Genomic DNA, 57,671 nt, shown 5'->3' on the forward strand with positions numbered 1-57,671 from the left:
ATATTATTGTACAACGAGGCACTAATCATGCCTGGAGCAATCGATCAGGAAAAGTTTGTCGCGTAGTCTTCATTTTGATTGACGGACAATTTGAAGAAAATCTTCGCTAAATCTAATAACTACTATCATGCGAGTAAATCCTATAATTCCAGAAACAATGAATACCGAAGTGCGTTATGTGCACGACGAAGTGGTAAAACTTATCACGACAAGCCAGAGTCCGGTTTCGATGCTGAATAACGAAGGCGCTTTAACGGGCCCATTTCCTCCCATGCTTGGCTTTCCGCAATTTGGAGTTCCTGCTTTAAGCTTTGTCCGTTCATTAGACAATCATGCAACACTTTCTAAAAAAGTGCGAGAAGTGGCTATTCTAACTGTTGGTGCTGCGTTTGGCGCTCGTTTTGAACTCTATGCTCACGAAATCATGGCCAGACATTTTGGCTTTTCTGCCGAAGCTGTTTCTTCACTAGCATCAGGAATTCGTCCAAACGAATTAAATCAGGAAGAAGCTATAGCATATGAAATTGCTACTGTTTTAGCCAAAGGCAGAATTGTTCCCGACTCTTCTTATAATCTAGCCAAAGAAATTTTAGGGCAAGATGGAGTTGCCGAACTTATCTTTTTGGTTGGCGCTTACACTTTGCTTGCAACCGTTTTAAATGGTTTTGATGTACTTCCATAATGAATAAAAGACATCCAAATTTTAATAAAAACAACAATAAATATAAAACAATGAAAAAATTGAAAATGAATTCTCAAACTCCCTTAAAATCAATATCAAAACTTTTCTTGCTATTGTTTACTTCCATAGCAAGTGCTTCATGTTCAAACGATGATAATGTTGCCAAAAAATCTCCCGTTGTATTAGTGCATGGCGCATGGCAGGCATCATACGTATGGGATCAAACCGAAAAAGACTTAAAAACTGCCGGTTATCCTGTTACGGTTGTAAAATTACCAGGACACGGAGACGATACTACTCCTGCCTATCAGGTTTCTTTTCAGGCCTATGTTGATGAAGTAAAAAAAGCGGTCAATTCATACAACGAACCTGTAATTTTAATTGGTCATAGTTTGGGAGGAGCTGTAATTACTCAGACTGCTGCAGAAGTTCCTCAAAAAATCAAAAAACTGGTTTATGTCGCAGGTTTTATTCCGCAAAACGGAAAAAGTGTTTTAGATTATTCACAAATGGATACTGCCTCACTTTTGCCAGCGTCATTACAATTATCCGAAGATCAAACTTTAGCCGGAATTGTAAATCCAGAAGTGAATCTTCCAAAAATATTTGCTCAGGATGCAACTGATGTTCAAAAACAGTTTCTTGTAGCTCGTTATAAAGCAGAGCCAACAATTCCGCTTGGAACACCATTAAATTATAAAACAGAAAATTATAATGCTGGCGGGAAAAAGTATTACATCTTTACAACTGGAGATAATACTATTACTTATAGTTTTCAGCAGAAAATGGCACAAGAAGCAGGAATTACAAATACTTATACGGTAAATTCTGGGCATAGTCCGTTCATATCAAAATCTGATGAACTTATTAAACTCATAAAAAGCATTTTATCAAAATAATCGTCTTACAAAGTTAACTTGAAAGTGAGGTTGTTTTTTTAAATCATTCATAAAATGATTTGTAATTTGTTCCATAGACACTTGGAGGCAGCTATATAATAGTTGTCTCTTTTTTACACTTATAAAATCTATTTATCAGATTTTTACAATCTAATATTTATGGTTCGTTTTTTATAGAAAGAATCCTTAGTCTGTTTGAAATAGGTAGTCTAAAAGCAGTTTTAAAAGAATGAAGATGTAAAGTTTCATCAGTAATTTTCGTAATTTGACATAAAGCTTAAATTAAACAATAATTTTATAACTCCTGCATAGCTAATTGTAACAATCTGAAACAACTTTGAAACGAATCCTTTTACTAAATCTAAAGCAAAGATTTTATGCATTGTTCATCAAGCATTTTTTAGCCTCTAAATTTTTATCAATTCTGAACTGCTTTATTGAAGACCGAAGACGTCCATATTTTTTCTATAAAACTATTCTTCAATAAATCTATACTCTTATGTATTCAAATACAAGAACCTTTATAAACAAAACAAGTCTGTACCCAATAAGGCACAGACTTGTTCTTACTATATTCAAAAATTATTAAATTACCTTGGGCCGGTGCTCCCTCCTATTTTTGTCACCATCGATGTCAATGTAAAACTTGACGATACTGTAGGATTACTAAATGTTCCTCCCAGATACAATCCGTTAAAATCTGAAGCGCTGGTCACCGTAGAAACCGTAACCAATTTATAGGTTTTACCAGAGCTGAATTTACTGCCGGATAATAGTAATGTTGTAAAACTCACAGGAGATTTAAACGTCATCACCTCTGCATTGTCACTATCTAATACACTAAATATGGTTCCTGCATTTCCGCTCCCCAAAATAGCAGAAGCCTGGGTAGATACGCTGGCAGTTGGCGAGCTGGTTGCTCCTCCGGCGCCAATCAGCAGTCCGCCTGTAATTTTGAATGTATTATTATCACAGTCAAAACCTTCTTCCGGGCTTTTAGCTCCAATAGCAAATACTTTTCCTCCGGTTACAGTCAGTGTTCCATTCGAATCGATACCATCATTTGTCGTACTGTACGCCACGATAGTTCCACCGTTGATATAAATCGCATCTCCGGCATTGATGGCGTCATCTATAGCCTTGACATAAATAGTACCGTCATTGATGGTCAGGGTACTTTTACTCTCTATTCCTTCGCCGCCTTCACCTGTTGTAGTAATTGTAATAGTACCTCCATTGATAACCACATAAGGATCGATTGTATCATCTGTATCGTATGAAGCAACTATTCCGTCATCAGCCACAGTTGCAGTTATTGTTCCGCCATTGATAATAATATGCCCCTCTTCAGCTTCGATTCCGTCACTGGACGCAATAATATTCAGGTTACCACCATCGATATAAACCGCATCGTTTGTATGGATTCCATCAGAAGCAGCTTTGGTAATGTTAATCGTACCGCTTTGTACACGCACATAGTCATCAGCTGCAATACCATGTTTGTTGTTACCAACAATAGTAATGGTTCCACTGCCTGAAAAAATAAGCTGTCCCTCACTAAAAAAAGTTCCTTTTTGGTCTTCTGTTGAAGCAGCATAAGTTGCTCCATCTTCTAATGTGTTTGTCCCGCTCAGTACAATAAAAGCCCTCTTGCCTGACTGAATATTGACCGCCGGTCCATCATTGTTTTTGATAGAAACGCCATTCAGTGTGAGCTTATATTTTTTATCACTGTAAATTTTAAGCATTCCGTCTGTTGTGGTGCCGGTTACTTCATAAGCTACTCCCGCAACAGTAGAGGTCACTATAACATCTGCACCGGAAGTGGTAACTGTTACACCCGTTACCGCATTTTCTATCGTTGCACTTGTACCGCTAAATGTTATTTTTACCGTAGAAGCAAACGTTGAATTGGCCAGTATATCCTCCTCGTTTGCTCCGGTCTCCGAAGATCCTTCTGCTGTTCCCTTTGCAACAGTTGCACTAATTGTAACAGGGTTATTTGTCGTAACGCTGGTTTCGTCATCATTACTATCGTTGTCTTTTGAACAGGATAGAGCTAAAATGCCTAAACAGAGATAGAAATATCTATTTGTCTTCATAATATTGGGTATTAATAAATTAGTAATTGCAAAAAATGCGTCTAAAAAAAATCAAAATGTGAATAAAATAGGAATAGCGGTTTTTAGCATGATAAACTGCTGTCCCTATAATATTCTTTTAAAGTCATAATTGCAATACTATGTATATTCAGGAACTCCGACAATAAATTGAGGTAAACGTGCATTTTTTTGTGGTAAAAGAAATCATTAGCTTAAATTAGCTTCCTCTGGTGTTCATATCTGAGGAGGAACTATATTTTTTTTCAATGCAGTTGTTTAACGAAAAAGCCTTAGTTTAGTCCCCACACTCAGTGTAGTAACCACACTTTAGAAACAAATATTTAAACAATGACAGAACTTATTCAATTTATAAATCGTTTTCAGCAATTAGATGATGCAACGATAAATGCTATAAAGAATAGCTTCGAAGAGCATTTATTCAAAAAGAATGAATATTTACTTAAGGAAGGAGAATTCTGCTCTAAAATCTTTTTCATAAAAACAGGATTAATCAGAAGGTTTTATATAATTGATGGCGAAGAAACAACTAAGTGGATTTATCATGATAACCATTGGGTAACATCATTGGCAAGTTATTTTAGCCAAAAACCATCATTTGAGTATTTACAGGCAGATCAGGATACAGTCGTTTATTATTTAACCAGAGAGAAAGAGCAGGAATTACTAAAACATCCATTATTTATCCAATTTCATCTCAATTTTTTAAGATGCTCTTTGGCTGCATTCGATGAATTTCATTTTGTTTTAGATGCTATGCCGCCCAAAAAAAATATAAGTACATACTTGAAAATTTTCCTTTAATAATTCAAAGATCTAAGCAAAAAAACATCGCCTCGCTCTTACATGTAAGTCAGGAAACATTGAGCAGAATCAGGGCTGAAATTTATTGACTTTATATCAATAAATATATTTTTGGGTTGACTGAAATTTGCATAATTAAAACTGTAGTATGATTTCAGAAAACGCAAAAATTAGCACCAAATCCCAAATAGGGGAAAACGTATCAATTGGAAATTATTCCACAATTGAAGATGATGTCATAATCGGAGACAATACAATTATAGCAAATAATGTTTCGTTGTTAAACGGTACCCGAATAGGAAAAAATTGTTTTATTCATTCCGGAGCAATTTTATCTGGAATTCCTCAGGATTTAAAATACAAAGGAGAATACACAACATTGGAAATTGGCAATTATAATATTATCCGGGAATATGTAACAATTAATAAGGGAACCAATTCAAAGAAAGTTACAAAAATCGGAAATCAAAATTTGATTATGGCCAATACACATATTGGACATGATTGCTCAATAGGTAATAACTGCATAATTGGTTTTAATGTAGGAATTGCCGGAGAAGTCATCATAGAAGATTTTGTCAATATCAGCGGACTGACCGGCATACATCAGTTTACAAGAATTGGAGAACATTCTATGGTAACCGGACTAAGCAGAATAATTAAAGACATTCCTCCATATATAATGGCTGCGAAAGAACCTCTGAGTTATTCCGGAATAAATGCTGTTGGATTAAAACGGAAAGGCTTCGAACAATCTAAACTTAACGAGATTAAGGAAATTTATAAAATAATCTTCCAGCAAAAGCGAAATACCTCTCTGGCTTTAGACTTTATAGAAAACAATTTTAAGGAAACAATTGAGAGGGATAAAATTATTAATTTTATCAGAAATTCAGAAAGAGGAATTATCAAAGGAAATTAGTGATAGCTTCTCTAAGAGCTAATGGAGGTATTTTAAAAACCATTTAATAGAAGTTAAAAAGCCAGAAATTACTTTCCGGCTTTTTAGAATTTCTGAAATGAATCGAAAGTTATTCTTTTTCAACGAAAACATACAATTTCTGAACCTTACCATTTTCAATTACAAACAAATCCATTCCGCTTACAACAGCCGGTTTTGCTTTTGAACCAAACTGCCAGTACAATCGAACGATATTATGATTGGTTTCTACTGATTTGGAAGTAAATCTAAAATCAGGTTTTTTAGTCTGAAGCTCCACAATAAACTTGCTGATATCTTCAATTCCTTCAGCAATAAAATGACGGTCTACCATTTCTACATCAGTAGCATAAACTTGATTTAATAAAGCTTTACGTTTTACCTCATCTTTTTCATTCCAGATTTTAAGATGCTTTTCAACTATTTCCGTATTCTTTTTAGAATCGAAATCATCGGCAGATACTTTTTCCACTGCTGCATTTTTTGGTGACCATAATACAGTTTTGGGATGGTTGTTTTCATATCCTTTTCCGTTTGGGTAAGAAACCAATTCCATTTTAGAACCCCATGGTGTTTCAAAATAAACCCAGGTTTCTCCAGCCGTATCTCCCGATGGCATTGTAAAAGGTTCTCCCAGTATTTTTACACTTTTACTTTTTAAATACTGCACAGATGCATTAATATCGTTTACATAAAAAGCAATATGAGATGCTCCAATATCATCCGTATTCGGATGCGTTTTGTTCCCTTTATTATCTGCATATTCAAACACTTCAATACTGGCACCGTTACCTGCATTAATCATTTTGATCGTAACGGCTCCAGTATTAGGATTAATATGATTTAATTTTTTCCAGTCAGCGTCAAGCGGAATTGGTCCTAATTGTGTAACAGGTGTAAAACCAAGTACATCGCTAAAAAATATAACCGCTTCATTGAGATTTGGAACATTAATGCCGACATGATCGATTCCAACTATCCCAACATTATTTTGCGCAACTGTTTTTTCTGAAGCCGAAAAGAGTATTAATAAATTAAACATTGCTGCTGCTGAAGCCTTTACTTTTTTATTTGATTTTTTATAAGTTGTTTTCATGATTGTATATATTGATATTTGATATTGTTATTGTTATTGTTATTTAATTCGTATAAGCTGCTACCCATTTTGCTTTAATAGTAGCACGCGCTTCTATAAATTCTTTGTCAGTTCCCTGAGCAATAGCATCAAGTGGAAAACGAAGCGGTCTCTCCCCTTTTTTCATGCTTACTAATTCTAAAATACCATCAGCAATAGTCTGTGGGTTCATATCAAACTGTGCCATTTTACCGAATAATGCTGTTCCTAAAGCGTTAAATTTTGCTGTTGCTGCTTCTCCGTATTCTTCTATAATTGCTGTTTTATCAGCATGAATACCGGCTTTCGATCCGTTATTCATTTCTGTTGGGTAAACTCCCGGCTGAATACTTACGTTTTCAATTCCGTAATCCGCCAATTCATCCTGTAGTCCTTCTGTAAAACTTTCAACTACAAGTTTTGAGGCGATATACGGAACCATAAAAGGAAGAGTGTGTCCGCTTGCTCCGGTTGTAATGTTAATCACAAGTCCGTTTCTTTCTTTTCTCATAGAAGGAAGCACCGCCTGATACATACGGAGCACGCTGTAAACATTTACATCAAACATTTTACGAACCTGGTCAATTGAATAACCTTCAAGCAGACCAAAACCACTTACCGCTGCATTATTGATTAGAACATCAATTTTTCCGTATTTAATTAATACTTTTTCAATTGCCTGACTAACTGATACATCATCTGTAATATCGATATCTACTACTTCAATGTTTTCTATTGCTCCCAGTTCTTTAGCTGCAGCGGCATTTTTATCATTTGTGTTGCGCATTCCTGCAATTACTGAATGGCCCGCATTAGCTAATGTTACAGCTGTTAATTTTCCAAAGCCTGTACTTGTTCCTGTAATGAAAATTGTTTTTGACATGATTTCTAATTTTTAAATGTTTATAATGTTTATTTCTTTTGAACATTACAAAGTTGCGTCGAATGCAAAACCTGTACATTGATTAGAAATAAGTAAAAACTTGATCTAGATCAAGAGTTTGAAGAAGGCATAAAAAAAGGAGCTTTTAAAGCTCCTGATATATTTATTTTTTTGCCGTTTGTTTACGAATACGGCTTAGTGTTTCTGGCGTCATGCCCAGATATGAGGCAATCATAGTTTGAGGAATCCTTGAAGCAAAGCCAGGATATTTATTTACAAAGTTCAAATACTTTTCTTCTGCTGTTAAAGTTAATGAGGCTTGAATTCGATTTTGAGCGGCTATAAAACTTCTTTGTAGAATGTTATTTACCATATTATTGAAAGCTGGAATTTCTCTACACAACAATTCAAAATTTTCATGGGTAAAAAGTACAAGCTCGGTATCTTCAATAGCATCGATATTAAAACGCGACGGCTGCTGCATCATTAAACTCTCGCGGTCACCTGTCCACCAATTTTCGATACTGAAGCTGTTTACATGTTCCCCTCCTTTTTCATCAACCGTATAAGTTCTAACACAACCTTGAGTTATAAAAGCATCGTACTTCCAGACATCTCCTTCCTGAAGCAGATATTGTCTTTTACGAAGTTTTTTAATAATAGCAAATGATTGAATACGCTCTGATTCTGCTTGCGTCAGTTCAGTTTTTTCTTCGAGATACTTTTGGAATAAGCTTGTAAAATTATGCAAAAGGCATCTGATGAACAAATTTTTCAGAGCATGCCAGTCAATTAAAATTATATCAAAGAATAGGGTCCTGCCCCCAGAAATAGACGCATAAAAAAAAAGAGGCTGCCACCTCTTTTTTCTATTCAAAAGTATATTTTACCTGTAATTTTGAAAAAGAAAATCATTTTTCTTAATTACAAAATTCTAATTATTAACGTTTTGACTTCAAACTAATTTTACCTGTCTCAAGTCCTTTCCCCGTTACTTCCAACTGGATTGCACCCGGAGTTTCAATTGCTTTTACCAAAACCACCAGTTTACCGCTGAAAAGCTTCATATGATCCTGATGGAATATTTCTAACGATGTAGCATCGCCATTACATGCAGCTCTGTAAGTTCCGGCACCGGTTACTTTAAACTGCAGTTCATTATCGGCTACAGGACATGGAATTCCGTTTTTATCTACAACCGAAACCGTTACAAAAGAGATATCCTCGCCATCTGCTTTGATTGTTTTACGATCTGCATTGAGTACAATTTTATACGGGTCTCCGGCCGTTTTAACCTCACTTTTGGCAGCTATTTTTCCATTAGAATCAAAGGCTACTACTTTTACTGTTCCCGGCTCATACTTCACATCATTCCACATTAAACGATAACGGTTTTGCGGAGTTGAATTGTTTTTCTTCTGCACGCCCATACTTTTTCCGTTTACAAAAAGCTCTGCACTGTCGTAATTGGTGTAAACGAAAACCGGAGTGATCTCTCCTTCTCTTCCTTTCCAGTTCCAGTGTGGCAGAATATGAAGTGTTTTATCCTCCTTATTCCATCTGCTTCTGTAAAGATAAAAACGGTCTTTAGGAAGTCCCGCCAAATCTGAAATTCCAAAATAAGAACTTCTTGAAGGCCATTTTTCATCATAAGGTGTAGGCTCTCCTAAATAATCAAAACCGGTCCAGACAAATTCACCAATAACCCACGGTTTATCATCCTGCAATACAAAATCTTCATCAGGGACATTAGACCAGCTGCAGGCTTCAAGATCATAAGAAGAACTTTGAAAATCATCATATGTTTTGTTTTTTCCCTGAACAACCGGAAATTTATAAATTCCTCTTGAACTTACTGTCGACGCCGTTTCTGAGCCTAATATAAATCCTTGTGGAAATGTTTTATATGCTTCTTCATAAAGATGAACTCTGTAATTTAATCCGGGAATATCCAGCAAAGCTCCGAAACCAGATTCCATAGTTGCTTTTACCTGATCCATACCAACAGTCACAGGTCTTGTAGGATCTTCACGATGAAAAATGTCCTGCAGCCATCTGGCACGTTTTACTCCTTCAGCTCCCCATTGATCCGGAACTTCATTTCCGGAACTCCACATTACAATACACGGATGATTTCGTGTAGCTCTTACCAAATTTACAATATCTTTTTCCGCATATTCATTAAAAAAACGATGGTAACCATTTTCAACTTTTGGCTTTGCCCATTCATCAAAACTTTCTGCCAGGAACATAAATCCCATTTCGTCAGCCAGTTCAAGCTGTTCAAAAGAAGGCATATTGTGAGAACTTCTGATTGCGTTACATCCTAAATCTTTTAGAATCGTAAGTTGTCTTCGAAGTGCCGCTTTATTTATAGCTGCACCAAGAGGGCCTAAATCATGATGAAGACAAACTCCTTTAAATTTTGTCACTTTACCATTAAGGCTAAATCCTGTCTTAGGTTCGTATTTTATAAATCGTATCCCAAACTTTATGTTTTGTTCGTCTTTTAACGTTCCGTTGGCTGCATATAATTTGGTCACCGCTGTATACAAATAAGGAGTTTCGGGACTCCATAAATGAGGTTGGGAAACTTCCATTGTCTGATGGAATTTCCCATCCTTAGTTACTATGCTTTTTTGTGTTGCTATTACCTTATTAGCAGCATCTTTTATTTGAGTTACCATTGAAACATTACTGCCATGAAACTCCGCTTTGATATCAACAACGGCGTTATTCCCTTTCATGTCAGGAGTGGTAATAAATGTACCCCATTGTGCAAAACGTTCCTCCTCATTCACTACAATGCTCACTTTTCTGTAAAGACCTGCTCCGGGATACCATCTTGAAGAAAATGGTTCATTGGTTAATTTGACTGCCAGTACATTTTCTGCACCAACAAGAAGATCATTAGTTATATCAATATAAAAATAGCTGTATCCATACCCCCATTGCCCCACTTTTTTTCCATTTAAATAAACCTGAGGTTCGCTCATGGCGCCTTCAAAAACAAGAATTGCTTTCTTTCCTTTTTTAAACTCCGGAATAGAAAATGTATTACGATACCATCCCGTTCCAATGTGCGGAAGTGCCCCGGTACGACCTGTTTTTTCAGTCGCTTCTTTTTCACCGTTTTGTTCAATGATACCGGTCTGAAGATCCCATTTTTTATCAAAAGGTCCATAAATAGCCCAATCGTGGGGTACACTGACTTTCTCCCACTTCGAGACATCAAAATTTACGGCAGAAGCATCTTCTTTTACCTCTTTAGAAAAACTCCAGTTGTCTTTTAAAACAACAGTAGTGGACTGTGACATCATTTTTCCGTACGAAAAAAGCAGAAATAAGAATAATGTTGATTTAAAGAATAGTTTCATTCTGTTTTAATTTTTTTCACCATTAAGGTATTAAGTTAATTAAGACTTGGATTTCTTTTGTCATTAAAAATCAGGTTAACTAAGCTAAGCTTAATTAACTTGACAAAGCTTGACTTAATTAACTTAATACCTTAATGGTAAAATTTAGTATTTAATTATTTGAAAGCATCCAGTGCAGGTGACGGTTTTCCGTTATCCAGCCAGGCATTTAGCTGATACTGACTCCAGCTTTTCGCGCCCTGAGGCTCCCAGTAAATAACACCTAACCCTTTATTATCAGGAACGCTTTTTACAGCTTTTATAGTAGCCTCAAGCATTTCTTTTGTGTTTTGTTCCAATGTATAATCACCGCCTACTTCGACTACCATCACTTCTTTATTATAACGGGAAGCCATGTCTTTTAGATTGTTTTCTAAATCGGCAATGTTTTCTTTATAATCTGTTTTTAACCAAAACGGGTAATATGAAAGACCAATTACATCGTATTTTACATTCAGTTCCGTTGCTTTATCAAAAAACCATCTGAATTTTTCGTTTTTGTTTCCTTCGTCCAAATGTACAATAACTTTGATTTTTGAATCGATAGCTTTTGTAGCCTCATATCCTTTATTCAGCAATTGTGCCAGTTGAGCAAAGTTGTCTGTATGACCTTCCGGCCAAAGCATTCCACCCGGAATTTCATTTCCAACCTGAACCCATTCCGGTGTAACTCCTGCTTTTTTTAACAATTTCAGCACATCATACGTATGCGCATAAACATCATTCAGCAATTCAGGAAAAGAATGTTTTGCCCAGGCTGCCGGTTTATTTTGTTTGCCGGGATCTGCCCATGAATCACTGTAATGAAAATCGATCATGATACGCATTCCCATATTTTGAGCGCGAACTGCCATGACAACCGTTTCCTCCGGACTGCAGTGCCCGCTCGCTTTATCATCATTTGGATTTACCCAGACACGCAAACGGATGGTATTGATTCCTCTGTCTTTTAATAATTGCAGACAGTCTTTTTCAGAACCGTCTGCATCATAAAACTTATAACCGGTAGCTTCCATCTGTGGCAGCCATCCCACATCGGCTCCTTTTGAGAAAGAGCCTGTTTCACTTATCATTTTTGATTTGCAAGAAGTAAAGACAACAGCAATGACAAGCAAAAAAGGGATAATTTTAAAATGTTTTTTCATGTTTTATTCTTTTGCAAAAGCCTGCATTACAGACAAAGCATTATTATCGAAACTATACAAAGCCTGGTTTTCAAAAGTAGAACCGCTTTTTGACTGCGTTCCTTTAAAAGCAACCCATTCTCCGCCCCAATAAGCAAAACCTTGTCCGTATTCTGATGCTTTTACCTGAGCCCGAACTGCCATTACAAAAGCTTTTTGTCCCGCAGGAGTTGCAGGATAGTCTGAAATTAACTGAGAAGCTTCACCTACTATATTATTGGTAAAGTCATTATAAGAAAGTGTAAACGGGTAAGCAGTTTCGGCAATCAGGACTCTTTTACTGTATTTTTTTCCTAAGGCATCAATAGTCGTTTTTATCTGATTAACATCTTTTCCGTGCCATACAGGATAGTATGATAATCCGATATAATCGTAATCAATAGTTTTCATTTTGTTGAAGAACCAGTCGGTTCCCCCAGCGTTTACACCTGCATAATGAATCATGATTTTGGTATCAGGTGCTTTAGCGCGAACAGTTGCACTTGCAGCACTTAAGATAGCGATACACTGCTGCTCATTGTCGATTAGATTTCCCTGAGGCCAAAGTAATCCGCTGTTGATTTCGTTTCCAATCTGAATAATATCAGGATTTATTTCTTCTATAATGTCCTCTGTATAATCAGTTACAGCTTTTTTTAATTCTTCAAAAGATAAGTCTTTCCATTCTTCAGGAGTAGTCTGAACTCCCGGATCTGCCCAGTGATCAGAATAATGAACGGTTAACCAAACTCTAAGACCGGATCGTTTTATTCTTTTAGCGAAATTTTTCACTTCTTCAAAACCGGAATATCCGAATGCCGGGTTTTTCCATAAACGCACCCTAACCGTATTACAACCTGCATTTCTAAGGGTTGTAAGCATGTCTTCTACTTTGCCGTTGTTGTAAAATTTAGTTCCGACAGCTTCCATTTCTGGAAGGTACGAAACATCCGAAGCCCTGATGAAAGTGTCATCTGCAGCAGGCGGATCTACAGCCGGAGTATCTGAACTGTCGTTATTTGAACATGAAAACTGAATTACTGCCAGAACAAGTAATCCAATTGATTTTATATATTTTGTCATAATCAACATTATAATGATTAAAATGTATACGTTGTTTTGAATTTATTTCTCTTCTTTTTTCAAAAAATAAAGTTGAATAATAAGCCTCAAAATCTCAGTTTGAGGCTTATTATAAATTCTGTAATTACTGAACTTTGATGAACATATATCTTCCATCTAAATCGTTCAGCCAAATATCGTATTTACCTGCTTCAACGATGATATCTCCCCCGTTATCTCCCCATTCTTTAGCCCATCCACTAGTGTGAAACTTCATTTTTCCTGCGTTTAGGGTTTGAGCAGAAACTTTCCAGATATGAGGATCAAATGTTGATTGTGTCAAAGCAATATTCTTTGACCAGCCATCACCGCCAGGTATTACGTCTCCGGAATAACTAATCTCGCTATTGGTAGCTGTAGATCCTGTGTAAGGGGCAATAGTATAGGTCAGACTTTCAAGGTTTATTTCAAAAGAATAATAACCCGCAGCTGTTGTAGGAAAAACAGCCGGATCAGCATCACCTTCAGTCGCTCTGTACTGCACTTTATCTCCATTAGTACCATACATTGGTGCCCAGAAGCCAATTTGTTCGATTAATTTGAAACCATCTTTGTTTAAATAACCTGTATAATAATGTTTTGCATTCTCTCTTGGATCTCTAAAAATTGGCATAAGGTTGTCTGTAACGCTCCATCCTGCTGCTGTTCCAGGGCCAATTAGGTATAAATCTACCGCAGGCGTAACACCTTCGTAAGGAGTGACTACAATTGTAATGACATCTGAGAACTTTGGCTCTGAACCCGTTGTTCCTACTGTTGATTTAATTCTCATTTCAATAGTTCCTTCAACACCGGCTTCCAATCCAAGTTCTAATGCTTTTGCATTTAATTCTGCAACACTTACCGTTGCGTGTGTAGAAGTTGAAGAAGAAATATCTACCGGTACAGCAAATTCAGTATCGGCTTTAGCAAATTGTAAAGCATAAGTGATAATTGTTGGCGCTCCGTAACTTACCTTTTCCCATGTTACTGTCAGTGCAGTATTGTTTGGGGTTTCTTTATTAAGGATTGTAGAAGAACCGGCCTCCGGGGTAATGATGGCAAAAGCAGCCTCCTGAGGTTCTAAAATCATTAAATTCTCTTCGTTTTCACAAGACCATAAGCCTGTAAGCATTACAATTGCGATGAATATTTTATATATATTTTTCATTTTATTATCGTTTAGATTGTTCAAAAGATATTTTTAGTAACCTGTATTTTGAGTTAAGTTTTTGTTAGCTCCCAATGATCCTTCCGGGATAGGGAAAACACTTCTGTAAGCCGGAATCGAAATTCCTTTTGCCGCATTTCCTTTCCATGCCCAGTTGTACGTTCCGCCGGTATATTTTCCAAAACGAATCAAATCCTGTCTTCTGTGCGCTTCCCAGTGCAGTTCACGTGCTCTTTCATCAATTAAAAAGTCAAGAGTCAGATCGATTGAAGTGATATTTCCAACAGTAGAACCGCTATTGGCTCTTTCTCTTAAATCATTTACATATTCAAGTGCCTGAGCTGGTGTACCATTTCCGCCTCTTAAAGTCGCTTCTGCATACATCAGATAAACATCGGCTAATCTGAATAATGGAAAATCAGTATCTGCATAAGTTGAACTGGATCCGTTTACTCCTGCTGAAGTTTTATTCGAGAATTTAGATAAAATGTATCCCTGAGTTTTTACACCAATATCAGCAATATCAATTGTTCTTTGTTTTGTCGGATCTCCGGCAACACCTGTTCCAATAGTATTTCTGTCATCCTGAACAAATTTGGCACCATCAAATTTTTGTGCAAATTCTTTTCTGATACGAAGTGCTCCGGTCCATCCGCCCACTCCAAAATCGGCAGCATTGTTTTCCCATGCTCCAATCTGGCCATTGGTTAAAACCGTTGTAGCACCCCAGTTTTGAGATACTTCACCATCAGACTGAATTCCGAAAATAAGTTCCTCAGAGGTATTATTATCTGCCATAAAGTTTTCCAGATATTTAGGTTTCAGAGTATAACCGCTGGCAATAATTTCGTTACACATTGTAATACAGTCATTAAAACGGTTTGCCTGAATGTATACCTGAGCGTTCAGATATATTTTTGCCAGAATCATACGTGCCATAGACTGGTCTAATCTTCCGTAAACATTGGTTCTTGCCGGTTTTAAATTTGGTAAAACAGCTTTTAATTCGCTCTCAATAAAATCAAACAATTGCTTTCTGTCATATTGAGGTCCTCTAAAATTGACAGGATCGTTTTCAGTATACATTGGTGCTTTTCCAAACAAATCCATCATATTATAGTAGGCATAAGCTCTTAAAACACGTACTTCATTTCTGTAAAGTTCAATTTCAGCCAATGTTGCAGCATCTGTAATTTTTCTGGAACTTAATTTTTCCGGAGTACTCTGACGTAAAAATTCATTAGCATAGGATACAGATACCATGGTACGGCTAAACATTCCTAAAATTACAGGGTTGGCAGCTGTCCAGATATTTCGTTGTAACTCTGCAGTTCCCCCGTCATTCTCATAACTCCATACCAATTCGTCTGTTGTTAATTCCTGCATATAGAGCAAACATCTTGTAAACTGGCTTGTTCCTGCATCGACACCTTCTAATGAAGAATCATTAGGCCCTATAACTCCTGTCAGGGTAAGATTTCCATAAACTCCTGCAGCGGCTTGTCTGTATCCCTCCGGAGTAGAGAACAATACATCAGATGAAAGTACATCATCATCTTCTGAGACTACGTTTAAATCATCCACACAAGAATGAAAAACAGTAGCCAGCATTATAACTGTTAGTAAAATATATTTTTTCATGGTTTATTTTTTAAAATTTCAGATTAAGACCAAATAAGAAAGATCGCTGTCTTGGATAAATAGTTTTATCTACACCATTATTTGTAATTTCCGGGTCTAAACCACTATATTTTGTAAGAACAAAAACGTTCTGAACTCCTGTTGATACTCTTAAAGTCGCTTTGTCATTTAACCAGTTTTTAACTGTATATCCTAAAGTAATGTTGTCCATTTTTAAGAAAGAAGCATTTTCAATATAGATATCCGACATAGACACATTTGAAGCTGTCTGGAAATTTGTACCCAAAACAGAAGACGGAATATTGCTTAAAACACCACCATTTTCCATAGAATCATATTGTGCACGCGATGCATCAACGGCATTAAAAATTCGGTTACCAACACTTGCTCTTAAATTGAAAGAGAAATCGAAATCTTTGTAATTCATATTCGATGCAAAACCTAACGTAAAGTCTGGATCCGGATTATGATAGATATATTTGTCAGCATCATTTTTAATGTTATCCCCGTTCAGATCAGCAAAAGCACCATCGATAGGTTTTCCGTCTGTATCATACAATTGCTTGTACACATAGAAAGCATAAGGCGTATATCCTTCTCTGAAAATTTGTCCCGGAGTACCTGTTCCGGCAATGTTGTCTCCCAAAAAGATATCTGAACCAATTGCTAATTCTTTGATTCTTCTTTCAAATTTGGCACCATTAAAATTCATATTCCAGTTGAAATCCTTTGTTTTAATAGCATTGGCATTAATGGTAAATTCGATACCTTTTGTGGTAAAGCTGCCTATGTTTTGGTATACCCTGTTAGAATAATTACTTCCGTCGGCAGTTGCAACGTTCGCTAATAAATCTTTAGAATCTTTATAGTATACATCTACACTTGCAGTAAGACGATTGTCTATAAATCCGAAATCAATACCTGTGTTATACGTTGTCGTTTCTTCCCATTTTAAATTATTGGTTAATTTTGAAGGAAGTGCTATAGGTGTTGGAGTCGTTCCAAAATAATATTGAGAGTTTCCGCCGCCCAATTGGTATTTCTGAAGGTAACCGTTTGGTTCAGGAATATCCTGCTGCCCTGTGATACCATAACTCAATCTTAATTTTAAGTCAGATATCGTATTATTGTCTTTCAGGAAATCTTCTTTGATTTTCCATGCAAAAGCTGCTGCAGGGAAATTACCCCAACGATTATCTTCTTCAAATCTTGAAGAACCGTCTCTTCTGTAAGATAAAGTAAGTAAATATTTATCTCTGAAATTTAAGTTCGTTCTGGCAAAAAAACCAATTAAGAACGTATCTGTATCGGTTGTTGGCTCAGGAAATGTTGATGGCAGATCCGGATTTAAAATGTTACCTGTTTCAAATTTTGAACTTTCAAATTTCTGATAAGAATATCCGGTTGTGAATTCAAAATTCAATGAATTAAATGTTTTATTGTACACCAAATAAGTGTCTAACAATTTATTTTGTCTTCTTGCTCTGGTGTATTCATCTGTTCCATACGGAATGTTATTGTTATTTGGAGCTGAACCTGCATCTGCACTAACATCTCTGTTTCTTTCTCCTTTTGATTCGTCAAAACCAACATTAACTACCGCTCTTAATTCAGGAAAAAAGTGAAATTTATAATCTACTTCAAAGTTTCCAAAGAACCTGTCACTTGTTCCAATGTCGTGTGTATTCACCAATTGTGAAACCGGATTTTTGGCAGCGGTAGAAACTAATGGATAATTCCCATCGGCATCCATTCCTGTAGTATATTCAAAATAACCGTCATATGGTGCGCCCTCAACTTTTATAGGCTGTGTCGGGTCAAAACCAATAGCAGATCCTTCAACACCGTCTGTAAATCTGTTTTTTTCGTAAGCATAATTGGCTGCTAATTTTACTTTTAAATGATTATCAAAAAATGAAGGGTTCATTACCAAACCAACTGTATTTCTTTCAAATTCATTCGTTAATCTCAAACCTTGCTGATTGGTATTTCCTAAAGTTAAACTTGTTGGAACAACACCAAACAGACTTCCTCTGATGGCTAAACTCTGGTCAAGTGAACCTGTATCTCTGTAAATCGCTTTTTGCCAGTCTGTATTTGCAGTTCCTAATTTGTCTAAATCATCCGATCTTCTGTCTGCAATAACTTTTCTGAATTCATCAGCACTAAAAACATCAACTGTTTTAGTCAGTTTTCCGATAGCATATTGCACATTGTAGTCAACAGAAAATGTTTTGCTTCCTTTTTTAGTAGTAATGATAATCACCCCGTTTGAAGCTCGTGAACCATAAATAGCAGTAGCCGAAGCATCTTTTAAAACGGTCATCGATTCAACAGTAGCAGGGTTTAAAGAGGCTAAAAATGAAGCTGAACCTGTGTTTGTTGTATTGTCAAGCGGTAATCCGTCAATAACAATCAATGGATTGTTGCTGGCAAAAAGAGAGCTTCCTCCCCTGATTCTTATTTCTGATAAAGAACCAGGAGCTCCCGAAGAGTTAATTGTTAAACCTGCCACTCGTCCGTTAAGCAGATTTTCGGTTGTAATGTTGTTTCCTTTATTGAAATCCTTTGTGGTAAGTGCTGTAACCGAACCGGTAGCATCTTTCTTTTTAACAGATCCATAACCTACCTGAACGACAACTTCTTTAAGCAAATTGTTGTCTTCTGCCAGATAAATCGTGATGTTTTTTTGCGTTCCAATAGTTACAGTTTGTGTAGTGTAACCTGTGTAAGAGAAAGTAATCTGATTTTCCGGTTTTACACCTGAAAACTGAAACTTCCCGTCAAAATCGGTAGAGGCATTTAAGTTTCCTCCTGATACTTTTATGTTTACTCCCGGTATCGGCTGTCCTGTCGTTTTTTCCAGAACAACTCCTTTAATTATGTTCTGAGCAAAAACACAAAAAGGAAGTAAGAATACTAAAAGTAAAAATTTGTTTTTAATTCTGTTCATACTTTTTAATGAGTTTCGTTTAAGTTAGTTTTTTTCATTCTAGCGGTTACAAAATAATAGCAGGGATTATTAAAAAGAGTTCTCCCTGTAAATTTCAATACTGTTCATGTTTAAATTGTTTTTGGTTAGATAATTTGGTTTGTGTTTTTTATTGACCCTTAACAAAAAGTAAAGTATGTTACTTAAATGTTAAATTCATCAACTCCTGCAAATTAAGCGCAGAACAGGATATTAAGACAGGGAAAAATTCATTTATAAAAGGGGACAATTTCGTAAAAGCAGGTCCACAACGCTCAATAAAAACATATTCTTTATTTTTTAACCGTAAAATAAATGATAATACCAATTATTAACCATTAAAATAATCGATTTAACAATTACCTCTACTCACTGTTTTTAGTCAGAAAATAACTTAAAAAATCTCCAGAGGCTCATTCTTTAGCCTGAGCAATCCAAAAAACAAATGTCATTTTTTTAAAACATTATATAATTGTGCTATTTTCGCAAGGCATACAGCTATCAAATGATTCAATCTGATTTATAACCATATCTCTTTAATTTCCGTATATCAAAGAACAGCACTCTTTTTAAAAATTTTCTATGAATAAGTTAAAGTTCTTTCTTGTCATTAGTCTTCTCTGCCTGCATGCATCGGGACAAAATTACCCAATAAGGCATCTTGATATTGCATCGGGACTTTCTAACAATTCTGTGGCAACTATATATCAGGATCAAAATGGCTATATGTGGTTTGGAACTTTTGACGGACTTAACCGATATGACGGAAATGATTTTAAGATTTATCGCCATGTTCATACGGATCCAAATTCAATTCAGGGAAATGCCATTAGCTGCATAGAAGGTGATTTTGAAAATAATTTGTGGGTAGGAACAACAGCAGGACCAGTGATTTTTAATGCGGAGCGATCTTCTTTTAGTCCGTTACAATATTATGATGCGAACAAAAAAATCAAACCTTTAAACGTTACCGCTTACGAAATAATTGCTGTACATCCTCTTCATATTATTCTCGTTGCTACAAAAGGCGCCATAGTACTTTTTAAGGAAGGTGAAAAAATTGGAACAGCAATACCTTTCAACGGAAAATTAAATTATATCGCAAGATCCATATCGTATAATGCGAAAAAACAAATCTTCTATGTTTTTATAACCGGAACCGGTCTTTGCCAGTACGATATTAAATCAAAAAAACTAACGCTTCTCAATAATTCAATTACAGGTGCAAATTGCATTAAACTGACCCATGAAGGGCTCTGGATTGGATCAGACGAAGGGGCTTACTTATATAATGACAGGCTGAACAGCTATTCTAAAAATTACTTTCCGGAAAAAACTGTCGTACGTGATTTTTTCCAACAGGAAAACCGACTCTGGATCGCCACTGACGGAGCTGGTCTTTATACTATTACAAAAAATCAGACTGCTCCTGTTTTATATCGCGCCGGCGGTCCTGTTTCATTGCTTAAAAGTAAATCCCTGTATGATATATTTCAAAGCAAAAACGGAGAAATGTGGTTCGGAACCCTGCGCGGAGGTGTAAGTATGATGGGGAAAAAACCGCTTGATTTTAATCATTTTAAAAGTAAAGATCCACTGACCAATAAAGAAGACGAAGATCCGGCTGCAAACTTCATGCAGTCTTTCTGCGAAGATGAAAAGAAAAATATCTGGATTGGTACTGATGGTGCAGGAATGCGATATTGGAACAGGAAACAAAACACTTACGACGTTTACTCGACAACCTCATCTCCAGGCAGAAAAATTCAGAGCGATTTTGTGACCAGCATCGTCAGGGATTCTGATAATGCCATCTGGGTTGCGATGTGGAAAGGCGGAGTCTGCCGTATTGATCCACAATCAAAAGCAATTCAGAATTTTTCGATTTACAATCAATTCACTAAAAAAGCAGAACAGGAATCCTGGCTATTGTTTTTAGATTCGAAAAAGACATTGTGGCTTGCTGTTACTAACAACGGGGCATTGTATCAATTGGACAGAAAACAAAACAAATTTGTCTGCTACAGCAACACTTTGCGCGATGTTACCTGTCTCTACGAAACCACAGACGGAAAAATCTGGGGCGGAACTTTTAATTCTTTTTTTGAAATAGAACCCATCACAAAAAAAGTAAAAACCTATCATTCAGATTACACTATCAGATGCATCACTGAAGATCAAAACAAAAATCTTTGGATTGGTACTGTTGAAGGTGGTTTACTTTTGTACAACAGAAAAAATGGCACTTTCAAAAAATATACGACACAAAATGGTCTTTCCAGCAATACCATACTTCGACTTTTAGAAGATCAAAAGGGAAATTTATGGATGAGTACCTATCACGGAATTTCAAGATTAAATCCTAAAAACAATACTTTCAGGAATTTTGGAGTCTCTGACGGACTTCAGGGTACTCAGTTTAGCTGGAATTCAGGTACCAGACTCTCAACAGGGGAATTTATTTTTGGCGGTATAAACGGATTCAATGTTTTTGATCCTGACAATATCAAAGACAAAAAAAATACGGGCAAATTTTTATTAAATGATTTGCTGGTAAACAATCAGCCTTTAAAACTCGATAGCCCTTATATCACAGAAAAGAAACTCAATATGATAAGCGAAGCCGAACTTCCTTATGATAAGTCCGCATTGAGTTTTGATTTTGTTTATCTGGATTATGTCAATTCAGAAAAAATCAATACCGCTTATTTTCTCGAAGGCTGGGACAAAGACTGGAACTATACTTCAAAAAATAACAGGGCAAATTATTCCAGACTAACCGAAGGAACCTATGCTTTTAAAGTAAAAACAACCGATGTTTTTGGAAACTGGACTAATGAGGTAACGCTCGCAACGGTAAAAATCCTTCCGCCCTGGTATAGAACATGGTGGGCTTATACTTTTTATCTAATGGCTATTGCCGGAGCAATTTATGCCTACGTAGATTATCATAAAAACAAGGAAAGGCTTCGCTACGAAATCAAACTTACACGTATGGAGCATACAAAAGACAAGGAACACGCCGAAAAACAGTTTTCTATGTTTACGTATATGGCGCATGAATTGCGTACTCCCCTGTCTTTAATTATCAATCCGCTAAAAAGTACCATCGACAGAAAAAATGCTCCTGAAGATGATCTTGACCTGAATCTCGCTTATAAAAATGCTAAAAGGTTATTGAGCCTTACCGATCAGTTACTGTTGTTCAGAAAAGCAGAAACAGATCTTGATGAACTCAAAATTTCTAAGATTAATTTAAATAGTCTTTGTCGTGAAATCTATGACAGCTTTACGCAGATGGCAGCGGTTAAAAATTTAAATTATCAGTTTATTGAAGAAAAAACACCTGCTGAAATATATGGTGATTATGAAAAAATAGAAATTACGCTTTTTAACTTAATCTCAAATGCTTTCAAATTCACACCCAATAAAGGAACTATCAGTATTCAGATAATCGAAAAAACCGATGATGTTTCTATCATTATATCGGATACCGGCAGCGGAATTCATGAAAATGATATTGACACGATTTTTGAAAAATTCAAACAGATTCAGTCCAAAAGCAGCAATGGTTTTGGAATAGGTCTTTATGTTGCTAAATATTTTGTGAACAAACATCATGGCGAAATATCGTGTACAAGTAAAGTCGGAAAAGGGACTTCGTTTACTATTGTACTTCCAAAAGGAAAAAGCCATTTTGCAGCAATGAGTATCAATGAAAATCATCCGCAAATGTCTCCTCTTGTAGGGGAACTTTTGGAAGGAATGCCTGCAGATAATCAAAATACACTCAAAAATCAGCCCTCAAATCCTGAAAACATACAGGAGGAGCTAATCAGTACAAAAAAAGTATTACTGATTGTAGAGGACAATCCCGAAATGAATCATTATCTGGTACAGCTTTTCTCCAAAAACTATATTGTGTATTCGGCAGCAAACGGACTCGAAGGGCTGAAACTGGTTCAAAAACACATGCCTGATATTGTATTGAGCGATATTGCTATGGAAGGCATGAACGGTTTGGATTTATGTAAAGAAATCAAACAAAATGATGATTCAGGCCATATTCCGGTGATACTTCTTACGGCTACCACCAGCAATGACATTCATTTACAAAGTATTACCGAAGGCGCAGACGACTATGTTACCAAACCTTTTGACAGTAATATACTTTTGGCACGTGTAGATGCTGTTCTTCGAAACAGAGGACAATTACGCAAGTATTTCCTGGACAGCATAACACTTCGTGAAAACGTAAATAAAGTTCCTCTCGAATACAAAGAGTTTCTGGATAAATGTATCGAAATTGTCGAAGCCAATCTCGAAAACAGCGAGTTTAACCTAAAGAGTTTCTCTGCAGCAATGGGTATGAGCCATTCAAGCCTTTACAAAAAGATCAAAGCAATTTCGGGACAAACTGTAACTGGTTTTATCCGGTCTATCAGAATCCGCAGAGCCGCAGTAATTATGCTGACCGAAAACATCAATATTGCTCAGGTTGGCCCTCAGGTAGGTATAGAAGACCAGCGCTATTTCCGCCAGCAGTTCGTAAAATTGTTTGGCATGAAACCTTCTGAATACATCAAAAAATACAGAAATTCTTTTAATAAGGAACTGAATATTATTCAGAAGGGAGAGGATATTGCGTAATTAAATAGTAAGAAATTTTTTATTTTTTTTTAAAATTGTAGGCTCCTGAGGTTCACCCTGCATTCCGGTCTCTCCATTTTTAAACTCAAGTTTTCCAAATTTATAACTCAGAGAAATTCCAAAAGACTGAACCGGTACTTGTTTGTTATTTATCTGATAAAAACTTTCTCCGTAACTGGTCGATCTTTGATTCAAATATTTGTTGAACAGATTTGCCATTGTAATTCCCAGACTTGCTGCTTTGTGCAGAAACTGTTTTCTTAGTGCTATATTATAAAAAAATGAAGCTGGACGAATTCCCTGAATATTTTTTTGTGACGAACGATAATTTCCATAAAAATGCCCCCAAATAGTGTCTAACTTTTTGGGGGCAGTCTAAAATTCTTCTTTGTCCCTTTTTTATTAAGCTATGTAATCAGGAATACTTCAAAAAACAATAGATTATAAAACTACCTGTCAGGAATATTTATTTCACACTTACCAGCATTGGATTTTTCAGCTCCTGCGAAAAATGATTCAGGTAATCAAGCCATTGAACTGAATTTGTGATTTTACCTGCTTTATCCCATGAAGCTCCTGTATAATAAACGATTGGTTCATTATTTTTTACTTCTGTAACTGCTAATATCTGCTCGTTATTTACGAACATATTTTTTACAGGAGTAGTCAGAATTGAGCCAACACCAGTTGTACCGTCTTCTTTAACTGTTGGTTCCCAATACCCCAGGATTCCTCTTTTCTCATCTAATGAAATCACACCTTGCTCTGGTCTTTTAATAATTCCGACCACAACCGGCATAAGTTTATTGTCTTCAAAAGTATATACGTTTTCTACACGACTAAGTTGTGATCCTGCATCCAGAGAAATTGTTTTTACAACTTTTACTTTTATACCTCCCGCATTCCATGCATCGTAAATGAGCTGAAAAGTGGAGCGTAAAGGTCCGTTGTCTAACACTTTCCATTGGTGGTAATTGGCTGAATAACGAATGGTATCTTTAATATAAGGAGCCATATTTCCTGCACCTAATGTGTGTCCCACATGGTAATAATCCATTCCGTTACCATTGTCTTTGTGATAATTTCCTATTTTATAACGTTCGTTAATCACCATTTTATCGGTTCTTTTCACCCAAACGTCAAAACCGTATGCATCTTCGTTCGTATTCTCTATAGCTTTTCCATAGGTACGAAAAGCAATTTTATCATTTTCCCAGGCAAAATCGTCTTTACGCTCCGGTACAAAACGTGCATAGGTTTTTACTTCAACGTCATTAGGTTTCCCTTTTTGTACAAAAACACGAAGCGTTGTTTTTGCCTTTACACTTACTTGTACCAGCAAATTCTGAATTCCCGGAAGCCCTTTATGCTCTAACTGATAAGGAATCTGTTTTTTAGTCGCAGCATTGATCACTACAAAATTTAACGTGTCTATTTGAGGAAAATGAGACAAGACTGTTTCCCATTTAACAGCCACTATGGCTTCACTTCTTTCTAAATCTGAATCATTTTGGATTTCTATCGTTGCTTTGTTTTGGGACAAAAGTATTAATGGCAACAAAAGGAAAAATAAAGAAATGCGTTTAGTGTTTTTCATAATTGTAAAGATATAATTCTGATATAAAATTTCTGCTCATATTTTTTAACGCAATAAATATAAGCAGAAAATTAAAGTATTGTTATTCATTAGACGGTTTCCCGATTGTGGCAAGAATTCCTCCATCAACATAAATAACCTGACCGTTCACAAAGTTACTCGCATCTGAAGCTAAAAACACAGCTGTTCCGGCAAGATCTTCAGGATCTCCCCAGCGTCCTGCAGGTGTTCTCCCAATAATAAATTCATTGAACGGATGACCGTCTACACGGATTGGTTCTGTCTGAGAAGTTGCAAAATAACCCGGACCAATACCATTTACCTGAACATTGTGTCTTGCCCATTCTGTAGCCAGACTTCTGGTAAGCATTTTCAAACCTCCTTTTGCAGAAGCATATGCGCTCACGTTATCACGTCCCAGTTCACTCATCATGGAACAGATGTTAATGATTTTTCCTGATTTTCTTGCAATCATTCCTTTGGCAACCAGTCTTGACATGATGAATACTCCCACCAAATCAACATCAATTACTTTTCGGAAATCCTCAACTTTCATATCGATTGCCATTACACGCATGATAATTCCGGCATTGTTAACCAAAATATCTATTTTTCCGTGTGCAGCTTCCATCGCTTCTACCTGTTTTTCAGCTTCGACTTCATCGGTTACATCAAAAACATAACCTGTCGCTTTATATCCTTTACTTTTATAATATTCAATGGCAGTTTCTAAAGGCTCCAAAGTATTATTGGTAATGATTAATTCGGCTCCTGCTTGTGCCAATCCTTCAGCCATAGCCATTCCTAAACCATGAATTCCTCCTGTAATTACAGCTGTTTTTCCTTTTAAATCAAATAAGTTCATTCTGTTTTTATTATTGTTTATGTTATTTATCTATTACAAAACCGTCTTTTGTTTTTTCAAGCCATTGTACCAAAACAGGCTGTAATTTCTTTACAATTGGTAAATCCGATTTGTAAATATTATTTAATTCAAAAGGATCTGCTTTTAAATCGTATAATACATATTCGCCCTTCCCTTTTTTCTTCACAAAAGCCAGTTTGTAATCGTTTGTACGAATACCTCTAAAGCCGGTATTTATATTGACATTGTTACTGACAATTGCCCCTAAAATATATTGTTCCTTTGGTTTCTCACCTTTTCCGTTGAGATAGTATTTTGCGTAGCTTTTTCCGTCTAAGTCTTTAGGAGTTTTATCTTTCAGTCCCATTAATTCCAAAAGAGTAGGATAAATGTCCGGAAGGCTTCCTAAGAATACATTGTCTTTTCTTGGCTGGATATGTCCTTTCCAGTTGACAATAAACGGTATCCTTAGCGACTCTTCAAAAATGTTGTTTTTAGATATTTCTGAATGTTTTCCGAGACAATTTCCATGGTCAGCCATAATCACAACAATAGTATTTTCATCCAGTTTTTGGTCTTTTAAACCTTGCAGAATTCGGCCTATCTGTTCATCAACTCCTGTTATATTCGCATAATAATAACGAACATCTTTCCGGTATTGATCTCCTAATTCTGTTCCTGCTGCCGGAATATTAGGATCTTTTACCAAATCTTCCAAAGGAACATCCTTGTATAAATCATAATAGTTTTTGGGAACGGTCTGATATTCCGAATGTGGCGGATTCATTGAAACTACCAGTGAAAAAGGAGCATCAGTTTTACGAATGCTTCCATTTTCATTTTTGAAAAAAGCCAGTGCTTTATCCGCTTCATGAATGGGTCCCCATTGATTCACATATTTAAAATCGTCTCTTTTATCATTGGTATCCCAATACATTGGCTTGTCATGCTCATCGTAAGTTCCGTAGGCATACCAATAATCAAAACCATGTCTTTTGTCCGGCGAGGTCCATTCGTTCCAGGCTACCGCACCCACATTATTGGATGTAGGGATATAAGGTTTGTAAGGAGAATCGAGATGCCATTTTCCGATATAGCCATTAGAATAGCCATTCGATTTTAAAACATCAGACCAGCAGACAGCGTCTTTTTCCAGTTCGATTCCAAAAGGAGCAGATGATGAATTTACATTACTGTACACATGATTTTTTATCGGATACTGACCTGTCATCAGCATGGCTCTTGCCGGGGAACAAACAGGATAGTTGCTTACCATTTGCCCCAGCACCAAACTTTCTTTGGCATAATTATCCAGAAAAGGAGTCATAACCGGCTCTTTACCTTCAAATCCTAATGCCTGACCTCTCCATTGATCGGCTAAAATAATCAGCAGATTGGGAGCTTTTTTAGACTTAGATTTATTTTGTGCAAAAGCCGTAAGTCCAAATATAATTGCAACTAAAAGAAAAAACTTAGAATATTTTATCTGTTTCATAATTATCTTTTTTATTGAATTTCCTTAATCCATTTTGGCAGTTTTTTGAATCTTAATTTCAGTTGAGCCAAATACAAAGAAGCGGGTTCAACAGCCTGATCAAGTGATTCCGACTGACCTAACTGTCCTGTCTTAAAAGTAGTTCCACCGCTTGTAAAACCAGCCACTATCGGATTAGGAATTCTCCACCATTCAAATACGTCCGGAGAAGGCCAAAACTCAAAATCTTTTACAGCTTCATTCGTTTGTTTGTAATTCCACAATACCAGACCCTGCATATGATTGGGCATATTTTCTTTTGCACCGCCTGCCCGGCCATTCATCAAACCGCCTTCGACATTATCCAGCAATGTATTTCTGGGCTGGCTCGAATGTGATTCAAAACAAGTAGTCGAAGGATATTTACATTTCCAAATTACCGTATTCATAGCTCCATGTGAAGAACCGAAAGAGTGCCATTGCGATGCCTCGTCAATACATCCTGCGATTAACACATTCGTAGAACCATTCGAGTTTATCGCCTGATGCCCGGCATTTCCGTCTATTTTACAATTCAAGACAGAAATATTGGCACTTTGGGCAATTGTTACTGCAACGCTGCAATCTGTAAAACGGCAATTTTTCATCTATGAATTAGTATTTCTTCTAATATTCAGCATGGTATAACCGCTATCGTCTTTCCATGAACGGTGGTGAACAAATTTTTCTGTCCAGTTACCCACAAATGCAATATCTTCTATCCCAACCTCTTCACTATTAGCAAATTTGAAAACTTCCCATTTGTATTTTGGATCAATTGTATACGAAACAGGTGTAGAAAGTGTTACTGCCTCTTTCTTTATATTTTTAATTTGATAAAAAACTTTGACATCGATTCCTTTCTCAATAAGATAAGTCCATTCGGGTTCGACTTTATTGTTTTTTAATTCTGATGCAATTAAATCTTTATTGTTGTCGAGTAATTTTAGAACAATCCAATCCCCGGGTTCTAAACCTTCGGTGGTATTTAATTTTATAGTGAATTCTCCAACAGCAGCTGCCTGCGTAACCTCACCTATTTTTTTATCGGAACCGCCACTTCCAAAAATAAATAACGGCGCAACTGTCCACATTTTGGCTGGATCAGCTGGTGGAAGAGCATTTTTCATATACAACTCTGTTCCTCCTGTCCCGGATCCGCTTCCTCTGAAAACGATATGTCCTTTTTTTGAAATTACTGAATTGGCCAAATCATCATCTTCATTAACTAAGAATCTTCCTTTCGGAAAAAAAACAATTCCCGAACCGTTTTTATTCGCTGCATCAATTGCTTTTTGGATGGCTGCCTTATCTGAAATTCCATCATCAGGTTTTGCACCAAATGAAGTAACATCGAAAATTTTATAATCTGTTATATTTGGAATTCCCTTTTCACCATGGTGATAGCCAGCATAAGAGAAATCAGGTAAAACACTTCGGTCTTTCTTGTAAGCTTCAAATATTTTGGATTCTTGCTGAGCGGATAATGTGACAGCAAACAAATTCAAAGCCGCAATAAATCCTGTTCGAATATGTTTTTTATTAAAATTATACATCTTATCGTTTTTAGTATAAACCGAACATCCTTTAAAACAGCATAATGCGATTTATTCAACACATAGAAGATAGCTTTAAATTATAATTTTCAGCTAAAATTATAGATAGATTGAGACCAGCAAAAAACCTTTCGCAATTTAAAAGCTATCCTTATGTATTGAAATAGTTAACCAAACAATTTATAAATACCACTTTTTATAACGTAACAATGCTTCCAGGAAATAATAATCGGCATACGTTAACGGAACATCAATTTCGCTTTTATGCGGAATCGAACCAACGCTATGCATTAGTAAAAATCCTCCATTGGTTCCTAATGGAGCACGATATTTTGAACCCGATAATGATTTCAGAATCGTTTTGGCTACATCAACATAATTTTGTTTTTCTTCTCCTGAAGTATATTGCCCTAATTCTAACAAAGCAGAAGCATAAATAGCTCCAGCCGATACATCCCGTAAAGCATTTGGAATTTCCGGAGCATCAAAATCCCAATACGGAACTTTATCAGCCGGTAAATTTGGATGATTCAGTATAAATTTTGCAATTCCCTGTGCCTGTTTTAAGTAAGCCGGATCTTTTGTAAAACGATACATCATAGTGTAGCCATACAATGCCCAGCCTTGTCCCCTGCTCCATGCACTTGAATCTGAAAATCCCTGCGCTGTAACCTTTTTACGGACTTCACCTGTAGTTAAATCGTAATCCAGTACATGATAACTGCTGTAATCAGGTCTGAAATGATTTTTTATGGTGCTGTTTGCATGGTTTCTGGCTATGTCTGCAAAACTTTTATCGGTGCTGTTCTGGCTTGCCCATTCCAACATTTCAATATTCATCATATTGTCAATAATAACCGGGCCAACAAAGCCTTTTTGTCTTAAACCTCCATCGGTAATTTCCCAGGACTGAATCACTTTGGCATCCGGACGATATCTTGTTGCCAGTGATTTTGAAGATTCCAGAATTACTTTTTTATACTCTTCGTTTTTTGTCAGACGATAAGCGTTTCCGAAACTGCAAAACATCATAAAACCTAAATCATGATTTTTAGTAAAATCTTTTACCGTATCTAAAATTGCCAGTCTTTTTTTGGCTTCCTCCAGAATCAATGGCTTTTTAGTATACTCATAGATATACAAAAGTGTTCCCGGATAAAAACCGCTGCACCACCAGTAGACATCTGAATTAACATTCCTATTGTCTTTAAAAGTTTTAGGCATTGAATCTACGGGTGTAGCTTTCTCCAGATATTGGTATTGCTTGGCCGCAAAATCAAAATTATTAGCAATTAATTTTTTCATTGCAGCATAATCCTTTGACTTTTGAGCAAAACTGAAAAGGCTAAAAAAACACAGGAATACTAATATGATTTTTTTCATTTTTTAATTGTTATGAGTTTGTTTCTTTCAAAATGCAATTTCGGGAATTATTTAAAAAACCGGAAGAAATGCTCTTCCGGTTTTATTTTATTGTAACCAGAGTTCACTTTGCGTTAATGCTTTATTAGACAATATTTCTAAAGAAGGAATCGGAAACAATAAATTTCTTGCTGTAACACTTTTACCTCCTAAACCGCCATATTGTTGTGCCGTAGCATTTGTATTAGCTCCTATTTCAGCTCCTACTGAATTCATTGTTGCAACAAACTTATTCCAACGAATTAAATCCATTTTACGTAATCCTTCAAAACACAATTCGCGCATACGTTCATCTTCGATAGCCAGTTGAAAAGCTCCGGTATTAAGTCCGGTCAAATCAGCTGCTGCGCTTGGCGTATTAATTGGAAGTCCATATCCTCTGCGTCTTACCTGATTCATGGCTTCATATGCATTTGTAGTTGGTCCATTAACCTGGTTTTCAGCTTCAGCATACATTAAAAGAACGTCTGAATATCTTAAAACAGGAAAATTGATTGGTGTATAATTTTTATTTTTAGGAGTCAGCGTTTCATATTCTCTTCTCCATTTTCCACAGTCTCTTGTATAAGGCTGCGTCTTAGAAATAGCTGTTTTAGTGGCAACATTAGTCGTATTATTGACAGCAAATGTATATGTAGTTAATACCCAGTCACGACGCAAATCACCTGTACCATACTTACTCCATAATCTTCCTGTTCCTTTTACAAAACCGTAGCAATATCCTAAGTTAGTTAATAAAACTGAAGTAGCAGATGATGGCGCCATTGTAATACCATTTTGGCTTCCTAAACGTCCTGCATCAGAATAACCATCGGTACGATTTCCTTTAAATTCAATTTCCCACATACTTTCTTTGATATCGTAAACATCGCTTGCATGATTGATGAATATCTGACGGTATGCGTTATTTGAATTGGCCGGAACTGTTACTATAGTCTGATTAAAACTATTATAAGCCGGATCCGTATTATAGCTAACATTTAAAGCATGCTCTCCTGAATCTATCACTTTTTTTGACCAACTTAATGCGTCGGCGTATTTAGCAGTATCCATTAACGGATAACCTGCCATTTGCAGACATACCCTTGCCAAAATTCCCTGTACAACCGTTTTTGAAACACGGCTTGGATAACCTATAGAAGTAGAAGTAGCCACTTTTGCTTCAGCATCTGTCATGTCTTTCAAAATTTGAGTATAAATATCTGCAGTAGATGATCTTGCTATCTGTACTCCATTAGGACTCGTTGTAGGCGTTAATTTCATAGGAACTTCGCCAAATCTTGTTACTAACATGAAGTAATAATATCCTCTTAAAAACAAGGCTTCACCCAATATGATATCTCTTTTTGCCTCATCCATTTGCGGTACTTTGATATGCGCTATCAAATCATTCGCTCTGTTAACTCCATTATAAAGTTCTGTCCATAAATTGGTAACCTCTGTAGAACTCGTAGTAAAATCAAAAACCTGTACACCTGTTGTTTGGGCAGAGCGGGCATAGTATCCTTCGTCTGTACAAACCTCAAGATAAGTATACAAATTATTTCCATAAATTTTCTCTGAGCCAAGGGGATCATAAACTCCTGCTAATGCCTTCGTTAAACCTTCTTCATCAGTATAATATTGTTCTAAAGCAATTTTGTCAGTTGGTTCAGTATTTAAAAAATCCTCACAGGAACTTGTGATAACACCCACCAAAACCAGTAGTACTATATATATCTTTTTCATTTGAAAATAATTTTGTGTTATTAAAATGTAATGTTTGTACCAAAAGCAAAAGTACGTGCACGTGGATAAGCAGAGAAATCAAATCCAGGTGTTAAGGCTGAACTGTACGTATTTACCTCCGGATCTAAACCTGAATACTTTGTCCAGGTTATTAAATTTTGTCCTGATACGAAGAATCTTAATGATTTCAAGCGTAATTTAGTCACAAATTTTGAATCCAGATTGTACCCCAAAGCCACTGTTTTTAATCTTAAATAAGAACCGTCCTCTACATAATTTGTCGAATATCCTCCACCAAAGAAACCTCTGGTACGAAACATATTAGAATCCTGGTTTTCAGTAGTCCATCGGTTTTGATAACTCGCATACTGATTCAAACTTCCCTGAGCATTTGCATTACCTTCAAACAAAATACGATTTGCATTTAAAATGTCATTTCCATAAGACCATTGAAAGAAAACATTTAAATCAAAACCTTTATACGTAAAATTGTTACTGAAACCTCCGGTATGTATTGGCAAACCGTGACCAATTGTAACATAATCCTGTGCATTAACGACGTTATCACCATTTTGATCTTTATATTTTATATCTCCTGGCTGAATATTGGCTCTTGTGTTTCCGTTAGTCGCAACACCTTCTTTTAACAAAAGAGTACCATTTGCCTGCTCATCAAAATCTTCCCTCTTATAGGTTCCCAGCCATTCATATCCATACATTAATCCTAAAGGCTCTCCGATTTTTGCAATGTATGCACTTGTATTTCCCCATGTATTATCCCATTTAATAACACTTTCAAGGGTATTTTGTCCTTCGCCTAAAGCGATTAATTTACTTTTATTAAATGCAATATTAGCACTTGAAGTCCAAGTGAAATCTTTAGTAACAATATTTTTAGTGGTTAAAGTAATCTCTAAACCTTTATTTTCTACGCTACCAACATTTTTGAATGCAGTGCTAAATCCTGAAGTAGGCGGAAGCTGCGTATTTAATAATAAATCTTTGGTAGTTTTTTTATAAACATCTACACTCAATGCGATTCTTTCTTTGAAGAAACCTAAATCAATCCCCGCATCAATCTGTTCTGTTGTTTCCCATTTAAGGTCAGAGTTCCCTAATTTTGTTGGCACTACACCTGATACATATTGGTTGTCAAAAACATAACTGTTTATTATCGGATCATAATAGTTGGTAAGATAGTCAAAATCGCCTACACGGTTATTCCCCGTTTGTCCGTAACTAATACGCAATTTACCCGTTGATAACTGTTCGAAATCTTTAAGAAAGTTTTCCTGATCGAATTTCCATGCAAATGCCGCAGACGGGAAGTATCCCCAGTGGTTTTTTGAAGGAAATTTAGACGATCCGTCAGCTCTGAATGAAGCCGTGAACAAATATTTAGAATCGTAACTGTAATTCACCCTTGTTAAAAAAGAAGCCATTGTCCAGTCTGAAGCTAAAGGATCAACCCTTAACTGAACTCCCTGATCGAATCCGTCAAATCTTAGGTCTTCATTAGGCAATTGGTTTACAGCTCTTCCGTTGCTCCAGGTTTTTCTTTGCTGTGCAGTAAATCCTCCTAAAGCAGTTAATTTTGATTTTTCTCCTAATTTTTTATCCCAGGTCAGGGTATTTTCATTCAGCCAATTGTTGTAGTTAGTATGCGAAATTTTTCCGTTTACACCGTTTACACTGCCCGGGCGTCCGCTTGAAGTTTTTGTATTGTAGAACTCATCTCTTTCTGTTCTGTTTTCAATAATTCCATACGTTGACCTCCATTTTAAATCTTTGGTAAACTGATATTCTACATATCCATTCACGTTGATATTATTGGTTTTAGTTACGTCATAAGTATTTTCCAGACTCATTACAGGATTGATTCTATAGTCGTTCGATGCATTCATATCCGGATCCTGAAATTCATTAACCAAATCAAATTCATCAGAAGGAACTGGTCGCATCCCCCAGATAGAAGTCATAACATTTGTAGTCGAACCGTTTTCTCCTTTAGTCGGGTCGATTCCTGTTTGCTTTAAAAGACTGTAATTTGCATTAATACCTATTTTAAATTTATTGGTAATCGCATAATCAACAACCGCGCGTCCCTGATATCTTGCATAATTTGAGTTTAACAAAATACCATCCTGATCTGTAGCAGATGCAGAAAAGGCATATTTAAGCTTTTTTGTTCCTCCTCTTACTGCAAAATCATTATTGCGGTATAAAGCAGTACGGCTGGTTAAATCCTGCCAGTCAATACCTTTTTGCGTTTTATAATAATCAAGTGTTTTTCCGTCAGAAAGATATATTTCGGTTGGAGTCATCGGCGTTCCTGTAGCTGCAGGGTTAAACTCTAACTGGTATTTTACATACTCATAAGGACTCATTAAGTCTAACTTATTAGCCATACTCTGAATCCCGGTAGTACTGTTAAAACTAAATACTGCCTTACCTTCTTTACCTTTTTTAGTAGTAATTACTACAACACCATTGGCTCCTCTGGCACCATAAATAGCGGTAGCCGATGCATCTTTTAAAATATCGATAGATTCGATATCAGCAGGATTGATTACATTGTTGTTAGGGTCTTCAATTAAAAAACCATCTACAACATACAACGGACTATTACCCTGAGTAACGGAGTTATTACCTCGGATAACAATATTAACACCAGACCCCGGTCTACCATCTGCAGAAGTTACCTGAACTCCCGCCACACGGCCAGCCAAAGCATCATCAAAAGAACGAACAGGCGCTTTATTAATATCTTCCATAGTTACACTGGAAACGGATCCTGTTAAATCTTTTCTTTTTACTGCTCCATATCCTACTACTACAATCTCTTCCAGAGTATTGGTTGAAGATTTTAATGTAATAATCATTGAAGTCTTATTTCCAACAGGAGCTGTAAAAGTTTCAAAACCCATATAGCTAAAAACCAATTGAGATGAGGCACTCGCTTTTATTGTAAACTGACCTGTAAAATCAGTCAGTACACTTTGTTTTGTTTCTTTTACAATAACTGTAACACCTGGTAGCGGATCTTTTTTATCATCATACACAGTTCCTGAAATCGTTTTGGTTTGTGCTTTTGCAAAAACGGGTATAAGTATCAAAAAAATACCAACAAGTAAATGTTTGAAAACCTTATTAAAAGGCGGGTATTTTAAATTCAGTTTTTTCATAATTTTTGTTTAGTTATTTTGGTTAATTCGTTGGTTGTGCATTACAATATTATGTAAACGTTATAATAAAAACAAGAAAAGAACAAAAAAATGTGCTCGAACACATAAAATTAATTTAAAAATCATAAAATCCCTACATATCTGGGGTTGTAAAAATGTGCTCGAGCACGTTATTTAAAAAATAATAACGTAAAAACTCACAAAATTTACATATCTAAAACCTGAGTATCAGTAACAAACAAATCACGGATCTTAAATCCTAAATTATATTAGGAAAATAGAAATATGTCTTTAAAAAAGCTTCAAAATATACTCAACAATAGAGTCTAAGGTTTAAGTTACAACGAAGGTTTATTTGGATTCTTCATAAAATAAAAAAAGGGACATAATGCCCCCTTTTAATTCATTTTGTATTTATAAATTTTAATTCAAAAATGGTATTGCCAAAATACCTGAATAGGTTCCGTTTTCAAAACCGCCTTCGCCATCCATCGTAGAAAAATACATACAGCGCGGTTTGTTATTTTCAAAAAGTATAAACGGTCTTTCTAACTGACCTCTTTTTTCAATTGTCTTGTCATCCCACTGAATTGTTTTAGAGTAGGCTTTTGGATCATTATCCATTTTCCAGTCTGTTCCGTTAACAGAATGTGCCAGAACGCCTCCACCCCATTCTCCTGTGTATTTTCCTTTATGGTCTTTAAAGACAACGTGATAACCTCTTTGATCTCTCCATAAAAAAGGATCTTCGAGTTCGCCCATTACTTTAGCATCAAAAACAGGCTTTTTATTATTTAATACGGTATAAGGTCCTTTGATGTTTTTTGCAGAAGCAACGCCAAGCGACATTGGTCCATGTATATTGCCTTCGTATGCCCTGGCTTTAAAAATCATCAAAACCGAATCGTCTTCATTAATCACCATAGTCGGATTAGAGGTCAAAAAGCTGTAAAAAGTATTGGGTTCTGTTGCAAGAATAGGTTTGTCCATTCTTTCCCAGGGTCCGTCAAGACTATTCGAAACTGCCAGTCCAACACGTTTATTGCTTCGTCCTACGATACACCATTTACTTTCAACTGTAAGTTCATCATGTTTGGCTTCTTCAAATGGATGAGTAGAGCCTACATAAAACATATAGTATTTGCCCTTATGTTTAAATATCTGCGGATTGAATGTGGATCGTCCGTCCCAATATTGTGCGCCTCTCGCTTCAAGTGCCTTATTTGCAAAATGGAAAGGTCCTTCGGGTTTATCGGCAACGGCATGAATAATTTCTGAAGAAACCATCCAGCCCGGATGAAAAGGAATCGTATCCGGATAACAGGACGAAAACAAATGATATTTACCATCGTCTCCTTTTATCACCGTATTATCCCAAACCCAATATCCTTTTAGGAAAAAACCACCGTTTTTAACCGCCAGTCCCTGGTTGTGGAAGATTTCATTTTTCGATTTTTTTTTCAGTTCTACTAAATTTGTTAACTTTTCCTGCGATGACACTGACTGAAAACCAATTAACAAAAGACATAAAAAAAGCATTCTTTTCATAAAATCTTATTTTTTTATTAAATTAATCTGATTCGAAAATCCATGTCTGCATTCCATTGTAATTACTGTATTTCTTCCATCAATCACAATAGATTTTACTGCTGAATCAGCCGCAAGTTTCCACTCTCCTTTCAAAGTAATTGTCATCTCAACAGGCATACTGTAGTTGCTAAAGCCTTTATCTTTGCCTGCAGAAAAATTAAGATCCGGCTGTACAGCACTTACTGTTAGATTTTTCGCTTCGTTCTTAATCATTAAAAGTGAAGGAACGGAAACACTTTTTAAGATAGTATTGTCTAACTCTTTACCCGAATCAAAGATTACGAATCCAGTTGTTTCAGTATCCTTATCTTTTACAATATGAGCAACATTATCAGCTCTCAGAATTTGATAGGATTTATCATTTTTAATTTTCTTTTCGAAAGAATTAATCGCCTCTTTTTGAAGCCCCGGATAAATAACATACTGATACGAAGCGTCTTTTGGAGTTTTTCCGTGTTCTATCCATGAAGAAGCAAAATCTCCGTTTGTAATTGTAGCATCTTTTGCTTTTGGATTCATTTTACCTGTATTGATCGAATAGGCATTGTTATAAGATTCCTGAGACTGTCTTTTGATTTCGATTGTATTGGAAGATAAAATGTAATATCCGTTCTGATACGCATCAATCAGCCATTTACCTGATTTTCCTTTGGATTCCATAGTTGCCTGATAAGGAAATTGTGAAATATTTTTACTTTCAGACGAAAATATTGGCATCGATTTGTCTCCTATAAAATTTTGGAACAAATTAGTCTGAACCGGATTTACAGTGTCAATACTTGAAATTCCGGTACCAATACATATTAATTTATCCCCAAAAGAAAAAACTGATTTATTAGCTTTCAATTTTCCCGGAAATCCTGCTTTGCTTTCTGATGTTTCTGCATCAGAACCTTTGGATTCATTCAATTTCATTCCAAAAACTCCATTAGAACCCCAAGTCACAGCTCCTGCGAAAGTCTCATCAGACCTGAACATCAGTAAGGGTGTATCAGGCTCTAGCTCTTTAAATGGTAAATAAATAACCGTTGTTCCCGGATATCTGTTCCAGTCCCAGCCTTCCTGCTTAAAACCGCTGCCCTGGTCGCCGCCAATGTTATTTATCTGGATACTTCCATTTGCTGGATATCTTCCGTATCTGTTGGCATCAACATAGATTTCAGATGCCCAGACATATTTGCTGTATCCTTTGATGATTGCTGCCCAGTCATTTCTTCTGTGAATTGAAGTTGCAGCATACGGCAGCACGTGGTAGCCCGGCAGAATATCCTTGCCAATATTATTTGCCTGAAACAAAGCGGTATTTGATTTATTGCTATCGCCCCATAATCTTAAATAAGCGGCAGCGACTTCAGTATCTATTTTAGAAGTTCCCTCTGGGTTTCCGGATTGCGCCATGAGCAAAAATCCGTTTTTTAATGATTTAATAGAATCGTCTTCTAAGGGATGACGCCCCGCATTTCCAAAGCCAAAACTGTACAACTGACTGTACAAACGGGTTGTCATAAGTGCTTTTTTGAAGTTTTTATGACCTGCTTCGTTAATTCTGAACTCAGTTCCTGAAAGTGTAAAAATTACTGGCGGAATACTGGCAAAAGCCCCCAAGCCATAAGCCGGATAATGCCCGTTGTGATGCCATGAAGTCCCATCAATCTTGAAAACTCCCAGCTCATTGTCCTGAGCTAAAGTTATCGAAATATATTTTGAATATGCCTCTAATAAAGCTGCCTGCTTTTCTACATTATCCGACATAAAAACCAGCATCAAATGATAGAAAGACTGGGTGTTGTAATAATCGATATTGGAATGAAATTCTTCTTCAGGCCCGAGAATCTTACCCAGGTTAAAAACCCATTGCAAACTATTTCCAATTTCGTTCAGTAATCCTGCTTTCTTTAGTGGTTCTCTCATCATAAAAAAAGCTTCTGTAACTTCTCTTGTATTATAGCCAATATGATGTCTCGTTCCTCCGGATGCACCTTCCTGCCAGCCCTGATCTAAATAATATCGGGCTGCATTGATAAACATTTCTTCTATTTGAGCTTTATTATCATCTGTACTTTTAAGGTAAAAAGCCGCTATTTTTTTTATCGTTTTACCAAAGGTTCCGATATCAGTAAAATTTTTCTGATCAGGATGTACCTCTTCAAGCTTAAAGGTCAAAGGAGGCCCTAAAACCGTTTCTTCTTTTACCAAATTTAATTTAGCATATTCTCCTTTTGCCTTTAACAGATTATCGCTTTTTTCAGCATTTTTATTGAAAGTATCATCAATGCGTTTTTTGATAATAGTGATTTCATTTTTCGTTGCTTCCGAAACTGTTTTTAAAGGCAGTTCCTGAACCCGTTTCATATCCCTGATCAAAGGCATCCAGTGATCTGCTCCCTCTTCTAAATTTCGTTTAATAAACGGTACCATTACATCCGGATACGAATGACGGTCATCCTGATATTGGGAAAAAACAATATCATCAAAAAATAATTTTCCTTTCCCTGTAGCCGAATTGGCACTTATCCTGAAAGTATCATAGGTTACTGCATCTTCTTTTTTGGGCGGATTTCCATTCATTTCATAAAAAGGAACCCTGATGGTTCTCCAGCCTGTAAAATTTAAACTTATCGGAAACCAAACTTCTTCATTACCATTTTTTCCATAAGAAATTTTAATGGTTTCATTCTGTGCTTTTTCATTGTATAAAGACATGATCAAAGTCGGACTAGCAGGAAAATAATCCCCGTATTGCAAGGGACTGTCTTTTTTGCTTATTATTTTAAAATTAGAAGTTTCGAAAAAACTTTCTCCGGACCATTCCCATTGCAGTGAAGATTTCCCAAATTGATGGTGCTTATTACTAATCGATAAGCTGCCTGAATTATTCTTTTTATAAGTAATAATTGAAGTTTCATTTTCAAACGATTCTTTTACAGGAACGTTAGCTGATTGTTGTGAAAAACCTAAGGTTCCTGCTAAAAAGATGTTCATTAAAAAGAGCTTTTCAACAATTTTAATCTCTATTTTCATTGCAATTAAATGGTTTAAATATTCAAAATTAAGGTTATTTATATTTCTGATACAGTATTCCTCAATCTGAATTGAATTATTAATTCCCAATCAAAATTTCAATGTATCGTTTTGATTGGGAATATAGTTAAGTTTTATTTTTTAATGATTTTAGTTTTAATGGTTTGGCCTCCATTCTGAATAACTACAAAATAGGTCCCAACTGATAAATCGCCAACAAAAACTCTTTTTGGCACATTGTTAAAACGAACTTCACGAACCTTGTTGCCCAAAACATTGTATACACGAATGGTTGCGTTTGCCTGTAATTCAGCTACGTTGATGTTAAAATAGTCCTGAACCGGATTCGGATATAAAACAACATTTGGCGTATTAAACGTTTCCTCATCAATCTTAAGTGTATTAGAAACTAATGCTAATTTTATTTCGACCGGAAGACCATCAGCAACGGTAAATGCAATTGTGGTTTCTGTAGCCGTAGCTGAAACAATGTTCGCATTTGAATTTAGTTGTGACAAATTCCATTCATTACTTAATTTTAAGGTAATCACTTTTGGTGTAGAAGGCGCTGCTCCCATGTCCGGATTACTTACAGACAGCACTATTTCAGAAAAATTTTCATTCAAACCTTTATACATAACCAAACACGGTGTGTCATTTGCTTTCAGCAATCCGTTAGTAATTGTGGTATTGGCAGCCGGTAAAGCATACGCCCAGGTTTTAGCCCCTTTATGCTCAATTATCTGCTGATTGGTATTGTTTTGATAAACGGTATAAGGTTTATTAGAAGATTGCATTTCCAGAGCAAATTGGGTCATTTTAGCCGAATCTGCCAAAGGCAAGCATACAAATTCATAAGAACTGTTTGTTGGTGCATTTCCGTGATCAAGGTAAGCAAGATGGTAATTATTTGATGAATTGGCCGCTATAGTTGCTTCAGTAGGTGTCGTCTGATTTTGATAAGGTGTTGTCTGGGCTGAATTTTTAATTTTTAAGGTTCCTGAATTTGGTAAAATGTAATAACCCGTATTGTAATTGTCAATGATCCAGTTAGGCGAAGTTGCTACAAATGACTCCGTACTTTGGCTGGTTTTTACATCGCCATTTACCAAAACATCTACAGTATTGTTATTAAGCCTTTGAAACAATGTCGTAACAGTAGGGTTGACAGTGTCGTCATTTTTAATACCGCTGGCCAGACAGATAATAAAATTGTCGATGGCAAAATATGTTTTGGTAAATTCAAAAGTAGCATTATGGGTAATTGCTCCATAAGTACCTCCGAAACCTAAATTATTACGCTCTTTAAATTTCATCGAAAACAATCCTGATTGTCCTGTAGTATTGGATAAAACACCATTATTTAACTGATTTAATGCTAAAGAACCTGCAAAACCATAGGTATTGTATTCATCAACACGTTCTTTTTCGGCATGTAATTTATCCCATGGCAATACAATTGTGGTAGCTCCGGGATTGTAATTCCAGTCCCATCCTATTTCGCTGTAACCGTTTCCTGTAGAACTATTTCCCGGATATATAATTTCTAATGCTCCATAACTCTGGTACCTTCCAAATCTGTTCTGATTGATATAAATCTCAGACCCCCACAGCACATCAGATTGTCCTTTCATCGAGGCAACCCAGTTATTTTTTCTGTATATTCCTAAATTACCGTAGTTGAACTGAATGAAACCTTCTTCAAACGGAGCAACGGTAGCATTATTAAACTGACTGTTAACTCCGTATTTTCTATTGTAAATTCCGCTTAAGACAGGATCAGCAGTACTTAAGCCTAAAATTTTTCCGCCGGATATTGCAGTATTGGCCAAAGTCCCTGATGCCAGCGTACTGTTTTTTGACTGCGGATTTCTTCCCGCCATTGCAAAAGGTTTTACCCCCGAATCGTTAGAATACATGGTTTGTGCGTAAACTGCATCCCTAAATCTAAGATAAGAAGCCTGATCAATTTGAAAACCGGTACCTTCTAAAGATTTCAAAGCTACCGAAACGGTATTGTAGGCATACATATATCCATCATAAGCGGCGTTGTGATGATACCCTAACCCATCTTTTTTCAGACCATCTTTGGTACCATAAGTATAGATTAGAAAACGATCCAGAAATCTTTTAACTGTTTTTAAATATCGGATTTTCTCATCATTGGTTTTAAACCAATCCGCATAAGCCAGTAAAACGTCTATATCGAGATACATGGTATCTGTATTAATGGCATCGGTTTGTGTTGTGCTAAAATCGTAATTTACATCAAAGAGATTCTTAAATAATTCCGTTTCCTGATAAAGTGTATTTCCAAATATCGCTTTTACCGTATCCGGAAGGTAAGAATTCAGAAAAATGGCGCCACGTGAAAAGGTAGGATAGCTATAAAAAGTCAAAGCAGAATTCGATTTCGGGCTGCAGTTCAGACTCGCTATATACCAAACCGCTTTCGCCGCTTTGTCGCTTACACCGGTATCCGTTGGATTAAATTTCAAATACCTCGCAAACATTTTTAAAAAACTGATTTGTGAATCGTCAGTTATAGCATTTCCGGTTATGTTCGTCCCTGTTACCGTTATGTTTAATGCATCGTATTGCGCCAGAGCAGTATTTAGCTGAGCTGTTGTTGGAGCTGTTGTGCCTAACAGTTGATTTGACAAACTAGTACGAATAGCAGCTAAATCATTAATCTCTGCAGTTGTAGCAGTCGTAAGAGGTAAATCAAAATTAAATATAGGTTTACATACTTCAATCATATTAATAAATTCTCCATTTACCTTCAGATAATCCAAAGCTGCCACGCGAACAGTATTCAGGTCATCTGCACGAACAAATCGTACAATAATCTGATCACCAACACTTGCAGCTGTAAAAGTATAAGCTAGTGTTGATGTACCAACAACTCCTGTACTAGTAGTAATTTGAGCCGTTTCAGATAAGACAAGATTATCGGTTACATTATAAACCTGCATTTTGAATCTGGCATATGATGCCGCATTTTGATAGTATTTTACTTCAAGATTAATCTGCTCGCCTGCTAACGGGCTTCCTCCCAGTGTATATTGAACACCCTGCAATGCTGGTGTAGTGGCAGTTCCTTTAATAAGCGTCGCTCCGTCATTAAGTCCATCTCCATTGTCTGCATCAGTATATGCCAGGGTTACAGGGGTAGTATTTTCAATTCTTGCCCAATTATAATTGAATCCGTCAATTGTAATTTGAGCACTGATTCCATTTGAAATTAAAAACAAACAAATCAGTAACAGAGTAATATTATATTTCATTCTTTTAGTGATTTTTAATTAGTTAAAAATTTTCATTAACATTTAAATCGAATCGGTCAATATAAATACAAGAGCCATTTAATACTTTCCACAGGTAATAAAAAACTACCCGACAGGAAACAATTAAACACACTTGTTTCAAATCAAATTAAAATGATAATAAAGAGTTGGTTATAACGCTTAAGCCTCACAACATTACAAAAACGTTTTTATAAAAACAAGCAAAAACACAAAAATGTGCTCGATAACACTAAAATGTACTCGAGCACATTTAAAAACTATAGGATAAAACTTAATGGATTAAAATTTCGCTTCTGAAGATTCTAAAAAACAAAAAGACCCTTAAAATCAATTTTTAAAGGTCTTTTGAATTCATCTAATTTTTTTGGGGCAAAATAAGATTTCTTTACACTAATATTCCCATCGTACAAAAGCTTCCATGGCCGCATAAGTAGCAAGTCCGAGCTGTTTGTAAAAATGTGCTGTTTCACTATTTCTGTCTTCGGCTCGCTGCCAAAATTCCCTTGCATCTGAACCCTGAAACACAACACCGTCTTTTTGAGACTGGTGCTTAAATATTCCGTGTCTTTTTGCTAAAACCTGATCAGGACTCATAGGAACGGCCATTTCTATTTCGTCAATGCCCCACTCCTGCCATGCTCCTCTGTATAGCCAAACCCAGCAGTCTTTCATAAAATCTTTTGGTTTAAGATTTTTTACAGCTTCAAAAATAGCATCCAGACAGACTTTATGTGTTCCGTGCGGATCTGCCAAGTCTCCTGCAGCATAAATTTGATGTGGTTTGATTTTTTCGATTAAATCCATTGTTAACTGAATATCTTCCTGACCAATCGGATTTTTTTCAATCTTACCGGTTTCATAAAAAGGAAGTTCCATAAAATGAATTTGTTCGTCCGGTAAACCAACAAAATGACTTGTAGCACGGGCTTCTCCTTTTCGGATTAATCCTTTTATATATCGTACTTCCGGAATATCAATTTCGCTTGCTTTTTTGTTCTTTAAAAAAGCTAATGCTTTTTTATAAATCGTTTCGGCTTCTTCGCTTTTAATTCCAAATTTATCATTGTAATCGCAGACAAAACTTGCAAATCGTAACGCTTCATCATCAGCAACGGCAATGTTCCCGGACGTTTGATACGCCACATGCACTTCATGCCCCTGCTCCTGCAATCTCATAAAAGTACCTCCCATACTAATAATATCGTCATCAGGATGCGGGCTAAAAATCAACACTCTCTTTCTTGAAGGCTCCGCTCTTTCTGGTCTGTGTGAATCATCTGCATTGGGTTTACCTCCAGGCCATCCCGTAATAGTATTCTGTAACTGATTGAATATTTTAATGTTGATGTCGTATGCAGGACCCGAATCTGCAAGCAAATCACTCATACCGTTTTCGATATAATCAGCATCTGTAAGCATCAAAATTGGCTTTTTCAAATCAAGGGCAAGTCCTAAAACGGCTTTTCGGATTAATTTATCTGTCCAGACAATTTTCTCCACGAGCCATGGTCTGTTGATTCGGGTAAGTTTTGAGGAAGCTTCTTTATCCAAAACAAAAACAGCGTCGTCATGCTCCTGCAAAAATGAAGCAGGGATTTGATTGGTTACTTCACCCTCTACGGATTTTTTAATAATACCTGATTTTCCTTCTCCCCAGGCCATTAAAATAACTCGTTTTGCTTCCATTATCTTTTTTACTCCAAGTGTAATAGCTGTTCTTGGCGTATTGCTTAATCCTGAAAAATCACCGCTTGCAGCAACTCTCGTAATGTGATCTAAAGCCACCAGACGTGTTTTTGAATTCTGCAAAGATCCTGATTCATTAAATCCGATATGACCGTTACCTCCAATTCCTAAAATCTGCAAATCAATTCCGCCCAAAGCTTCAATTTTCGCTTCATAATCAGCGCAATAATCCGCAATTTCTTCTTTAGATAAAGTTCCGTCCGGAATATGAATGTTTTCAGGCAAAATATCAACCTGATTAAACAATAACTCCTTCATAAAACGCACGTAGCTGTTTATAGAATCGGGTTCCATAGGGTAATATTCATCCAGATTGAATGAGACTACATTTTTAAAACTCAGACCTTCTTCTTTATGCAGACGTACTAATTCAGCGTATAAACCTTTTGGTGAAGAACCTGTTGCCAAACCTAAAACACATAATTCATTCTTTTTTTGTTTGGATTGAATCAGTGCTGCTATTTCTTTTGCAACCGATACAGAAGCAGCAGTTGAGTTTTCAAAAACTACTGTATTGATGTTCTCGAATCGCTTTTCAAATCCTGTAGATTTGTCTATATTACTTTTTAACATTGTAAGTTAATTTTAAATTTTTATTTATTGTGAATCTACGCTCTGGACCAACTGGTAATTTTATGTCCTTTTTGGGCGAAGAAGATAATCATTAAATAAGCGGGCAAAAGCATTAAATACGCTATCTGGTTTCCGGTTTTTTCTGTTGTTAAAATGTGTTCAGTTCCATTTGCCAGATTGATACTTTCTGCTAAAAGTCCGTATAATAATGGAAATATTGCTCCGCCAATGATCGCCATAATTAATATTGCACCGCCAATTTTGGTGTGTCCACCTAAATTCTGAAGCGCCAATGGCCAGATTGCCGGCCAGCAAAGCGCATTGGCAAGTCCAAACAGGGCGACCAAAATAATTATCAAAGGCAAATCCGGTAATAAAGGTAATTGAATGATAATTCCAGGAGATAAAGAAACTATTAAGATTACCAAAACAACTCCCAAAATACCTGAAATTTTTAATGCCATAACCTGAGATAAGTATTTTGGTATTAAGGTAATTCCGACAATATAACCTACCAGCATTGCGGTCATGGTAAATGAGGTCAGGTTAAGATAGAAATCACCGTTTTCTCCGTAAACTCCCAGCTGTTTTCCAAAAGTTCCAATGGTATCGCCTGCAATAACCTCGGCTGCGACATATAACATAAGGGTTAATGCGCCTAAAACAAGCTGTGGATATTTTGATGCGCTTTTAATTTGTTTGTAAATACTTAAATCGGCAACATGACCATCTTCATCTAAATCTATTTCAGGAAGAGGGGAAAATTTCGCTAAAACTGCCAAAATCAAAATCACAATTCCCATGTAGATATAAGGTGTCTGCAATTGAAGTGCAAGTGCATCCAGTGTATTTGATTTGGCAACTGTATCAAGCAACGCTATTTTTTCCTTTGTGTACTGTTTCATATTCGACAATACCAAAGTGGTCAGGACTAACGGAGCTATAAATCCTGCCAGTTTATTAGCAATTCCCAAAACGCTAATCCTTGCTGCGGCACTTTCTCTTGGGCCAATTACAACCACATACGGATTAGCAGCGGTTTGCAAAATAGCCAACCCCGTACCCATAATAAACAAGGCAATCAAAAACAAAAGAAAGGTTCTGGTTTCTGCGGCCGGATAAAACATAAATGCCCCAATGGCAATTACAATTAATCCGAGTGAAATACCATTTTTGTAACCTGTTTTTTCTATAATCCACGAAGATGGAATGGCCATTACAAAATAAGCAATGTAAAAGGCAAAAGTTACAAAATAGGCTTGTGATCCGGTTAAATCACAGGCAATTTCAAAAAATGGAATTAACGGCCCATTGAGCCAGGTAACGAATCCTAAAATAAAAAATAATAGGGTCAGAATTGCCATAGGGATTAAAACATTACCCTGACTTTTTTCTAGTGTGTTTTGAGTTTGTGCCATTTGTTCAATAAAGTATTAATCCTGTAAATCTATTCTTTTTGAAAATATCAAATCTATCTGATGAATCAAATCATCCGTTTTTATTTTAACAATTCCTGATGGTAAAAGGCGATGGTTTCTTCTAAAGCAGTTTCGATAGAATGACCCGGTTTAAATCCTAAGTCATTAAATTTTGACGGATCTGCTTTTGAATGTTTAATATCTCCCGAGCGCTCTTCCAGAAACTCAATCTGCGATTTAGAATTTGTAATTTTAATTATTTTTTCTGCCAATTCTAAAATAGAAGTACTGTATCCCAAAGCAACATTATACGTTTCACTTCCTGTTTGAGATGCCAGAATATTTGCTTTTACAACATCTTTCACATAAATAAAATCCCTTGTTTGAGAACCGTCACCGTATATTGTTAGCGGTTCATTTTGAAGTGCTTTATTGATAAAAATAGGCACTGCCGCCGCATACGCCGACTGAGGATTTTGTCTTGGTCCGAAAACATTAAAATAGCGTAGAGAAGTAGTGGGAACATTCCATTGATCCTGATACATTTTCAGATAAAATTCGCCATCTAATTTTGTAATGGCATAAGGAGTCATCGGTTCCGGAATCATACTTTCTACTTTAGGTAAAACCGGATTATTTCCATAATTAGCAGCCGAAGAAGAAAGTACCACCTTACAGCCGTTATTTTTTCTTGCAGCCTCCAGAATATTAATTGTTCCGATGGTGTTAATGTCAATGCATTCGTCTAAACGCAATAACGATTCAGGAACACTAACTAAAGCTGCCAGATGAAAAATACCGCTCGTTCCCTCTACCAACTCTTCTACAAGATTTTTATCCCTTATGTCTCCATGAACAAACTGAACATTCAGCCCGTTGAGATTTTTTTCGAATCCGGTTCTTAAACTATCCAGCACAATTACTTCATGCCCTTCACCGGATAGCTGTTCTGCAATATGACTTCCTATAAATCCCGCACCTCCTGTGATTACATATTTTTTCATTTCGTTTTCAGTTAAAAATTATTAATTCCACTCTAAAACCGGGAAATGTTTTTTCAGATAAGCCTTTACTTCTACAATATCCTCTTTTGCCGTTAAGTCCGGAACATGTTCAGAAAACGGAATTCCTAATGCCGTATTCGGAAAATCCTGTAATAAATTCAATAGCACGGTTGGTAATTCTTTTTCGTCTCTTTCAGGATGAACAGGGCAATTTTTAAGATAAGGATATAAAGATTCCCCTTTAAACTTAAAGGCGTTCATGCTTACCCTGATTTTACCTTCGGCATCTTTAAAAGATTCTACAACAGCAGCTTCGGGTTTTTCTACAATATCCAGAAGAAAGTTGTCCTTATTCAATTCTGCAACTGCAAAGCGAGAAATACGCTCAGAAGGAAATTCCATTGCATCACGGTCATAGCTTATAAATGCATTAGGACTATCTGTTTTACGAAGGGCGTACAACGCTTCCGGTGAATATAAATTATCACTATTGCAAACCGAATAAAATTGAGAATTCAATTCAGGATATTGTTCTACAGCCTGAAACAATGCATCAGCAGTTCCAAATGGCTTTACCCTTCCTTCAGGAATATACTGAACGGCAAATGAAACATTCAGACCATGAAAATCATTGTCATTGTCTTTACTTCCATAAAAAGATTTGAATAAATCTCCCTGCTCTCCTATGATGATATAGATGTTTTTGTAGCCCGCTTTTTTGGCATTTACTAAAAGATAATCCATCAGTGGTCTTCCGTTAGGTCCTACTCCTATCAGCCCTTTGCTTCTTTCGTTGGCCTGAGCAATTTCTTCCGGGCTCAGATTATCTACTTCAGCGGGCTTTTTCATTCTTGAAGAAGCACCTCCTGCTAAAATTACTAAATTGTCATGCATACTCTTTTTTTTAAATTTTAAATAATCTATACTATTCTCGCTCCCGGATCCACATTTACGGCGTAAGCTGCAACAGCTCCCGCTGCCAGCATTGCATCTGCAACCTGTGATTCTTTGCCTGGTTCAGCCATTGCTACAATACTGCCTCCGCCTCCTGAACCCACTATTTTGGCTCCGTAAGCACCGGCTTTTAATGCTGCATCAATCATCGCATCAATTCTTGGAACTGTAATTTTTAATAAATCCCTTAAAACAGCATGATGACCATTCATTAACTCCCCTATCTTTTTTAAATCAAGAGAAGCTTTTTGAAATTCTTTCAGAGCCAGTTTCGTATAATGGTGATTTTTAACGGCTGCTTCAAAATAAGGAATCAGTCTGTCCGGCAAAAAGTTGGAATACTTTTTTAGATCTTCGATTTCGGCAGTATTCAAGTCAAAACTTTTATCATTTTGTTTTACCAAATCAATAGATAGCAGTGCATTGTTTTTTAATTCGCCAATTAATCCGATAGTTTCCTTTGGAACTCCCGACACGCCTGTAACAAGGCCATTCAGCTCTTTTCCAATCACTGTAACAGCAAAAGGATTTACGGTATTTATGTAAACCACATTTCCAACACCAATACTATAATGGTCCATCATCCCTCCCGGCTCACCGTGTTCAACAACTTCAGACAAATACCCCATTTTAGAAATAAATTCAGGAGTCACTTCTTCATCAACTCCATAAGCTTCGATCAAAAAATTGATCCATGCCAGTAACAAAGCCGATGAACTCGACGTTCCCGAATTGATTGGAATATTTCCGGTTATATTGATATCGTATCCAACATTTGGAATACAGCCATACCTTCTGAGCACTCTTAATGAAGAGGCAAAATAATCTCTGGGGGTTAGTTCAGGAAAAGTTTCATCAATACTAATAATTCTCTCTTCATTAATATCAACCATATTTAATTTGAAAACACCGGTATTATTTTGTACTGCTGTCAGCCTTATGTCCCTGTCAATTGCACACGCAATAACAGGTAGTCCGAGATAATCCTGATGGTCACCAAACAAACATGTCCTCCCCGGTGCTAATGATATAATTTTTTTCACTTATTAAACTTTTAAAACATTATTAAACAACAACTTACAATAACAACCAACATTAAAAACCTAAAGCTTTTTTAGATTTCATAATGCGAAACTATAGATTTAATTTTACTAAAGCAAGGAAAATACACAAAAATGTGCTCGAACACACTAATTTTATGTTCTCGAGCACAAAAAAAACTTCGAAAAGCAAAAAAAAAGCCGTATTATTGAAAATTATTTTACTAATTGTCTCAAAATATTAAACCAAAACTCAAATTCTCTTTCATCCCTCAAATAAATCGCTATTTAAAATTGTACACCTTAGATTTTCCGAACAAAACCAATAAAAATCTATAAGGTAAAACATAGTAAGTAATCTAAATTGAGAGAATTTGCAAAAATGAATAAACCAAACTTTTATATATTTGTGTGTTATGGATAAAAAACTTACAATAAAAGATATTGCTCAATTGGCTGGTGTTTCTAAAGGAACAGTTGACAGAGTTTTACATAAAAGAGGTAAAGTTTCTCAAAAAGCGCTGGACAGTATTAATGCTGTATTAGAACAAATAGATTATGAACCCAACCTGATTGCAAGAAATCTTAAAAACAATAAGATTTATTCTATCTGCGTCGTACTTCCAAATCCGGAATCTGATTCTTATTGGCAGCCGTGTATAAAAGGAATAGAACAGGCTAAAAAAGAATTTAAAGCATTCAATTTATCAATTAGTTCCTATTACTTTGATCCAGAAGACACTGAATCGTTTATAGCTGTAAACAAAAACGTTTTGAGTTTAGCTCCGGATGCCGTTTTACTGGCTCCGTTATTTTATAAAGAAGCGCTGGAAGCTGTCGAAAAATATACCGAACAGGATATATTAGTTAATACTTTTAATAATCAGCTGGAATCTGAAGAAATTAGAAATTTTGTGGGCCAGGATTTACACCAAAGTGGAAGGGTTGCAGCGAAATTAATTGATTCTATTGCCCAAAAGGGACAAATAGCCATTGTTCATTTTGATGAAAAATTCAAGAATGCCGTTCACATGCAGGAAAAGGAAAAAGGGTTTCGAAATTATTTTAGTCAAAAGGGGAATTCAGATTACGAAATCACTACTTTAAAACTAAAGAGAAAAAACTACGAGACAAAATTCGAAGACTTTCTTAAAGAAAATGGTAATCTAAAAGGTATATTTATCACTACTTCAAAAGCGTATCAAATAGCCGAAATTATTGAAAAAACCAAAAAAGATGATATCTCGCTTATCGGTTATGACTTATTGGACAAAAATATAGCTTTCCTAAATCTGGGCACAATTGATTTCCTGATCAATCAAAATCCTAAACAGCAGGTTTATTTAGGATTAAGCTTTTTAGTAGATCATTTTATTTTTGGAAAAGAAATTAACCACTCGGCACTTTTACCAATAGATATTGTGAATTCTGAAAATGCGAGCTATTATATGGAATAACCTATTTAGTCCATTAGATCGAACACCCCAAAAGAAGATGCTGTATGAAAATTTGGGGTTTCCGTTTCGGGGTTAATCCAGGTAATCCAGACAGGCTCAAAATTGGTATTATCCTTAGAATTGTATTTGGCCCTAAAAACACCTGTTTCTATTTTATTGTCTTTAATCAAATTTAATTTGTTTAAAGAATCTACACTAATAGCCCCTTCTACAATAAAACTACTTTCGCTTTTTGATGATTTAACCATAATATCATCCTTTGGCCAATTCCAGTTAAAATCGAATTTTTTATTTGGATAAGCTATAAAATCCATTATTCTTGCCTGAGTATCAATCTCTAAACAGTAGTATGGATTTAATGTCTCATCGGGTCTGAAAAAAAGCTCAACCCTATCAGAGTTATTGATACTGTCCGCTGTATCATCTGTTTTGTCAATATGAATTTGCGCATCAAAAACAGTAAAACAAAAAAAGAAATGGATTCCATCCCATAAAGCCCTAAATTCAATTTTAGAAGGTTCCTGTGAATCCCATGGAGAAATGAAATTCGTTAAAACTTCTGATCTCCCCCAGGCAGCACTCTCCCCTTTTCCTGTAATTTTTAATTCGCCATTCTCAATAAGACGTACTTTATAAGTATTACTTTCCTTTTCCATAATGCCCATTTTATTCTATAGAATTCTATGTTGATTTATATTTCACAAATATAGTGTGCTCGAGAACATTTTTAGTACAATTCCTTGTTTTTTTTATAGTGTCTCGTTATTTTTGCCTCTTAAAAAGCTAAAAAACATAGTATTTAAAAATTTAAACCACTAATAATAAGTGTGTTAAATGAAATTATTTGGTTTTTAATTTTATTACAGGCTCTTGTTTTTTTTCAAAAAGTTTAAAATCTTCTTTCCGATTTAAAATTTACTTTAAACAGAAAGAAATAATTTAAAAACAGCGCAACATAATCATCGACAACAACAACATCAATAACCAGCAAACACAATTTATTTTAATTCAAAAATTACAAATCATGACTTTAATAAAATCCATCTCGGGAATAAGAGGAACCATTGGCGGAGCTTCAGGAAATGGCTTTACACCAAACGACATTGTGTCTTTTACAGCAGCTTTTGGTTATTGGCTGAAAACAAAAGACACAGCAACCAAAAAAATAGTAATTGGCCGTGATGCCCGAATTTCGGGAGAAACAGTTTCTAAAATTGTAAGCGGTACTTTGCAGCTGATGGGACTGGATGTTGTTGATTTAGGATTGTCTACCACTCCAACCGTAGAAATGGCAGTAGTTGCCGAAAAAGCCCTTGGCGGTGTCATATTAACAGCCAGCCATAATCCGAAAGAATGGAATGCTTTAAAATTATTGAACGAAAAAGGCGAATTTATTTCAGCCAAAGATATAACCTTCATTTTAGAAAGCATAGAAGCTGAAGATTATCAGTATGCCGATGTAGATAATTTAGGCAGTTACACCATAAACAATGATTATTTCAATTATCATATTGAAACTATTAAAGACTTGCCTCTGATTAACACTGAAGCAATCAGTAAAAGAAAATTTAAAGTCGCTGTTGATGCGGTCAATTCAACCGGAGGAATTGCGGTTCCTATGCTATTAAACAGTCTGGGAATTGATCAAATTGAATTATTGCATTGTGATCCTACAGGTAAATTTGCACATAATCCAGAGCCGCTTACAGAAAACCTGACCGATTTAATCAAAAAAATGAAGGAAGGCAATTTTGATATTGGTATTGCCGTAGATCCTGATGTAGACAGATTGGTTGTAATTTGTGAAAACGGTGAACCCTTTAATGAAGAATATACTTTGGTAGCTGTTTCGGATTATGTTTTATCTCACCAAAAAGGAAATACGGTTTCTAACTTATCCTCTACCCGTGCTCTAAAGGATATTACGGAAGCACGAGGCGGAAAATATTACAGTGCTGCTGTTGGAGAAGTAAATGTTGTCGAAAAAATGAAGGAAGTGAATGCCATAATTGGCGGTGAAGGAAACGGCGGCGTGATCTATCCTGAACTACATTATGGAAGGGATGCTTTAGTTGGAATCGGATTTTTATTAAGCTATATGGCTGAATCAGGTCTTTCATTATCAGCACTGAAAGACAAATTTCCGTTGTATTTTATGTACAAACACAAAATAGATCTTCCGGACAATTTATCTATGGAAACCATTTTGGAAAAAGTATTGAATAAATATTCCAATTACACAATTAACACTATAGACGGTATCAAAATCGAAATGGACAACAGCTGGGTTCATCTGAGAAAATCGAATACAGAGGCTATTTTACGTGTTTATTCAGAAGCTAATACTTTTGACCAAGCTAAAGCAATTGCTTTAGAAATTAGTGATTTGGTGGTTTGATTTTTTTAGTTATTCTCAGAATAGTCACGTAGAATTAAAGTCTAAAAGCTTCAGAGAAAATCTGAAGCTTTTTTATTTTATGAATCCGGCAAAAATTGCAGATATAAAGTCAAAAAATATTGTTCAATACCAAAGTTTTTGGATAAAAAATATCGAAAAAAAGCCATAAAAATAAAAGAATATTCTTTCAAAAAGAATATTCTTTAAAATTTTTATTTTTTTTTCGTTTTATAAAAAAGAAAAAAACTTCCCTGGCTCTTTTTCTCATGCAAAAAACAACAAATTATTAATCAATCCAATACATCTTAAAAAAACGTAATTCATTAACATTTTTTCATTTCTAAAAATGATATTCTCAGGATAATCGAAACAGTTTATTGAAAAAATAATTTTGTCTATTCTAAAATTAATTGCACCTTTGCACCACAATAACAAAGCAGGTCCGTTCGTCTATCGGTTAGGACGCCAGGTTTTCATCCTGGTAAGGGGGGTTCGATTCCCCCACGGACTACTTACTAAGACAAAAGCTTCAGAGAAATCTGAAGCTTTTTTGTTTAGATTATATCACAAAGAGCTTAACCTGCAACATTGATTTAAAATTCAATTCAAAAGAAAAAACATAAATAGCGGTTACAAGCCACACAGCAGTACATTAAGACTTTTTCAATAAGTTGAATTTAACAAAATAATCGCCATTATTTCCCCCAAAATCTTCAAAATGATATGAAATATTCGAAAGATTCTCCAATTGACTGATAAAAGTCATAGATTTGCCATTAAATACCAATAAGCAATTTTATTCCTTAAATGGAGAATACCACAGAAGATATTTTATTATGGCAACAGATCAAAAAAGGCGACATTAACGCCTTTGAAAAGCTGTATGATATCTATGCTGATGTTCTGCTTACTTTTGCTTTACAATATACTAACGAAGAATCTTTTGCCAAAGATGCTATTCATGATGTCTTTCTTGACATTTATAAGTATCGAACAGGTCTTGCCGAAAGTGTAAACGTAAAATCTTATCTCTTTAAAATTACGCAGCGAAATGTTTTAAAAAAACACAAAGCTTCACAGAAAATATTCTCTTTAAGCACTGATTACGATTCTGTTATATTAAAAGAACTTTCTTTTGAAGAAATTTTAATCGAAGAAGAAAACACACTGGAGCGGAATTCAAAACTGGCTTTTGCCATGGAAGAACTTACCGAAAAACAGCGTACAGCCTTATTCTACAGATTCAATGAAGACAAACCTTATGAAGAAATTGCTTCAATTTTAGACATCTCTGTCGAATCTTCCAGAACACTGATATACAGATGTTTGAAAGAACTTCGAAAAAAACTTTAAAAAAACGTTATTTTTTTGTCTATGTTTTTGACTTTAGGTTCTCTAAGTAATTATAGAGAATCTAAAAGAAAAATATTTTGTACCCAAATTTCAAAATTTTACCAAAAGAAACCAAAGCAGATTTAAAAGCAAAAATTGCAGAAAGTATTGCTTTGGAAAAGAAACGAACCCGACGTAAAAAGCTTTATGTGTTTTCATCGAGTGCTGCAGCTGTATTTTGCCTGTTTTTTGGACTTGTCACAATTTTTAAGCAAAAGTCACAGTCAGTAGAAATAAATGCGATTGAGGAGTTTGCAAAGAATACTGCTAATGAAGGTTCTTTTGAAAAAAGCAACAAAGTTCAATTAGTACTGTCAAATCAGGAGGCTGTAACGGTTGGAGACAGTACAACAATTGCTTATGATGCTTCAGGAAATAAAATTAATGTAAACAACAAACAGATTCAACAGGAAATTTCTAAAAAATCTCAATACAATACAGTTTTAGTTCCTTACGGCAAACGAGCACAGCTTAGCCTCGCAGACGGAACTCAGGTTTGGCTTAATTCAGGATCTAAGTTAATTTATCCGACTTCTTTTGATGCCGAAACCAGAGAAGTATTTTTAGAAGGGGAAGGAATTTTTGATGTATCGCATAATGTTACAAAACCATTCTTTGTAAGAGCTGCCAATAATTATAGTGTACGTGTACTGGGAACGCTTTTTAATGTGAGTTGTTATGCAAAAGATGCAAAAGTTTCTACTGCCCTGTTAAGAGGAAAAGTAAAAGTTGCATATGCTAAAAAAGGCTTTTTTAAGACCGATAGCATTCAGACCATTCTTAAACCTGGAATGATTGCATCTTTAGACAAAAAAAGAGAAACAATCAAAACAATTGCGCAGGATGTAGAACCTTTATTTTCCTGGAGAAAAGGATATTATGAATTTTCAGAAGAAAGACTTCCATCAGTATTGGAAAAGTTAACCCGATATTACAATGTTGATTTTGTTTTGAATAAAAAAATAAGCCCGAACGAAACCTATTCCGGGGCTTTTAAACTGAATGATGATTTAGATAAAGTAGTTGAAACATTAGAAGCTACAACAGGTTTTGAATTCGTTTATAACGAAGCCGCCAGAGAAATAACTATTAACTAATATTAACGACAAAAAAACATAAATGCCTATGATTTAAATGAAAATTTGAAATAAACTAACATAACCCTACCAAAAACAAAAAAACCAAAAGATGCTGGAACATCTTTTGGCTATGTGAAATTTTAATTGCAGATGCAATTATTGATAACTAAAACAAAATTATGAATAAAAATCATGATAAAGGCTTTCTATTGCCTAAAAAAATCATCAACCTTACTTTTATTTTTTTTATGAGAGTATTCATTTTATCACTGTATTTAGGAATAACCAGTATTTATGCTCACAGTGTAGAAGCGCAAAATGAAATATCGGTAAAAGTACAGGGAGCTTCTCTGAAAACCCTTTTTACTACAATTCAGCAAAAAAGCGATTACGTCTTTTTTTATAATGATGATTTGCTGAATACCTCTAAAAAAGTGAGTATAAATCAATACAGTACTGTTCCGGAAATTTTAAATACAGCTTTAGCTAATACAGGCTTGACTTATACCATTATTGACAAGCAGATTGTAATTAAAAAAAGTAAAATTAAAACTTTATCAAACGAGCTGGAACCATATGAAATTAAAGGAACAGTAACCGATAAAAAAGGAAATCGTTTAATTGGGGTAAATGTTTTATTGGTAGGTACTCAAATTTGGGATGTAACCCGCGAAAAAGGGGATTACAGAATTGAAGTAATTGCTACAGACTCTCTTAGATTTTCCTATTTAGGATATAAAACCAAAACACTGGCTGTTAAGGATAAAAAAGTGTTAAATGTAATATTGGAGCCTCAGGTTGAATTATTGAAAGATTTAGTTGTTGTAGCTTCAAACGGATATACAGATTTACCTAAAGAAAGAGCTACGGGATCATTTGGAGTTATTGGAGCGAAAGAACTGGCAGAAGTTCCAACCGTAGATATTCAGTCAAGAATTGAAGGGAAGATGGCTGGTGTAAAAGTAGATCCAAGAACAGGTTCTATAACGGTAAGAGGAACGAATAACTACAGTGGTTCGGGTAATCCTCTAATTGTGGTTGATGGTTTTCCGCAGACAGAAGCTTTTGCATTTAGTAAGAGAGGTGTGCCGGGATCATCTATTTTAAGTTATATGAATCCGGATGATGTAGAAAGTATCACGGTTTTAAAAGATGCAGCAGCTGCTGCAATTTGGGGATCTGCCGCTGCTAATGGTGTGATTGTGGTAGTCACTAAAAAAGGTAAAAGAGGTGAACCAGTAATCAGTTTCAATACTACTACTACTATTGG

39 protein-coding genes and 1 tRNA gene (2 of these 40 cut by a window edge) are annotated in these 57,671 nt (G+C 35.8%); 12 read left to right on the forward strand and 28 right to left on the reverse strand.

The window, feature by feature from the left end:
• The 3 genes in view from GWR14_RS16520 to GWR14_RS16530 are tightly spaced (at most 50 nt apart) and all read left to right on the forward strand, a layout consistent with a single transcriptional unit that may run on beyond the window.
• On the forward strand, window positions 1-110 hold the end of the coding sequence (locus GWR14_RS16520; RefSeq protein WP_163410186.1) for a cupin domain-containing protein. It extends 457 nt beyond the left edge of the window; only the last 110 of its 567 coding nucleotides appear in the window; its start codon lies beyond the left edge, outside the window; it ends in the stop codon at window positions 108-110.
• A gap of 17 nt (window positions 111-127) precedes the next feature.
• The gene (locus tag GWR14_RS16525; protein ID WP_163410187.1) at window positions 128-682 is read left to right on the forward strand and encodes a carboxymuconolactone decarboxylase family protein; all 555 of its coding nucleotides are present in this window, start codon (window positions 128-130) and stop codon (window positions 680-682) included.
• Window positions 683-732: 50 nt separating this feature from the next.
• A complete protein-coding gene (locus GWR14_RS16530) occupies window positions 733-1,581 on the forward strand; it encodes an alpha/beta hydrolase (RefSeq protein WP_163410188.1) in 849 nt (282 codons plus the stop codon).
• A 590-nt stretch (window positions 1,582-2,171) separates the two neighbouring features.
• Here GWR14_RS16530 and GWR14_RS16535 read toward each other — a convergent pair.
• Complete coding sequence (locus GWR14_RS16535; RefSeq protein WP_163410189.1) at window positions 2,172-3,683, reverse strand: carbohydrate-binding domain-containing protein; 1,512 nt, start codon at window positions 3,681-3,683, stop codon at window positions 2,172-2,174.
• A 348-nt stretch (window positions 3,684-4,031) separates the two neighbouring features.
• On the opposite strand from GWR14_RS16535, the gene GWR14_RS16540 reads away from it, so the two are divergent.
• The gene (locus GWR14_RS16540) at window positions 4,032-4,505 is read left to right on the forward strand and encodes a Crp/Fnr family transcriptional regulator (RefSeq protein ID WP_163410190.1); all 474 of its coding nucleotides are present in this window, start codon (window positions 4,032-4,034) and stop codon (window positions 4,503-4,505) included.
• A gap of 148 nt (window positions 4,506-4,653) precedes the next feature.
• Window positions 4,654-5,427 (forward strand): acyl-ACP--UDP-N-acetylglucosamine O-acyltransferase, encoded by a 774-nt coding sequence (gene lpxA / locus GWR14_RS16545; RefSeq protein WP_163410191.1) that lies wholly within the window; start codon window positions 4,654-4,656, stop codon window positions 5,425-5,427.
• A 109-nt stretch (window positions 5,428-5,536) separates the two neighbouring features.
• On the opposite strand, the gene GWR14_RS16550 is transcribed toward lpxA, so the two are convergent.
• The 9 genes from GWR14_RS16550 to GWR14_RS16590 all read right to left on the reverse strand — a co-directional run bounded on the left by GWR14_RS16550 (window position 5,537) and on the right by GWR14_RS16590 (window position 18,887).
• Entirely contained in the window at window positions 5,537-6,541 is a 1,005-nt protein-coding gene (locus GWR14_RS16550) for a VOC family protein (RefSeq protein ID WP_163410192.1), read from the reverse strand.
• Between the two features lie 43 nt (window positions 6,542-6,584).
• Window positions 6,585-7,442, reverse strand: a complete 858-nt coding sequence (locus GWR14_RS16555; protein WP_163410193.1) for an SDR family oxidoreductase — start codon at window positions 7,440-7,442, stop codon at window positions 6,585-6,587.
• 163 nt (window positions 7,443-7,605) lie between these two features.
• Window positions 7,606-8,211 carry a Crp/Fnr family transcriptional regulator gene (locus GWR14_RS16560; RefSeq protein WP_246236333.1) on the reverse strand — a complete coding sequence of 202 codons (606 nt, stop codon included), beginning with the start codon at window positions 8,209-8,211 and terminating at the stop codon, window positions 7,606-7,608.
• Between the two features lie 172 nt (window positions 8,212-8,383).
• Window positions 8,384-10,819 (reverse strand): DUF4982 domain-containing protein, encoded by a 2,436-nt coding sequence (locus tag GWR14_RS16565; protein ID WP_163410194.1) that lies wholly within the window; start codon window positions 10,817-10,819, stop codon window positions 8,384-8,386.
• Between the two features lie 155 nt (window positions 10,820-10,974).
• A complete protein-coding gene (locus GWR14_RS16570) occupies window positions 10,975-11,931 on the reverse strand; it encodes a glycoside hydrolase family 53 protein (protein ID WP_246236334.1) in 957 nt (318 codons plus the stop codon).
• A 75-nt stretch (window positions 11,932-12,006) separates the two neighbouring features.
• Window positions 12,007-13,104 (reverse strand): glycoside hydrolase family 53 protein, encoded by a 1,098-nt coding sequence (locus GWR14_RS16575; RefSeq protein WP_246236335.1) that lies wholly within the window; start codon window positions 13,102-13,104, stop codon window positions 12,007-12,009.
• Window positions 13,105-13,228: 124 nt separating this feature from the next.
• Window positions 13,229-14,293, reverse strand: a complete 1,065-nt coding sequence (locus tag GWR14_RS16580) for a SusE domain-containing protein (protein WP_163410196.1) — start codon at window positions 14,291-14,293, stop codon at window positions 13,229-13,231.
• Between the two features lie 33 nt (window positions 14,294-14,326).
• Window positions 14,327-15,934, reverse strand: a complete 1,608-nt coding sequence (locus GWR14_RS16585; RefSeq protein ID WP_163410197.1) for a RagB/SusD family nutrient uptake outer membrane protein — start codon at window positions 15,932-15,934, stop codon at window positions 14,327-14,329.
• Between the two features lie 10 nt (window positions 15,935-15,944).
• A complete protein-coding gene (locus GWR14_RS16590) occupies window positions 15,945-18,887 on the reverse strand; it encodes a SusC/RagA family TonB-linked outer membrane protein (protein ID WP_163410198.1) in 2,943 nt (980 codons plus the stop codon).
• 600 nt (window positions 18,888-19,487) lie between these two features.
• Here GWR14_RS16590 and GWR14_RS16595 point away from each other — a divergent pair.
• Window positions 19,488-23,555, forward strand: coding sequence for a hybrid sensor histidine kinase/response regulator transcription factor (locus GWR14_RS16595; RefSeq protein ID WP_163410199.1), 4,068 nt, complete (start codon window positions 19,488-19,490; stop codon window positions 23,553-23,555).
• Here the strand turns inward: GWR14_RS16595 and GWR14_RS16600 are convergent, their stop codons facing one another.
• The 17 genes from GWR14_RS16600 to GWR14_RS16680 form a co-directional block, all read right to left on the reverse strand.
• Entirely contained in the window at window positions 23,556-23,906 is a 351-nt protein-coding gene (locus GWR14_RS16600; protein ID WP_163410329.1) for an outer membrane beta-barrel protein, read from the reverse strand. It lies immediately after the preceding gene.
• A 115-nt stretch (window positions 23,907-24,021) separates the two neighbouring features.
• Window positions 24,022-25,152: a DUF4861 family protein gene (locus GWR14_RS16605; RefSeq protein ID WP_163410200.1), complete on the reverse strand. Its 1,131-nt coding sequence runs from the start codon at window positions 25,150-25,152 to the stop codon at window positions 24,022-24,024.
• 82 nt (window positions 25,153-25,234) lie between these two features.
• Entirely contained in the window at window positions 25,235-26,017 is a 783-nt protein-coding gene (locus GWR14_RS16610) for a gluconate 5-dehydrogenase (RefSeq protein ID WP_163410201.1), read from the reverse strand.
• A 22-nt stretch (window positions 26,018-26,039) separates the two neighbouring features.
• Entirely contained in the window at window positions 26,040-27,512 is a 1,473-nt protein-coding gene (locus tag GWR14_RS16615; protein ID WP_163410202.1) for a sulfatase family protein, read from the reverse strand.
• A gap of 11 nt (window positions 27,513-27,523) precedes the next feature.
• Window positions 27,524-28,138 carry a DUF4955 domain-containing protein gene (locus tag GWR14_RS16620; protein WP_163410203.1) on the reverse strand — a complete coding sequence of 205 codons (615 nt, stop codon included), beginning with the start codon at window positions 28,136-28,138 and terminating at the stop codon, window positions 27,524-27,526.
• The gene (locus GWR14_RS16625) at window positions 28,139-29,086 is read right to left on the reverse strand and encodes a glycosyl hydrolase family 28-related protein (RefSeq protein WP_163410204.1); all 948 of its coding nucleotides are present in this window, start codon (window positions 29,084-29,086) and stop codon (window positions 28,139-28,141) included.
• 180 nt (window positions 29,087-29,266) lie between these two features.
• A complete protein-coding gene (locus GWR14_RS16630) occupies window positions 29,267-30,469 on the reverse strand; it encodes a glycoside hydrolase family 88 protein (protein ID WP_223150979.1) in 1,203 nt (400 codons plus the stop codon).
• 87 nt (window positions 30,470-30,556) lie between these two features.
• Window positions 30,557-32,236, reverse strand: a complete 1,680-nt coding sequence (locus tag GWR14_RS16635) for a RagB/SusD family nutrient uptake outer membrane protein (protein WP_163410205.1) — start codon at window positions 32,234-32,236, stop codon at window positions 30,557-30,559.
• Window positions 32,237-32,256: 20 nt separating this feature from the next.
• Window positions 32,257-35,421, reverse strand: coding sequence for a SusC/RagA family TonB-linked outer membrane protein (locus tag GWR14_RS16640; RefSeq protein WP_163410206.1), 3,165 nt, complete (start codon window positions 35,419-35,421; stop codon window positions 32,257-32,259).
• Between the two features lie 423 nt (window positions 35,422-35,844).
• Window positions 35,845-36,969, reverse strand: coding sequence for a glycoside hydrolase family protein (locus GWR14_RS16645; protein WP_163410207.1), 1,125 nt, complete (start codon window positions 36,967-36,969; stop codon window positions 35,845-35,847).
• A gap of 6 nt (window positions 36,970-36,975) precedes the next feature.
• Window positions 36,976-40,032 (reverse strand): chondroitinase family polysaccharide lyase, encoded by a 3,057-nt coding sequence (locus GWR14_RS16650; protein WP_163410208.1) that lies wholly within the window; start codon window positions 40,030-40,032, stop codon window positions 36,976-36,978.
• A 134-nt stretch (window positions 40,033-40,166) separates the two neighbouring features.
• Window positions 40,167-43,319 carry a polysaccharide lyase family 8 super-sandwich domain-containing protein gene (locus GWR14_RS16655; RefSeq protein ID WP_163410209.1) on the reverse strand — a complete coding sequence of 1,051 codons (3,153 nt, stop codon included), beginning with the start codon at window positions 43,317-43,319 and terminating at the stop codon, window positions 40,167-40,169.
• Between the two features lie 411 nt (window positions 43,320-43,730).
• Window positions 43,731-45,659, reverse strand: a complete 1,929-nt coding sequence (gene nagB / locus GWR14_RS16660) for a glucosamine-6-phosphate deaminase (RefSeq protein WP_163410210.1) — start codon at window positions 45,657-45,659, stop codon at window positions 43,731-43,733.
• Between the two features lie 35 nt (window positions 45,660-45,694).
• Window positions 45,695-47,077: a sugar MFS transporter gene (locus GWR14_RS16665; RefSeq protein WP_246236336.1), complete on the reverse strand. Its 1,383-nt coding sequence runs from the start codon at window positions 47,075-47,077 to the stop codon at window positions 45,695-45,697.
• An 80-nt stretch (window positions 47,078-47,157) separates the two neighbouring features.
• Entirely contained in the window at window positions 47,158-48,081 is a 924-nt protein-coding gene (locus GWR14_RS16670) for an NAD-dependent epimerase/dehydratase family protein (RefSeq protein ID WP_163410211.1), read from the reverse strand.
• 21 nt (window positions 48,082-48,102) lie between these two features.
• Entirely contained in the window at window positions 48,103-48,975 is an 873-nt protein-coding gene (locus GWR14_RS16675; RefSeq protein ID WP_163410212.1) for a sugar phosphate nucleotidyltransferase, read from the reverse strand.
• A gap of 26 nt (window positions 48,976-49,001) precedes the next feature.
• Window positions 49,002-50,078 (reverse strand): mevalonate kinase family protein, encoded by a 1,077-nt coding sequence (locus GWR14_RS16680; protein ID WP_163410213.1) that lies wholly within the window; start codon window positions 50,076-50,078, stop codon window positions 49,002-49,004.
• A gap of 413 nt (window positions 50,079-50,491) precedes the next feature.
• Here GWR14_RS16680 and GWR14_RS16685 point away from each other — a divergent pair, with 413 nt between their 5' ends.
• Window positions 50,492-51,532 carry a LacI family DNA-binding transcriptional regulator gene (locus tag GWR14_RS16685; RefSeq protein WP_163410214.1) on the forward strand — a complete coding sequence of 347 codons (1,041 nt, stop codon included), beginning with the start codon at window positions 50,492-50,494 and terminating at the stop codon, window positions 51,530-51,532.
• 5 nt (window positions 51,533-51,537) lie between these two features.
• Here GWR14_RS16685 and GWR14_RS16690 read toward each other — a convergent pair whose 3' ends face one another.
• Complete coding sequence (locus GWR14_RS16690) at window positions 51,538-52,188, reverse strand: sugar-binding protein (RefSeq protein ID WP_163410215.1); 651 nt, start codon at window positions 52,186-52,188, stop codon at window positions 51,538-51,540.
• A gap of 368 nt (window positions 52,189-52,556) precedes the next feature.
• Here GWR14_RS16690 and glmM point away from each other — a divergent pair, with 368 nt between their 5' ends.
• The 5 genes from glmM to GWR14_RS16715 all read left to right on the forward strand — a co-directional run.
• A complete protein-coding gene (gene glmM / locus GWR14_RS16695) occupies window positions 52,557-53,930 on the forward strand; it encodes a phosphoglucosamine mutase (RefSeq protein ID WP_163410216.1) in 1,374 nt (457 codons plus the stop codon).
• A gap of 439 nt (window positions 53,931-54,369) precedes the next feature.
• Window positions 54,370-54,441 (forward strand) — tRNA-Glu (locus GWR14_RS16700).
• A gap of 296 nt (window positions 54,442-54,737) precedes the next feature.
• Entirely contained in the window at window positions 54,738-55,283 is a 546-nt protein-coding gene (locus tag GWR14_RS16705; RefSeq protein ID WP_163410217.1) for an RNA polymerase sigma factor, read from the forward strand.
• A 77-nt stretch (window positions 55,284-55,360) separates the two neighbouring features.
• Window positions 55,361-56,419, forward strand: coding sequence for a FecR family protein (locus tag GWR14_RS16710; RefSeq protein ID WP_163410218.1), 1,059 nt, complete (start codon window positions 55,361-55,363; stop codon window positions 56,417-56,419).
• 161 nt (window positions 56,420-56,580) lie between these two features.
• Window positions 56,581-57,671, forward strand: partial view of a SusC/RagA family TonB-linked outer membrane protein gene (locus GWR14_RS16715; RefSeq protein ID WP_163410219.1) — the 5' portion only. 2,488 nt of this gene lie beyond the right edge of the window; the window shows 1,091 of its 3,579 coding nt (coding positions 1-1,091); it begins with the start codon at window positions 56,581-56,583; its stop codon lies beyond the right edge, outside the window.

Origin of the sequence: Flavobacterium ajazii, from assembly GCF_010614725.1 — a bacterium.
Lineage (GTDB): Bacteria > Bacteroidota > Bacteroidia > Flavobacteriales > Flavobacteriaceae > Flavobacterium > Flavobacterium ajazii.

Coding starts and splice junctions, on each gene's coding strand:
- GWR14_RS16525 (WP_163410187.1), top strand. CDS start 128: ATGCGAGTAAATCCTATAATTCCAGAAACAATGAATACCGAAGTGCGT.
- GWR14_RS16530 (WP_163410188.1), top strand. CDS start 733: ATGAAAAAATTGAAAATGAATTCTCAAACTCCCTTAAAATCAATATCA.
- GWR14_RS16535 (WP_163410189.1), bottom strand. CDS start 3,683: ATGAAGACAAATAGATATTTCTATCTCTGTTTAGGCATTTTAGCTCTA.
- GWR14_RS16540 (WP_163410190.1), top strand. CDS start 4,032: ATGACAGAACTTATTCAATTTATAAATCGTTTTCAGCAATTAGATGAT.
- lpxA (WP_163410191.1), top strand. CDS start 4,654: ATGATTTCAGAAAACGCAAAAATTAGCACCAAATCCCAAATAGGGGAA.
- GWR14_RS16550 (WP_163410192.1), bottom strand. CDS start 6,541: ATGAAAACAACTTATAAAAAATCAAATAAAAAAGTAAAGGCTTCAGCA.
- GWR14_RS16555 (WP_163410193.1), bottom strand. CDS start 7,442: ATGTCAAAAACAATTTTCATTACAGGAACAAGTACAGGCTTTGGAAAA.
- GWR14_RS16565 (WP_163410194.1), bottom strand. CDS start 10,819: ATGAAACTATTCTTTAAATCAACATTATTCTTATTTCTGCTTTTTTCG.
- GWR14_RS16570 (WP_246236334.1), bottom strand. CDS start 11,931: ATGATAAGTGAAACAGGCTCTTTCTCAAAAGGAGCCGATGTGGGATGG.
- GWR14_RS16575 (WP_246236335.1), bottom strand. CDS start 13,104: ATGACAAAATATATAAAATCAATTGGATTACTTGTTCTGGCAGTAATT.
- GWR14_RS16580 (WP_163410196.1), bottom strand. CDS start 14,293: ATGAAAAATATATATAAAATATTCATCGCAATTGTAATGCTTACAGGC.
- GWR14_RS16585 (WP_163410197.1), bottom strand. CDS start 15,934: ATGAAAAAATATATTTTACTAACAGTTATAATGCTGGCTACTGTTTTT.
- GWR14_RS16590 (WP_163410198.1), bottom strand. CDS start 18,887: ATGAACAGAATTAAAAACAAATTTTTACTTTTAGTATTCTTACTTCCT.
- GWR14_RS16595 (WP_163410199.1), top strand. CDS start 19,488: ATGAATAAGTTAAAGTTCTTTCTTGTCATTAGTCTTCTCTGCCTGCAT.
- GWR14_RS16605 (WP_163410200.1), bottom strand. CDS start 25,152: ATGAAAAACACTAAACGCATTTCTTTATTTTTCCTTTTGTTGCCATTA.
- GWR14_RS16610 (WP_163410201.1), bottom strand. CDS start 26,017: ATGAACTTATTTGATTTAAAAGGAAAAACAGCTGTAATTACAGGAGGA.
- GWR14_RS16615 (WP_163410202.1), bottom strand. CDS start 27,512: ATGAAACAGATAAAATATTCTAAGTTTTTTCTTTTAGTTGCAATTATA.
- GWR14_RS16620 (WP_163410203.1), bottom strand. CDS start 28,138: ATGAAAAATTGCCGTTTTACAGATTGCAGCGTTGCAGTAACAATTGCC.
- GWR14_RS16625 (WP_163410204.1), bottom strand. CDS start 29,086: ATGTATAATTTTAATAAAAAACATATTCGAACAGGATTTATTGCGGCT.
- GWR14_RS16630 (WP_223150979.1), bottom strand. CDS start 30,469: ATGAAAAAAATCATATTAGTATTCCTGTGTTTTTTTAGCCTTTTCAGT.
- GWR14_RS16635 (WP_163410205.1), bottom strand. CDS start 32,236: ATGAAAAAGATATATATAGTACTACTGGTTTTGGTGGGTGTTATCACA.
- GWR14_RS16640 (WP_163410206.1), bottom strand. CDS start 35,421: ATGAAAAAACTGAATTTAAAATACCCGCCTTTTAATAAGGTTTTCAAA.
- GWR14_RS16645 (WP_163410207.1), bottom strand. CDS start 36,969: ATGAAAAGAATGCTTTTTTTATGTCTTTTGTTAATTGGTTTTCAGTCA.
- GWR14_RS16650 (WP_163410208.1), bottom strand. CDS start 40,032: ATGAAAATAGAGATTAAAATTGTTGAAAAGCTCTTTTTAATGAACATC.
- GWR14_RS16655 (WP_163410209.1), bottom strand. CDS start 43,319: ATGAAATATAATATTACTCTGTTACTGATTTGTTTGTTTTTAATTTCA.
- nagB (WP_163410210.1), bottom strand. CDS start 45,659: ATGTTAAAAAGTAATATAGACAAATCTACAGGATTTGAAAAGCGATTC.
- GWR14_RS16665 (WP_246236336.1), bottom strand. CDS start 47,077: ATGGCACAAACTCAAAACACACTAGAAAAAAGTCAGGGTAATGTTTTA.
- GWR14_RS16670 (WP_163410211.1), bottom strand. CDS start 48,081: ATGAAAAAATATGTAATCACAGGAGGTGCGGGATTTATAGGAAGTCAT.
- GWR14_RS16675 (WP_163410212.1), bottom strand. CDS start 48,975: ATGCATGACAATTTAGTAATTTTAGCAGGAGGTGCTTCTTCAAGAATG.
- GWR14_RS16685 (WP_163410214.1), top strand. CDS start 50,492: ATGGATAAAAAACTTACAATAAAAGATATTGCTCAATTGGCTGGTGTT.
- GWR14_RS16690 (WP_163410215.1), bottom strand. CDS start 52,188: ATGGAAAAGGAAAGTAATACTTATAAAGTACGTCTTATTGAGAATGGC.
- glmM (WP_163410216.1), top strand. CDS start 52,557: ATGACTTTAATAAAATCCATCTCGGGAATAAGAGGAACCATTGGCGGA.
- GWR14_RS16705 (WP_163410217.1), top strand. CDS start 54,738: ATGGAGAATACCACAGAAGATATTTTATTATGGCAACAGATCAAAAAA.